Source organism: Sunxiuqinia dokdonensis (assembly GCF_001270965.1).
Classification (GTDB): Bacteria; Bacteroidota; Bacteroidia; order Bacteroidales; family Prolixibacteraceae; genus Sunxiuqinia; species Sunxiuqinia dokdonensis.
Map to the genome: position 1 here is coordinate 1 of NZ_LGIA01000022.1, position 57,671 is coordinate 57,671.

Here is a 57,671-nt window from a genome sequence, read left to right on the forward strand (position 1 = left end):
GGCAAATGTAGCATTTCCACTGTCTGCCAAAAATTTCATCACACATTACCTTGCAGTAATGTGCTTCATTGTCATCTAATGTTATCCATATACTTCCATCTGAACTTAATAGATTCCTTAATATTTTCAAACGATGACTTAATAAATTCAACCAAATGGAGTGCTCTAAACCATCATCATAGTGATCAAATGCATTTCCTGTATTATACGGAGGATCAATAAAAACACATTTTATTTTCCCGGCAAAGTCCTGTTCCAGGGCTCTCAACGCCAAAAGGTTGTCCCCGTGAATGAGCATATTTTCTGAATTTGGATCACCGTAGCTGTATTCCGGGTTTTCAATTAAAATCCGTGGTTCCAGCTTGGGTTCTTCGCCTTTGCCAATCCAGGTTAGTTCCAGTTTCTGGTTGTTATTGTTTTTTGCCATACGTTATAGTTGTTTCCTAAATTCATTTCCTGGCTTTCCTAAATTTTCATCCATTTAGAAAATCTAAATACCTGATTGTCAAATACTAAATAAAATTCATTCCCTAAATTCATTCCCTAATTCTCCTAAATTTTCACCCATTTAGGGAAGCCCCTACTCCCAATATTTTTAATTTTATCCTTTTTCATTTCTTGCAAGATATTTTCAATTTTCTTTTTTCGTTGTTTGTCATCCATATAATCAGGCAGCTTGTCTAATAGCAGGGTATCAATTTCTTCCCGTGTCGCAAAACTATGATTTTCAATGTGCTTTATAATAAAAGACATCAGCACTTCTTTATCTAATCCTTTATTTCTCGTGTATTCAGCCTTTTGGTTGGTTACTTCTGCAATTTGAGCAGAGATAAAGTAGTTGGGTTTTCTGCCTTCAATAAAGCCTTTTTTCTTCAATAATCTGGCTGCATTATCTGTAATGGGTATCGATTTTTGTACCTTATCTAAAAGAATAACTTCGGTAAGGTTCATTTCATCGATATGCTCAATAAGCAGTTTAGAGAAGTTTTCGTCTATGGCATTACCATAAATTTCCAATATAACTTCTTCTCTTTTAGACTTGGTATAATCGGGTAAAGGGAAATAGCGGAGGTACTGGCTTTTGGTCATTTTGTGAATACCATACCCAAGGCTATCAATCATATTGAGATTGAACATAGCCTCTACCAAAAATTTATTGCGGTAATTTTTAGGAGTTTTTTCACCTAACAAATAATCATCTGCTTTACCTTCAAAGAAAGACCCTGCATTTTCAAAAATGAGTTTATTGGCTTTTTCAGTGAGGAGAATACGGGAATTATAGCTGTAGTCTTGATGGGCAATACAGTTGTTGAGTGCTTCTAAAATTACTTCAGTATCATAGTTTAATACTTCGGTGGCAATGAGCTGATTGTTGGGAAAAAACTTATGCCTTACAATGCGTATTTGTTTCAATACTTCATTTATAGACAAGAATAATGGTGTGCCAAAATGCTCATAAGCCTTTTGGTCGGTGTCTAATTTCCATGTAATTTGAGCTACACTTGGGGAAATGAAATGTGAAGATTCTGGTTTTCCTAACAATAAAATAGCGGTATTTGTAATTTTACCATCGACTGTAATTTTAGCTTTATCCAAAAAAGTTTCGTCCGACCAGCCATCAATATCGTTGAAGAAGGGTTTCCCTACCAGTTTTTCTTTATACTTTTCTTTGGCAAGCTTAATTGCCTCGTTATCCAACGCTGTAATCGAGGCATTTTCAATAATCTTTGCCGACCAGTCATCCTGAGAATTGTAGATGATTTTGGCGTAATGCGGATAATCTTTCAAATGTGTGAGTGATGTTCCTATCCGTATCGAGGGTTTTCCCTGAAAATTAGTGGGTTCACCAACAGCGGCGGGGATTCGGAATAGTTCAACTTTGTGTTGAGCATCAAACATAAATTCAAAATAATCGAACCGGATAGAAGGTGTTAAATAACGTCTAATCCAGAATTCCAGATCATCGTTCCCATGTTTTCGTGATTTGAACTTATAATTTGTTCCTTTAACTGTGTGGTCATTATTGTCGATTCCCAATACTAACCAGGCGAAAGATTGATTATTTACACATGCGGCATTTGAAAGACCAGATATATAGTCACCTAATTTTTCGTCAGGTTTTATCGTACTTGACTTGAATTCTACCCATTCTGTTTCGCGGGGCAAAGCACGAAGTTCGTTCAATAAATTTTTTAATTCTGTATCGGTCATCTTAAATCAATTTCCATTTTAAGGTAAAAAGAATTTCTTCTGTAATTTTTTGTTTCAATCGTTCTTCAATGTTACCTAATAAATCGTCTTTTTTCAACTCAATTTGATCCTGGGCTTCAAAAAGATGTTTCCGTTTTTCATTTCGTTTTTTTTCCAGGTCTTTAATTGATCTTTGTTCGGCAACTTTTTTCTGCAAGTCTAATAATTTCCTTGCTTCTGCTTTGCGTAATTTTATTTCAGCATCAATATCCTTTATCTCCTTTTCAAGGCTAAGCTTCATATCGTCAGCCCAGTTATCCAGTTTGCTGTATTCTTCGTCAAAAAACTTGGCGTTTCGCTGTATGTTTTCATCCAGAATTTCCTGTTTCTGGGCGTGGCACAATTCATCAAACCGGCTTTGCATTTCTGTTGAAACTGAAACGGTTTTGCCTTCTTCTGCCCAAACCGAAAACAGCTTCCTGCAAATTTCAGCGTCCAGTTTCTCTCCATCATCGGTAACACCAGCCAGCATTAAGTATTCCTCGTTTTCAAATGAAGCAATGGTAAGCAGGTTCACCTGTAACCATCCGGTTTTCCCGGAAAGTTCCTCCAATAAAGTGATTTTGGTTGGGGTGTTTGTGTAATCGAACGTTATTTCCCGTGCCGGGAGCTTTTTGTTTTTACAAGCTTCAACAATCCGCTGGGCTAGAGGATGCCCAATACGGTAAACATTTGTGTCTTCTGCAATCTCAATCTCTGTTTTCCGTTTATCGTCCTTTGTTCGGAGAATCAAATAAGGTCCCGGATGAATGTTCTCGCTGGGAAATGGATTTTTCCTTAATCGGAAAGAATCTTCAGTATGGTTAAATTCGGCATAATCCTGCAAATAAAACCGGGTAATGTTCCAAAGCCACTGTTCATACTGGTTCAGGTACTCTTTTCCCTTCTCCATGTTGAATTTCAGCTTTTGGTGGACTTCTTCATCAAAGTTTTCCAGCAATTGCTTTTTGGTAACATCCATTTTCAGTTCGATGTCCGGTTCCAGTTCTTTTTGAAGCTTGTCGAATGCTTCCTTAATTTCTTCGGGACTGCGGTACTCTTGATAAATTTTGGCAATCCGTTTTTCAAAATCCACGCCGCTTTCAATGCTTCCCAACACTTCGTCGCTGGCACCAAACACCCCGTTAAACAGTTGGAATTTCTGGTCGAGCAACTGGTACACCCGCTGGTCGGCAGCGTTTGCCTTGTTCAGGAAATTAATAACCACGACATCGAATTTTTGCCCGTACCGGTGGCAGCGTCCAATTCGCTGCTCAATCCGTTGTGGATTCCAAGGCAGATCGTAATTGACTACCAGGGAACAGAATTGGAGGTTAATTCCCTCGGCTGCGGCTTCGGTCGCAATCATGATGGTGGCTTCGTTGCGGAAGTAGTCCACCAACGCCTGGCGCATATCAGCCGAGCGGGAACCGGTCGCCCGGTCGGTATCTTTGTGTTTTTCGAACCATTCCTGATAAATCTGTCTGGATTTAGAGTCGTTGTTCGAACCGTTAAAAAGAACAACCTCGCCGTTGTATCCATTCCCTTCCAGGATATTTCTCAAGTATTCCTGTGTCCGGGTCGATTCGGTAAAAATTATCGCTTTCTGTGCCGCCCCGAGTTCTTCCAGCTTTTCAAATCCTTTCTCCAATGCTTTTTGGAGCTTATCTCCTTTTGAGTTTGCCTTGATGGTTTTTGCCAGTGCTGCAAACTGCTTCAGTTCCTCCTTTTCTTCTTGAATGGATTCAATTTCTTCATCCGACAGAAGCTCAATATCATCGGGCAAATCGTTTTCTTCTTCCCATTCGTCCTGTACTTCTTCAAACAATTCGTAGTTGCCTGAAATTTCCTGTTCCAGGGCCGCTTCCTGTTTGTTGAGAATAGCTTCTAGCCGGTTTGCCAATCCTTCCAGTGTTCCCTGGATAGCGAAGGTTGAAGATGCCAGAAGTTTCCGCAGGATCAAGGTCATCAACTGCCGTTGGCTGTTTGGCAGGGCATACAAATTATCCCTTTGCAAATAATCTGAAACCAGGTCGTATAGTTCGGTTTCTTCTGTGTAAGGGTAAAATTCTTCCACCAGCGCAATCCGGTTGGTGTAGTTAATATATTCTAGAACCTGCTTTCGCAAAGTGCGCTGGCAAAGTGGTTTAAGCCGGGCTTTTAAGTCTTCAAAACTGTCGATTTCTGCCAGCCTTGAATACTGGCTTTTATAGCTTTTTAAGTCGCCAAAAGCGTAATCGTCGATAATGCTTACCAGTCCGTACAATTCGAGCAACGAATTTTGAAGCGGGGTTGCCGTTAGCAAAACTTTCTTACTGTTGCTGAGGGATTCTTTTATTGAGTTCCCGATTTTATTGGTAGGCTTGTACACATTTCTCAGCCGATGTGCCTCATCAATGATTACCAGATCCCAAAGTACATTTCTAACCTCCAATTCTTTTGACCGGGCAAACTGGTAAGAGCAAATCACGATTTCATTTTGCTCGAAGGGATTCCATTTCCCATCCTTAATCTCTCTGTTGAATGATTTTGCTTCCAGAATTACCGATGGGAGATAAAACTTGTCCACAAGCTCCTGGTTCCATTGTTTTCGAAGGTTTGCCGGAGCAATAATCAGCAACTTCCTTTTTCGTTCTGCCCACTTTTGCGAAAGAATGATTCCGGCTTCGATGGTTTTTCCCAAGCCAACTTCGTCTGCCAGCAATGCCCCTTTCGAAAGAGGAGATTTAAACGCAAAAAGAGCAGCCTCCACCTGATGTGGGTTGAGATCGACTTTCGCATCCTGAAGAGAAGCAGTGAGTTTTCCAAGGTCATCAGCTGATATTTTTCTGGTCAGCTCATGGGCAAAGTATTTGGCGTGGTAAGAAGTTAAATTCATTAGAAAAAGACCTTCAATTTTTTAAAAGCTAAATTTAACAACAAAGCCCTGATATCCTATCTCTTTTCGAGTGATTGTTTAAAAAATTGAAAAAGGCTAAAATATTATGATTGATTACTTTTATGGGGTGTTATGAAAGCGGTCATAAATGAATTTATACAGAGATTACTCCTTTCACTCAAATTTCCGACAAATTTATTGATCGCTTCCCTGAACGGTAAAGGGGAACTCGCTTTTCGTGGCTCGTTTCCTTCGGATGCGTTCAGCTTTTCCCTTTCCAAATCACACATGCTATCCACACGGAAAACCTGACATGCACCCCGTTGACCTCATCCGGGATAGCTCAATTGTGGTATGCCAAAAATTTAAGTTTAACGGCGTGCCAGACCCGTCCGGAAACTGACGGATGCCATTATAAGTCCGCAGGGCTAGCGGCGATCTATTATGAATGATTTCAAAAGTTTAAAACCAATTTCAGTCTATTCCACGAAACAAGCCGTTGATGATGGTTTTCTGATTCTAGTTGATCAAAAGGTTTCCCAGGAGGCTGGGATCCGTCATCCGGTTTACCTGACCCGGGCAGTTTGGGACAAATATGTTGAAGTTCCCAAAGGGATGGAAGGCCATCAGGACCAAGACGGCCGGTTATGGGATGCACTGTTCATGTTTGCCTTTTTCGCCCGGAGGGAGTCTTCTTCCCAGTTGCTTTTTAAGCTATTGGTTCAACTGCCGGATGCTGGCGATTGGGAGCAGAACGAAAAAGTAGCAGAAAGATCGAATCGGCTGTTGCGGGAAGTTATACTCAAAGCCGTGGTTACAGCCCGGGATTTTGATGATCCGTCGCCTGCGATTTTCATTATGAAACCGTTTGAAGATTAACCAATCCTGATGTTTGTTGTCAGAATTAAATGATCGGAGGTATTGATGATGAGATACAAAGATGATCCAAGACAAATTGCGGTACGTTATCCAAGTTATTGCGAAAAGTACCAGATGAGTTTGCCTCGTGGTACTGTAGCGTATTACTGGCCACGAAGCCGCACGCTGCTATGCTCTGATAGCGGAGAACCGGAATTCCGAAGTTTTCTTTCGGCTGCGGCCGATGAAGGTGTTTATTCCGGAAAAGGGAATCCTTTTTAGGTTAAACTACAGGGGCCGAGTGCCCATAGCCGTCAACCTAAATCCATAACTATCAGATTATGAGTATGTAGCTGTTTTTACCCCCGCTCCTTTTGAGAGCAGGGTTAATTTTAGTTATTTCATTCATATCAAGGAACTTTCTAAAGTTATTAAACGGGATTGAGTTATGCTGATTCACCCCGTTCTTTTTATTAAAAATAGTAATAATGTTCTATATGTCAATACATTGAGTGCATTATTTCTTCTGAGCTAAGCTTATTTTTTTTCTTCTCCAGCCAATGATTCCTGTATAATAGTTGATCAATCCACCCCCAAAAATGTGATAGCTCCTGTAAACCGTGTCTTAAGACATTTCTTAAACGGTAGGTGTTATCAAACAAGGTTTTAAAACATTTAAAGAGACTAAGCAACTTGCCTGTTTTCTCGTACATCAGGGGGCGTTTGCTCATGATGATATTCCAGTTGACAATCATCAGGAGTAGTTTAAAATATAGATGACACAACCACCTTGTGTATTTCATATTCCGGATATGATGCACCCCTAGTACTGATTTCCATATTTTGAAGACCAATTCAATTTGCCAGCGTATTTTATAAATCAGGGGAATAGCCGAAATAGGCAAGATATCTTCAGGAACATTAGTGATAATCAGGTTAAAACGGGACATCAATTTAAATTTTTCACTACTGGTATATCCTTTTCGTTTATGTGTTTTGTTTGATTTTAAGATACGCTGTTGGTATACCTCGTCGGGTAGGAGATCAATAATCAAGCGAACCGGTATCTTCGGTTCATTTCCGATACACACGTCTTTTTCAATTCTGGTCAGACCATACTTTTTCATGCGCCGGTAGAGGGCACCAAAATCCATCTGTCGAAGTTCCCCTGCCTTCAACTCATAGACGATTGTTTTTGGGCGAAGTCTGGAAATGAAGAATGCTTTCTTTTTCTCAATATTTAGAAAGGATTTGAATGCAAAGTAACCAAGATCCCGGATGATCAGGTCATTGCTCTGAACCATCTCCAGGGCTTCAAGTGAATCTCTGACATCAGGTCTGTTTGCGGCTGTCAGGCTCAGGTCAATGATTTGCCCACTTTTTAAATCAAACTCAAACTGAACACAGGCGCCAGCTTTGGAGGCTGCACCTCCCGAACCTGGGAGATGTTCGCTGTATTGTTCTGGAAGTTCAAACCGGGTCGAATCTTTTATGACAACCCGATTGAAAAAGTTTAGCCATCCGCTATCAAGCTGGCTAGTTAACTGGCCGCTAAGTTGCTTTTCTATAAGCAACTTCAGAAAATTTACTGCCTGGTTATTGAATCGTTTATCAATACCTTGTTTACTTATCCCAATATCGTGTGAAGACTGGGCTTCAACTGCAAGTTGATTGAGACTTTTTAACTTGGAAAAACTGGATTCATACATCATTAAATCAAAAAACACAAACGGGTTTAACTTGGATTTACGTTTCTTAAACCCCGCTTTAATAGCCGTATCCATCAATTCTTCTGAACTGAACAGCTTCTTTAAAGAACTTGCTATTTCTTGGGAGTTGTCTTTGAACTCCCCCCTTTATATTTAGTAAAAAAACTAAAAACCAGATCTACCAAATTGAAAATCGACAAATCCGGTTTTCTTAGGTTGACGGCTATGGGCCGAGTGCCCCTTTTTTGTTCGTTCTCTTTTTCAGGAAGATATGTTGCAATAGTTAAGGAGCATCACCTTTAAATGTTCGACAATGCCAATCTTGATATCATCCCAGTTTTCACAAAACACGGCATAAGCATCACCTGAACAGATGATCTGCGGTCGCTCGTCCATATCCCGCATGGTTTTTAGATGATGTCGATTTCATTGAGGGTGAATTTTGTGTCTGTCATTACTCATTTGTCCTTTCATGGCTGTGATGAAAGGACAATGGCAGGGTTTACCGGGCAGCGGTACGCACAAAGGATATTGAAACTATTTTGTATTTACATTTGAATAAACATCAACTAAAAATTGTAGAATAGCGGTTCCTTTTTTCCAGTTTTGAAATTTAACCTATTAGAATTTTCATTACATTTATGCTTCTATAAAAGAAACAACTAACTTACTTAAACTGGGCTTCTAGATGTGGACAGATAATGAAACCGACAAAGACTTTCTAAATTTTGCTTGCACGGCAGATACGGTTGCTAAGCTTATTATTGAAGCAAAAAACGAACCTGTTTCAATAGGTGTTTCCGGTCAATGGGGTGTTGGTAAATCGTCTATGATTAAGCTCATAAGAAAATCTTTGAATCCCGAAAAAAATAAGCAGTTTGTATTTGTTGAATTTAACGCATGGCTATATCAGGGATATGACGATGCAAGAGCGGCTTTAATGGAAGTTATTGCCAATAAATTAACAGATGAGGCTGAAAAAAGGAATCAAGGCATAGAAAAGGCCAAGGATTTTCTCAAAAGGGTTAATTGGTTAAGAGTTTTAAAAGCAGGTGTAGGGATTGCCACACCTCTAGCGTTTGGGTTACCACCACTAGGAATTATCAGCGAAATTTTAAGTATATCTAAAAAAATTCAGAGTGGCGAACTTTCACAAAATACACTCGAAGCGTCAGAAAAAACGGCTCAGGAAACATTTGAGAAATTTTCTGGATTTTTAAAACCCAAAGAAGAAAAAACACCTCCAAAAGAAATTCAAGCAATACGTAATAGTTTTGAAGAAACGTTGAATGAGATCGGTATCACACTTGTAGTTCTTATTGATGACCTTGATAGATGCTTACCGGAAACGACAGTTTCAACGTTAGAAGCAATAAGACTTTTCTTGTTTTTAAAGAACACTGCTTTTGTTATTGCCGCAGATGATGAGATGATAAAACACGCCGTCAAAAAACATTTTGAGTTAGATGATAAAAAAGACCTTGTTATTAATTATTTTGACAAGCTAATTCAAATTCCATTAAGAGTTCCTGCGTTGGGAACACAGGAAGTCAGGGCTTATCTAATATTATTATTTGTAGAAGCAAGTGGATTAGAGGACGCCCAAAGAGAAGAAATTCGGGGTCAAATAATTAAGCAATTATCATTAAGTTGGCAGGGTAAACGGGTTGATAGAGCATTTATAAATGGTCTTGGTATTACTTTACCCCGCTCCCTTTTGCAAAAGGTTGAAACGGCAGAACTGCTTGCTAATATAATGACAACATCTACAAAGATTAAAGGGAATCCTCGACTTATAAAACGTTTCTTAAACACCTTGTATATCAGAATGGCTATTTCAGAATCATTAGGGGTCAATGTAGATGAGTCAGTGCTTGTAAAACTATTACTCTTTGAGCGTTGTGGGAATCCCAGTGCTTATTCTGAATTGCTGTCAAAAGTAAATGAAAATGTAGAAGGTAAACCTAGCTTTCTGAAACAGTGGGAAGAAGACATTTCAAAAGGGAAAAAAATTGAATTAACCGAAAATTGGAAAGACGATGAGCATTTTGTCAAAGAATGGTTGGAGCTTTCCCCAACATTATCCGATAGAGACTTAAGAGGCGCTCTTTATGTCAGTCGGGAACATACTCCTTTGATAACACCGGAAGACAGATTGTCTTCTTCTGCAATCGAATTATTGGAAGTATTTATTAATACCCCAGACGTTGCTTCAAGTTTTGCCGATAAATTGAAAGCAATTCCTAAATCAGAGCTCAGTATCATTATGGATAGGGTACTAGATAAAGCCAAACAGGAAAAGGAATGGGGTACTCCTAAGATTCTTGGTTCTTTGATAACAATTTCAAAGATAGATTCAATGCAAGCGCAACGGTTGACGACATTCCTTTCAAATCTAACCCCCTCCCAAATAAGACCTGCTATAATCCCTAGAATATCCAATGAAATTTGGGCTAAACCAGTTATGGAACATTGGTTAGAAGTAGATACCTCACAACAAGTAAAGAAAGCTATTAACATCAAAACAAGGAAAAAGTAATGGGAACATCTCAATCAAGCAAGGGGCCCAAAGGAAAAGTGCCTTTAGTACCACCTTGGGCGGAAGATAGTAACATTAAGACGCCGACACAGTCAGATGGCAGGGATTCTGGAGACAATGGTGATGGACCATCCAGTCCCAAAGATATCCCTCTTGCCCCAGCAGGTAGATTCAGAGCTGCGCGGACAAATATTAATAATTTTGCTAAGCACGGTGACAAAGAAAAACTAAGGAAAGGAATTGGCCATTACATTAGAACAGGATATGGTGGCTCAAAAACAGCAACAAAAAGACTGAGTAGAACGGTAGATACTGCCGGTGTCCTTTTTGATTTTCTTTCCTCGATTTCAACAGGGCGAACAAGTTCAGGTCAGCCCTTCCAAGAAATAGATATTCAGGCATTTCAAGGGAAAAATGAGAATGAAATCACAGATGCAATTATTAATGCCGTTCGTCCTATTGACGGAGACCTCGACTCCGAAGTAAGCCAAAATTCTATAAAAAATGCTTTCGCTGAACTTTTAGAAAGAGAAGAAGATACTGACTTATTAAATTTAACGGACGACCAACGATTATTTGTTGTCGAGAAATTCGTAAGCAACGATGTATTTGCCCGATTTGAATTAGACTTAGGCAGAAATATTCTTGATAATGCTCCGACCAGTGTTGCAGCAACACGCCTTCAAGAAGCCAAAGACTATATCCGTGAGGCAGTTTCTGCAAAATACCAGAAAAAGATAACTAAAGATACTATAACACCTTCTTCCATTAGGAAACTCATACAGGATGTATTATTAGAAGCATTTGAAATTTTTGAAAGCGATGCACTATGAAAATATATTGTACTCCACAAAAAGGTAGTGAAAATAACTACAACCAAGATTTAAAAGTAGTCTTATTTGGGAAAGCAGATAATCGTGCTGAAGGTTACATTGGGGAACAAATTTGGCAAAAGGTCATAGCCGAAAAAATTAATCCGTCCTCAAAGGCGTGGGATTTATTGTCAATAGCCTTGTCTGTTATTTCGGCTGATTATGCCGGTCATAGAAAAAAGAGTCATGACGGTTGGACTAGAGAATTTGAAATGGTCGTAGCTGTAATCGATAAGGACTTTTGGAATGGTCAGGCTTTCTTACTGTCAAAGCTTTTAGGCTTTCTTACCTCTGACAGGTGGCATTTTACTTTCGTGGATGGTGGATTTCAACCGAAAGCTCCTAAGTCAAGTGAATTTAAAGTCATTGAGAATGATTGTGTAGTATTATTATCCGGCGGATTAGATAGCCTTATTGGAATAATTGATTTGGTTGCCCAGGAGCATAATCCTGTTGCCGTTAGTCAATTAGTACCCGGAGATGCTGAAAAGCAAAGAGACTTTGCAAAAATATTCAATCCAAACGTTCCACACATTCAATTTAATCATAACAAAAAGTTTCCAGACAGCGAGACGCCTTCATCACAAAGGGCTAGGTCAATTATCTTCTTAGCCTATGGCATTTTGATTGCGACTTGTCTGAAAAATTACAAAGAAAGAAAAACCGTAACACTCTATATGTGCGAGAATGGATACATATCTCTTAACCCGCCACTGACAGGTATGCGTATTGGCAGTTTAAGTACTAGAACAACGCACCCGATTTATTTATTAATGTTTCAAGAACTGATAAGCAATGCCGGATTGAATGTTACCATTGAGAATCCTTATAAGGATAAAACCAAAGGACAGATGCTTATAAATTGTAAAAACCAAGCATTAATAAAACAATATGCACATAAGTCTACGAGTTGCGGGCGTTTCAAAAGACATGGGCATAAGCATTGTGGGCGTTGTGTCCCCTGTCTTGTAAGACGTGCTGCATTTAAAGCTTGGAGAGAAATTGACCAAACAAATTATATCTATGATGATTTGTCTATTGACACCCCAAACTATGCTCAATACGACGATGTTAAATCAATTGCAATCGCGATAAAAGAGGTTGAGAATAATGGGCTTGATAAATGGCTCGGAGCGCAATTAAATTCAGCTATACTGGGTGACACTTCAACTTATAAAAAGACTATTCAGATTGGGGTGGCTGAACTTAAAAAGTTTCTTCAAGGTTATAACATTGTATGATAGATTTTCATTGTCACCTTGACCTTTTCCCTGACCCCAAAAGTATAGCAGAAGAATGCGGGGCACGAGATCTGTATGTATTGGCTGTTACAACAACGCCAAGTGCATGGGTTAAATCAAACCAATTAAGCACAAATAATAAACGTATAAAAACAGCACTCGGCTTGCATCCCCAATTAGCGTTTGAAAGAGAGGAAGAACTTTCTCTTTTTGATAACCTTCTTCCAAAGGTTAGATATGTTGGCGAGATTGGTCTGGATGGTTCTCGCGACTTTATAAAAACATGGGATGCCCAAATTCGTGTTTTTTATCACATTCTCAATTCCTGTCAAAATAGTGGTGGAAAAATATTGTCAATACATAGCCGCAAGGCTGAAAAAAAAGTGATTGACTTGTTATACAATTTTCCTAAAGCAGGTATTCCTATTTTGCATTGGTATTCTGGCAGTCTTGCTGAATTAAAACGCGCTATTGATATAGGATGCTGGTTTAGTATTAATCCAGCAATGGTTAAAAGTAAATCTGGGACTCGAATTATTCAGGAAATTCCCAAAAGCAAAATTGTTTCTGAAACCGATTCTCCATTTACCGGGGAATACGATAATCCATACAAACCATGGGATGTAGAATTGGTATATATTGGATTGTCAAAAATTTGGGGTATGCCTTTAAATGATACAAAGAAATTAATTTGGAATAATTGCAAGAACTTGCTTAATCCCAAGTAATCAATTTATAAAAAGCCCACTAATAAAAAGTACTTGCTATAAACTATCTCTTTTCTCAACCAGTCCCCCCAGAAACCTTGCAAAGTCACAAATATCGCCGTCAACGCTGGCGCGTTCCAGTGCGGCCATGTAGGCATCCCTTTGCCCGACCGGAATAACCGTCCATGAATACCCGCCCGAAGCCAACATGGTATTAAACAGAAAACGCCCGATGCGTCCGTTACCATCCATATAGGGGTGGATATAGACAAAGATAAAATGCCCCAGCACTGCCCGGACACCTGCATTGTCTTCATTGCGTAATAATTCAAACAGTGTGGGAATGGCCTCGCGCACCGCTTCGGCACTAAGCGGCGTATGCATTGACCCTTTGATATATACCTGACTGTTCCGGTATCCGGCAAGGTCGGATGGTTTTAATATTCCGGAAACAACACTGGGGGCGAATAATTCCCGGTACCAGTCTGAATGATCGGTATCGGTCACCTCTCCTTCATTTTTCCCGGCCAGGATTTTCTTTATACTTTCCTTTACCGCCTGGAACGCCTGATAATATCCCCGTGCGGCCATGGCATTACGCGCCTCTCTGTCTGCCTCGTTCCCATCAGGGTTCCAGTTGCCATCTCTTACCCGTTCAATCAGTTCGGCCGTTACGCGATACCCCTCAATGGACAAGGAATGATAGGCATCTTCGGCGTAATGTTCTTCGACCGCTTTCATATAAGCTTTAATATCTGTGGGGATTGCACTGGCTTTGGGGAAATTTTCAATCACAACACCGCGCATCTGGTGCCACATCAGCTTTATGCGGCTGACATACGGCGAATTCTCCCGAACTGTGAGAATATGTTCCGGCAGTTTTTCCGAAAAAGGGTCTTCCTCCCGAACATCATATCCGGCGGATTTCATGGTTTTAAGGATATTGTCAGCGATCCTGGCATTTCCAATATTACGGAAAGCTCCGGCCAACCTTCCGGCAATGACACTATGCCCACCATCCAACAGCTTTGCCAACAATACCGAAGCATCCTTGACCATCGCAAGACACGCTCTTGCATCAATGGTATAACGGGTAAAGAAATCTGCGTTAACAGCAATCAATCCGGCTTCAAGAGAATAAACCTGGAGCCCATTTAAATTAACTTTGGAATCATTAGCTGGAATATTAAGTTTGTAGTCAAAAATAGAAGTTCCATGCAATAGCTGTACGATATTGTTATTTGCTTTTGGTGAACGAACAAGAAGCTGTTTCGGGATAATTCTGTTTCCACTATGAAGTAATAACGACTGATCGGGAGAAAGACACCAGACCTCTCCAAAACGCTCATTAAGGTACATAGAGGCAAAATCCCAGAATGACATATACCAGGACGTAGTATCGCCATCACGTTCTTCAGGACGGGTTGAAATGTACCATCCCTTGATAACGTCTTTTATGAAGCCGTTACGTTTTAAAAGTTGCTTATGCGACGTTTTAAGATCAGATGCCTTGATAACAGCAATGTCTCTATCTTTCTGTAGTTTCTGAAGTTCAGAAAGAGCTTGCGCCAATTTTTCAGATGGTGTTGCCATGATAATGTTTCGTTATTTTTGCAGGATAATCACAAGTACTATCCGGATTATATTTGGTATATTTACTTGCATCATTTTTAGTATATGCAAATGTAGCATTTTTAGTTTATGTTCTCGTGTTATTTTTAGTGTATTCTGCGTGATTATCCCTGATATCTTTTTCCAACGATATCCTCTCCGTTTCAATAACACTTCATTGAAAGCGTAAGTTCCCTTTTAAAAATTAAGCTTCAATAATAGTTCAAATTGGATTATTTTGTATATTTGTACGTAACCAACTCATCTCAAATTGATTGAAAACGGATTAAATTTCAGGTGAGTTAAACGGTGAGTTCTTTCTGGAAGCATTCGGATATCTTTCTGATAATAAAATATTTACAGGATGCAAGACAAATCCTGGTATCCCGACAGATTAAAAATCAAGGAGTTAGATCAGAATCTAGCTCCTTCTTTTTTTAGCTCGCGTACAACAAGATGAGAGTCCTCCAGAAGGATGACGTTTAATGTCGTGGGTATGGTATTGACTCCAAGTGCTACTTTGATTTCCAAAAAAGGAAATAGCTTTCAGTCTGATACCACAAGGATATTGGAGCCGTCGGATTTGAAAATAAAAAAGGGATGTCGTCAACTTACTGTGACAACATCCCTTTTCTATTGATTCCGAAGGAATAGCTCTTCGGACATGTGATAGAGCCAGGAAAGTCTGGTTTATAGAACAACGCCAATTTCGGCGATGGAACTGTAAAAGCTGTTGCTGACCTCTCTCAAAGTGGTTAATCTGAAATAGCGCATTTTGCGAGCTTGGTCAAACATTTTTTGTTGGCGTTGACTGCTGTTCCGAAACCGGCCTTTTTCGATCACAGTTTCCCAGGTTTTTCCATCGGTGCTCACCTCCAATTTGTATTCGGCAATGCGCCCGTTGCTTTGTTCCTGGCGTGGCAGATAGTCGAGCCCTTTCACCGTAAGTGCTTCTTTCATATCCACTTCAATAAAGTGAGGTTGCTGAAACTGTTGATCTGACCAGTCGGAGTGCCAGATGGTTTCCATGTTGTTATCAATGGCCCGTTCGGCTGTTTGATGCTGGTAGCTACAGTCTGCTTTTGCCGTCCAGTTGGCTTTGTTGATATCAAAATAGACGGTTGCCGGTGTGCTTTTCATTTTTCCATCGGCCTCGGCCCAGGCGGTTACTTTTCCACCTTTCGACAGGTCAAAGGGCTTTTTGTATTTTTTGAATTTGTCGTCGCCAATGGCGTAGAAAATAGTGGCTTCGCGTGTCCCTTCCATGCTAACCGTTCCTTCGTCCGAGCGGCTGATTACAGGAGCTTGAGCCACCAACAGTTCGCTGGTCTGATAGCTTTCAGCCACATATTCGAAAATTGATTGCTGCTGAAACTGTACCGGACGGTAAGTGATTTCGAACCGGTAAATTCCGTTGTTGGCCACGTACTGAGGCAAGATGCCGGGGCCGCAAGTGGCTGTTCCCAACCCGGTGACGACCGCATCGTAATTGACCGTTACAAAATCCGCTTCGTCCAGCTCGTTCATATGCCGGGCTTTCGTGATGTCAGCATCAGCATACGGGTAGGCGCTGAAATTCATCGGCTCGCCACCGCGAATCAGAAAGCCCACGCCCTCCATATTGGATACCGCAGCCCAATGCACGTCCGACTGGTTGCAATTATCCTGCGGAATGGCCAGGTTGTGGTCATATAAGTTTTCAGCAGTAGACGTGTAGTGGTCGAATTTTCCGCCGCTTTTTCGGTCGGGATAGGTGGAGACCCCGCCCAAACCATACCAGTTTAGCTCATTAAACGCTCGCGGCATATGCATTTGTAAGCCCACTTTCGCCACAGCATCAACCGATTTGGGAAGATTAACCTCGGACGAAATGGTGAAAGTTCCATCGGCGAACACCTGGTATTGAACGGTGGCGCCAAATTCCACAGAACGAGTTTTCAAACTGATCGGGTAAATCAGTAATAATGATCCGTCATGCTGGGTTTTTACATCCGGTGTGCCAGCTATTTGTTCTACTTCATCCAGTCCGGCTGCATTCCATGCGCGAAGTCCGTTGCGGTCGCGAATGTCGTTTTCTGTTGGCGGACGGAAGAAATTTAGCTTTGGACCTTGCTTCATCAGTTGCTTGCCATGGAGCAGGTAGGATGAAATGATACCGGTTTGCGAATCGATGGTTAGTTTGAAATCTTTGCCCGAGATCAGTTGCACACCGTTTTGGCTTTGTGTTGCCACTTCGCCTGAGTTGACAAGCTCACGGGCCGGTGCTGACTCGATCGGCAGCACAAACTCTTCCCAGGCTTGTTCGTGTCCGGCTTTCACCAATCCTTTGTGTTCTTTTGTGGTGGCCGAAAAGCGAATCACATAAGTCTGTCCGGCTTTGGCTTGCGCCAACTCAGGAAGCTGAATTGAAATGACTTTTTCCTGAAGCGGCTCAACGTTCAATTCGTTGATTGAGCCGTGTGCAACCACACCTTCAGCATCTTTAATAGTCCACGTCCAGTCGAATTCATTCAGATTGGTAAAGAAGTATTTGTTTCGAACCGTAAATTTTCCGGCCAGCAGATCGTTGGCTTCAATGCTGACATTCTGATAGACTTTCTTGGTTTCCCACAGTTGCGGATTGGGAATACGATCGGGATTGACCAAACCGTTTAAGCAGAAACTGTTGTCGCTGGGCATGTTGGTGCCATAGTCGCCTCCGTAGGTGTAATACATGCGGCCATTTTCATCCACCTCGCGCAGTCCCTGGTCAACCCAGTCCCAGATACAACCGCCTTGCAAAGCCGGATAGGCTTCAATGGCATCCCAGTAGTCTTGCAAGCCACCACAGCTGTTTCCCATGGCATGGGCGTATTCGCACAAAATCAGGGGACGATCGGGATTTCCCTGGGCATACTGAACAATGCCGTCAACACCCATGTACATGGGGCAAAAAATATCGGTGTGTGGTGCCAATCCGGCGCGTTCATACTGTACCGGGCGCGACTGGTCACGCTCTTTTATCCATTGAGCATTGGCGATGAAATTAACACCATCGCCTGCTTCGTTGCCCAATGACCAGGTGACGATGCAAGGGTGGTTCTTGTCGCGTTCAACCATGCGGCGGGTACGATCCAGGTGCATCGGGCCCCATTCTTCGTGCTTGGCCAAACTTTCCGGCCCGTAACCCATGCCATGCGATTCAATGTTGGCTTCATCAATCACATACAATCCGTACAAATCGCACAGGGCGTAAAACTCAGGATCGGTGGGATAATGGCTGGTGCGGACGGTGTTGATATTGAACTCCTTCATGAGCTGAATATCCTTCAGCATGGATTGGCGGCTGACCACGTGACCGTTGTCGGGGTCGTGCTCATGGCGATTGACTCCTTTGATGTAGACCGCCTGCCCGTTCACCAGGAACTGGCCGTTTTTGATTTCGGCTGTCCGAAAGCCAATGTTTTGTGTCAGGGCTTCAATGACTTCGCCCTTGCTGTTTTTTAGCACCAATTGTAGTTTGTAAAGGTTAGGCTGTTCGGCCGACCACTTCAGTGGATTTTCAACTTGGGCCTCAAAGGCAAAGGTCTTTGAAGTTTCGCCGATGGCAGCCTTCTGCGACACGTCGATCAGCTTTTCGCTTCGATCCATGCTGAAAACCGCGGCTTCCACCTGGTATTCTCCCGACGCTGCCTGATCGAGCTTTTCGACCTCCACATTCAGCGAGAATTCGCCATCGGTATAAGTTTCGTCCAGGCCGGCAAGCACAAAGTAGTCGCGAATATGCACCTTGGGCTTGGCCAGTAAAAACACATCGCGTTCAATTCCGCTGATACGCCAAAAATCCTGTGCTTCCAGGTAGCTCCCGGTACTCCAGCGATACACTTCCAATGCCAGGCTGTTTTCGCCCACCTGCACATAGGGGCTTAAATCGAACTCGGCCGGTGTCTTCGAGCCTTCGCTGTAGCCTACTTTTTCGCCATTCACCCAAATGAAAAAAGCCGACTTGACGGCACCCAGATGAATGATGATTTGCCGTCCTTCCCAGCTTTCAGGAATGGTGAAGCTCCGTTTGTAACTTCCCACCGGATTGTAGGCATGCGGAATATGTGGCGGATTGGGACGCTTGCGTTCAATGCCCCAAAACGGGTAGCTGGTGTTGACATAGATGGCGGTGTCAAATCCTTCGCGTTCCCAGTTGGCCGGCACTTTGATGTCGGCCCAGTCGCTGACATCGAAGTCATTTTTGTAAAAATCAGCGGGGCGCGAAGCCGGATTAGAGGCGATGTTGAACTTCCAGACCCCGTTTAAGGATTGATGAAACGCCGATTGACTGGCGTTGTTGTCCCAAGCCAAATCCGTGTTTTCAAAGGGAATGAACCAGGCATGAGGCGCCATGCGATTGATATTAAAAACAGCGGGATCTTCCCACGCTTCTTTGGGTTGGCTATAAGCAGCAACGATTCCCAATAAAAAGAGGACGAAAGTCCCCAATGTTTTTTTCATAATCGTAAGTTTTATTGATCAATTTTTTTCATTCACCAAAAATAGGAAAAACAAGGTTGAAAGCAAGTTGTAAACCAAGTCTATCCTCATGAAAAGGATTTGACCAATTGGCCGGAAGATTCCGGGGCCAGTTTCGAAAGTTAACCCTCCCTGCTGCGACTTGGTCGCGTTTTTTCCTCCCTGAGACTCAACTATCCTTTATACACATAATATGATAGGTCATAACAACTACTAAATTTATAGACTTCCCCGAGAAAAAAGGGGTTACCCTGAAAGGGTTAAATATCAATAGCCCCGGGTGGAGTGAAACGGAACCCAGGGTTAAAATGCGCGACATCAAACAAGGCGCAATCACTCGGTATTTGAATGCTCCCAGCCGGCATGCGCCGCATCACAAAGCGTTTGTTTTATTGCCAATACTTCCTTGTCCTTATGCCAGACGGGCACATCCTTTTCCAGTCGATGAAAAGGATGCAAAAATCTAGTCAAAGTGACCCTTCTCCCCGCCTCAGGATTTTTGCTTTCCGGCGCACAACCCTGAATACCCACCAAAAATCCTTCCCGCCTACGCCGGCCCGGGCGACTTTGACGGCCCGCGCTGCATTCGCCTGATGGCGAAGTGGGGGACTTAAGGATCGAAACTTCTTCCTTGGGCCCTGTCGTCTGGTTCTTTCATAAAAGTCCAGATCAAGTGAGGATTAATACGCATAGAGTTGTGAATAAAGGGTAGGAGACTCAGGGAGGGCCTGGGTGGGTCAACGCATAAACGGGATTGTCGCGTAGTTCAAAGTGAATCCCCGACTGCAGAAAGCGACATGGCGCAACCGGTCCGGAGATTCCGAAGCCAGTTTGGAATGACGCTTCATCTGCTGGGGCCGGTCAAACCGACAGACAGTTTCGGGCAAAGTGAAATCCGCTCCAAAGTCCACCTGCTCCTATTTGGATTCAATATAAATTACAGGAAGAACACAGCCGGAATTGCCCAATTTGTTTGCAATCGCGGATAATATGCTCACCAACATATTTTTAGTAAACATTAGTTTGCTTTATTTTATTCTTCGTGAGTTGATAGGAAAAGTGAACGTTCAGTATTTATCATTAAAAAAAGTAACCGAAATGAATCAAAAACAGAACAAGCACATGCGTATGTACATGGCTACGCAGACGGTGTTGGACAACCACACCATGCGCTGGAACACCATTCCAATTATGGTGACCGTAAAAAACCAGTTGGATGAACTCATTCAGCGTATTGAAGAAAAGAATGAAGAAACCGATGCGGCCAGCAAGGGCACCACAGCTCAAAAAGAGACTGTTCGTCGGGGTTTGGCCGAAAAGGCAGCGAGTATTTCCGGCATTTTGCAGGCTTACGCTGCTTTTAACGACGATCAGGTGCTGGCTGGTAAGGCAAAGCTCATTAAATCGGACTTGATGACCTGCCGCGAAACCGATGTGGAAGCTGCGGTTCGTCCGGTTTTAAGCCTGGCCCGCAATCTACTTCCCGAGCTGGCCGATTTTATGCTTACCGAAGCCATGGTGGTGGAAACCGAGACCAGTCTCGACAGTTTTAAAACCTTGATCGGGCAACCGCGAACCATCCGCAACGAGGCCTTTTCGGCCATGAGCATGCTCGAGGAAATGTTGGATCAGGTGGACCAGTTGCTCAAACAAAAGATGGATAAGCTGATGATCCGCTTCGAATTTACCGATCAACCGTTTTTTGAAGAATATACCCGTGCCCGGGTGATTGTTGATTGAAACCGGTAAATGACGTTTACTTTCCGCAATGTTGAACCGGCGACTGGGGAAACCTGGTTGCCGGTTGTTTTTAACAAGCCACAAAAAAGCCAGACGATGTCGCCGAACAGCCAGACGATGAAGCCAAGTGGCCAGACGAACCCAGCCACCCGCCAGACGATGTCGCCGGGTAGCCAGAACCACTCGGCGAGGAGCCAGACGATGTCGCCAACTGACAAGAAGGCAGTCGCGAGGCGCCAGGCGAACTCACCGTCTGACACGGAGTCAGTCCGGAAGAGCCAGACGAACTCGCCGACCCTCCAGACGAACTCAGCGAGGTGCCAGACGATGTCGGCGGGGCGCCAGAACATGGACAGGACGCGGGAAATCGGAAAAAAGACACGAATTGGAAAATCGGGCAGGTGTTCAAAAGGAAAAAGGAGTATCTTGGGGAGGGAAAAAGGGGCTTGGGAGGCTAAGAATTAATAAATATTCGAGCTGTTGAATAAAAATGAGTTAAAAACTCAAGACAGCTCACCCCTCGTTACCGCTTCGCTCAAACGAGGGGTAGGTCGGGTTGTTGATTATTATTGATCCAACTGCCCAAATACCGTTTTTTCCATCGTTTTCGTACAACCGCAAATCAATGGACATGCAGTGGGAATTTGACTTTATAATGCCACAGCGATTGCTTTTGAAGCGCATTTTGTCGCAAAAATCAAGGGTATCAATCGGCAGCGAATTTGGCGGAAATGGTTTTTATGTGAACGTAGACCAACCAAACTACCCCAAAGTTTTCGAATACAGCCAGTTGGCCATTAACAGCGGTTTAACCTACGAGCGGAAAATAACAAAAATGGTTTATGCTACAATAAAAGGTGGCGTCACCAATTTTGTTTCCAACCGCCTTACCGAAAAAGGGAAAGACACCCAGGATTACATCTACAAGAACAGCCAAAAAATGACCGGATATTTCATGGTCGGCTTTTCGTTTAACCCGTTTGTAAATTAATACCGAAAACTTTACAACGTAGTTCCACCGGGTTTCGCGAACGTATTTGCTTAGCATTAATTTTTTATCAGGAATAAGATAAATCTTGATTTAAATTTTGAATTTCTAAAAACGAAGGTTATTTTTGACCAACCGTTTAATCAAAAACTGATAAAAATGCCGAGAAGTGCGGAACAATTTAACGAGATCAGGACACAGAAAAAGGAATTGATCATCGACGCGTCACTGGAACTCTTCGCCGAAAACGGGTTTCACGCCACTTCGATGAGCCAGATCGCAAAAAAAGCAGGTATTTCGAAAGGGCTAGCCTACAACTACTTCGAAAGCAAAAAGGAAATTCTAGATCAAATCATTCAACGTGGTTTAGATGCCATTTATTCAAATCTGGAAACAGATCCGGATGGCACTTTATCCGATGAAGAATTTGTCCATTTCATTCGTGAAAATTTTATGATCCTGCGCAGCAACCATCACTTTTGGCGGCTCTATTATTCGCTGCTTTTACAGCCCCAAATCGCCGACTCGTTAAAATCACTTTATTTAAAAAGCGCGCAGCCCATTTTAAAAATACTCCAAAACTTCATTCTCTCAAAAGGGCACAAGAATCCCGAGTCCACCTTTGTCGCCATCAGTGCAATGCTGGAAGGCGCTTACATGCTGACCGTTACAACGCCCGAGTTATTTGACGATGGTACCATCGAAGAGCAGAGAATTACAGCGTGTTTTAAAATATTAAACAATTAAAATCCATATCCATGAAGACTAAAATACTAACAACCATCCTGCTTTTTGCTGCATTCGCTTTGGGGGCTTATGCCCAGGACGCGAAAGAAATAGTGAGACAGGCCGATGAAAAATTCCGTGGCAAATCGAGTCAGGGCGAAATGACCATGATTATCGAACGGCCCACCTGGAACCGTACAGTTTCGATGAAAAGCTGGAGCCTGGGGAACGAATATTCGCTGATATACATTACCGCCCCGGCCAAAGAAAAAGGCCAGGTTTTTCTGAAACGCGAAGAGGAAATGTGGAACTGGGTGCCCAATATCGAGCGGATGATAAAAATACCGCCCTCGATGATGATGCAAAGCTGGATGGGTTCCGATTTTACCAACGACGACCTGGTACGCGAATCGTCGATTGTAACTGACTATACCCATGAAATTATTGGCGAAGAGACCATAAACGGCTACGAATCATACCAGATTGAACTCACACCGCTGCCCGATGCGCCTGTAGTTTGGGGGAAAGTGTTGATGTGGATTTCGAAGGAGGAAGATTATTGGCTGCGGAGCGAGTTTTACGACGAAGACGGCGTTTTGGTCAATACCGAAATCCTTTCCGATATTAAGAAAATGGACGACCGAATGATGCCAACCCGCATGGAAATGATCCCTGCCGACGAGGAAGGCCACAAAACCATTATGATTTACGATAAAATTGAATTCGACATAAAGATTGATGAATCGTTCTTTTCGCAACAAAACATGAAAAGGTTAAGATAAGAATGAATGCGGTAAGGCAAGAATGAATGAATGAATGAATGAATGAATGAAACAAAGAATCAATACAATAATTCATGTATCTATAGTTCACGCATTAAAGCATTCACGCATTAAAGCATTATCGCATTAAAACATTAACAACATGAGAACAAACATAAAACTTGCCTGGCGGAATTTATGGCGAAACAAACGAAGAACGATTATCACCATTTCGTCCATCGTTTTCAGCGTGCTGCTGGCTTCATTTATGCGCTCGTTGCAGGAAGGCTCGTACGGCAGCATGATCGACAACGTGGTGAAATTTTATTCCGGCTACCTCCAGGTGCAGGACTCCGCTTTTTGGGACGAACGCACACTGGAAAACACGTTTCAACCCTCACCGGAGTTGATATCCAACATCAAAAAAATAGACGACGTGACCCTCGTTTCTCACCGCATCGAATCAGCGGCCTTAACGGCCAATGGGATGAGAAGCAAACCGGCAATGGTCTTGGGAATCGAACCCGAGCTGGAAGATAAAATCACCAATATTTCAAAGAAAATCACAAAAGGCAGTTTTTTAACCCCGCACGACAACGGGGTGGTTATTGGCGAAGGGATGGCGAGCTACCTGGAGCTTGGCGTCGGCGACACCTTGACAATGATAAGCCAGGGATACCACGGGATTAGCGCAAACGGTTTGTTTCGGGTGAAAGGAATTATGAGCCACCCCAACAAAGAATACGACAACCGGCTTATTTACCTCAGTCTGGAGACGGCCCGCAATTTTTATTCGGCACCGGGAATTTCAACATCGCTGGTAATCATGACCGACAATCACTACGGGGTGAACCAGCTAAAAAAGAAAATTGGCAAAATTTTACCCGAGCAAAACACCGTGATGACCTGGGTTGAAATGCAACCCGAATTGGAACAACTCATCCAAAGCGACCGCGGTGGCGGAATTATTATGCTGGGGGTTTTGTACGTGGTTATCGCTTTCGGAATGTTTAGCGTGGTAATGATGATGGTGAAAGAACGTAAACGGGAATTTGGGGTCATCCATGCCGTTGGAATGCGAAAAACAAAAATCTCGACGATGCTGTTTCTCGAAACGCTGATGATCGGAGTAATTGGCAGTATAATCGGGTTGTTTATAAGTGTTCTGATTGCATTCTATTTCTATCACAATCCGATCCCGTTCAGTGGCGAGCAGGTGGTGTCTGCTTCCGAGAAGTTCGGAATGGCGCCTTACCTTTTCTTTTCCATGAAACCTTCGCTGTTCTATAACCAAATGATTTTGGTTTTCAGCATCAGCCTCATTATTTCGTTGTTCCCCATTTACAACATCCACCGGCTGAAGATTACCAAGGCCATGCGAAATTGACGGAGGAGGAAAAAATGCGTGAATGCAGGAAGGCTTCAATGTAATAATGAAAGGATGATTGATTGGAAAAAAGTGAACGGTGAACAGTAAGTAAACAGTAAACGGTAAAAGGTGAACGGTGAACGGTGAAAAGTAGGATGATAGAAAGTAACTGGTGAACAGTGAAAGGTAAAAGGTAAACGGAGAACGGTGAACGCTAAAACTAAACTCGAAACTCAAAACCCGTAACCCGTAACTCGAAACCCGAAACTCAAAACTCAAAACTCGTAACTCTAAATAAAAAATTATGATTTGGTCAATAGCATGGCGTAACGTATGGCGAAGCAAATCGCGCAGTCTGATTATGATTGCAGCAATTGCCATCGGCTTGATTGCCGGGGTTTTTATCATGGCATTTATGCAAGGCCTGGTAGACGCCCGCGTTCAATCGGCAACAAAATCGGAACTGGCACACCTGCAAATTCATGCCCCCCGTTTTGCAGAAAACAACGACATTAAATTTTATATCCCCGACTCGCAGGAACTAATGGATAAAATTGCCGGCAAAGATTCGGTGGTGGCCGTAAGCCGACGCCTGCTTGCCGAGCCGTTTGTTACTGCGGCACACGGCACTGCCGGTGGTACTTTGCTGGGCGTCGAGCCCGGGCTAGAAAAGAAAGTGACCGATATTTCAAATCAGCTGATTGATGGTACTTATTTGGAAAAAACAAGCCGCATGGCACCTGTTTTAGTTGGCGCTAAACTGGCGGAAAAATTAAAACTAAAAACCGGTTCCAAACTCAATGTCCAACTGGTTAACCGCAGTGGCGACCTATCATTAAAAGGATACCGTGTTTCCGGAATTTATAAAACGGCGAGCACCGGTTACGACGAATCCCACCTGTTTGTGCGGTACCAGGATTTAAAAGCACAACTGGGAATGGAAGAAAACGCAGCCCATGAAATTGCCATTCTGCTCCAAAAAGGCGACCAAGCTGATTTGGTAAAACCTTCCATCCAGAAAATGGCGGGCAACAACATTGTTGAAACCTGGAAAGAAATTAGCCCCGAAATGTTTTTGCTCACCAACATGATGGGCCAGGTGATGTATATTTTTGTGTTCATTATTATCCTGGCACTGGGTTTCGGCATCGTTAATACCATGCTGATGGCCGTCATGGAGCGTACCAAAGAAATCGGGATGCTGATGGCTGTTGGCATGAACCGGCGCAAAATTTTCTTCATGATTATTTTTGAAGCCGTGATGCTTACCGTTACCGCAGGTTTGATTGGGGCAGTGATCGGCACGCTGATTACCAAATATTTTGAAACCACCCCCATCAACCTTTCCATCCTGGCAAAAGGGCTCGAAAAATATGGCTTCGCGTCGCAGGTTTACACATCACTGTCAATGGGAACTTTGATCACCATTTTTATACTCGTGGTATTTACCGGAATTGTATCGGCCATTTACCCGGCGCGAAGGGCATTAAAATTGAACCCGGCAGAAGCAACGAGGACGGACTAAAAGCCTCCCCCGACCCCTCCAAGGAGGGGAGAAGGAAAGAAATCAGTGATTAATTAATTGAATTTGTGGCTTCGTGACTTTGTGTTAAATAAATCATTATAAAATGAAAATCATAGAAATAAAAAATCTGCGTAAAGTGTACAACAGCGATTCGGTTGCAGTAAATGCAGTCAACGGCGTTGACCTTTCTTTTGAAGAAGGCGAATTCTCAGCTATTGTGGGACCTTCGGGTTCGGGGAAAACAACCTTGCTGAACATTGTTGGTGGTCTCGACGACGCCACTGAAGGTTCGGTAAGCATCGACGGGGTAAAAATAAACGACCTGTCGGCACGGAAACTAACCGATTTCAGGATGGAAAAAATAGGCTTTGTTTTTCAAGCCTACAACCTGATTCCCGTGTTAACGGCAAAAGAAAACGTGGAGTTTATTATGCACTTGCAGGGCGCTGGTAAAAAAGCCCGCGACAAGCGCACATCGGAATTGCTAAAAGCCGTTGGCCTGGAGGGAATGGAAAACCGCCGCCCATCGAAACTTTCGGGCGGGCAGCAACAGCGGGTGGCGGTTGCACGGGCACTGGCATCGAAACCAAAATTTGTATTGGCCGACGAGCCAACGGCAAACCTCGATTCCAAATCCACAGAAAAATTGCTCGACATTATGGAACAGTTGAACAAAGAAGAGAAAATAACATTCATAGTTTCAACACACGACCAGCGGGTGGTGAAAAAAGCGCGGCGCGTCATCACCATCGAAGACGGCAAAGTAGTGAGCGACGAAAGAAAGTAAAAAATTGAATTTTGAATAGTATCGTTTAGTTAGTGAATTTTACTATTTCTTTTGGTTTGACATGGTCAGGTGCTTGGCATGCTGACAAGTCTATACAGCAAACAACCTGTCAACGTCTTTTAGACTTGACAGCGTTTACAAACGACATTGAATTTGAATGGTTATTTTCTTGAAAAAAATAGATCTGTTTTGTTTTAACAAGGGGCTGCAACCCCTTGTTAATCTCCAAATTACCTGAATTCGCTTTTATTGCTTAAGTGCTTAATTCAATAAATTTAATCTACATAAAAGCACAATTACAATGCGATGAAACAAGTTAAGTTACTGATAATATTCTTTTTTATTTGTTTGAGTGCAGGCGCTCAATCCAGCTTTACAATGAACGGCTACGTGAAAGAACTTTCGATGTACTTTAAACCAGTGGCTCCAACACCCGTAAGCGAAACCGATACGGTGGATTATTTTTTTCTGAACCAAATTCACAACCGCTTGAATTTTAGGTGGTATGCCAGCAACAAGCTGACTTTTGCCCTGGAAGCCCGTAATCGTTTGTTTTTTGGACAGATGATCCGCGAATATCCTGATTATGAAAATTCGGTGGATACCGATGACGGGTATTTCAACCTTGGAACAGTTTTGGCATCGGGCGACAGCTGGTTTTTACATTCAGCAATCGACCGCGCCTATGCCGACTATGTTGTGGACAAGTGGCAGGTTACCGTTGGCCGGCAACGCGTAAATTGGGGCGTGGGTTTGGTCTGGAATCCCAACGATATTTTCAATTCGTTTTCGTATTTCGAGTTTGACTACGAAGAGCGACCCGGCACCGATGCTGTGAAAATTCAATATTATACTTCGGTAACCTCGTCGGCACAACTGGTGTATAAAGTTGGCCGGAATGCCGATGAAACAGCCGTTGCAGGGATGTACAGTTTTTTGCAAGGAAGTACCGATTATCAGTTGCTGGGCGGCTGGGCAGGCAAGGACTATGTACTGGGCGGAGGCTGGGCAGGTGATATTAAAGGCGGCGGTTTTCGTGGCGAACTCACCTGGTTTAAACCGCGGGACAAAGATAACGGCAGCGAGGAAGCATTTGTTGCTTCTGTGTCGGGCGACTACACCCTGAAAAACAGTTTGTACCTGCACTCCGCCATGCTATTTCGCAGCAACGGGGCAACCGGCGATGCGGGTGGCAACCGCAACCTGTTTGACCAAAACCTTTCGGCAAAAATGCTGGCGCTCGGAATGGTCAACCTTTATGGCCAGGTTACTTATCCTTTTACGCCGCTACTTTCAGGAGACTTTTCCGCCATGATAAACCCGCTTGACGGCTCTTTGTTTGTAGGCCCGGTAGCAACTTATTCATTGGGCAACAATTTGGAAATCATGCTAAACGGACAGCTATTTTTTGGCCGCAAAGGAACAGAGTACGGCGATTATGGAAAAGCAGTTTACGGTCGTATAAAGTGGTCATTCTAAGATTTTTGAAATTACTTTATCGGTATGCAAAGATTTCAGAACGACAAATTACAAACGTGAATAGGTACAACATGCAAATTAAAAAAGTTGTAATTGAACAGATGCCTGGAGATGATCATCAGTCAGCTTCGGTGTTTGAATTTAGTGGCCAAACCAGTAATTTAGCATGAATAACCGACGACTATTAAAAAACCAAAAACGGAAAGTTTAAATATAACGGGAACAGTTTAAACGAATTAAAATGAAAGCAATTGGATTTAAAAAATCATTGGCGATTACAGAAAAGGAAAGTTTTATTGAATTTGAAACCGCAAAACCAACTCCCGAAGGATACGATTTGTTGGTAAAAATAGCGGCTATTTCGGTAAACCCGGTTGATTTTAAAGTCCGCCAAGCTGCTGCAAAAGATCAGGTTTTGGACAGCCCGAAAATAATTGGGTGGGACGCAGTGGGAACTGTTGAAGCGGTGGGCGGCCTTACTTCAAAGTTCAGAGTGGGCGACCAGGTGTATTACGCCGGAGACCTCACCTGCTCTTCGGAATATGCACCAACGTTAGCAAATGCAGGCTGGATCGGATTTGAAATCCTGCTCTTCGGAATATGTCAAAAGCTTGTAGTGGGCTGGATCGGATTTGGAATCCGATCCGTGTTGACCATGGATTTGCAATCCATAAAAGTTAAATAATTCATATTTTCACACGGCATGGGGACACACAATAAAATATCACGGGGATATACTTACTACCTAACATTGACGGTTGTGGAGTGGATCGATCTCTTCACCAGACCGGTTTACAAACACCTAATTGTTGATTCCTTGAACTATTGTATTGCCAACAAAGGTTTAAAGGTTTATTGCTGGTGCCTGATGTCAAATCATCTACATATGATTGCCGGGGCTGCAGATGAAGATGTTCTGTCAGATATCCTTCGCGATTTTAAGAAGTTTACAAGCAAGGCGCTTGTCGGCGCCATAAAAACAGAGCCTGAAAGCAGGCGTGACTGGTTGCTGAACTTATTTTGGTATGCCGGAAAGAACAATAAGAAGATAAAACATTACAAGGTATGGCAGGATGGGAATGATGCAAAGGAAATCCATATGACGGCGTTTCTGGAAGAAAAGATGGAGTATATCCACAACAACCCGGTCAAGGCCGAAATTGTCGCAAACACAGAAGAGTTTTTGTACAGTTCGGCCAGGGATTATGCGGGAGAAAAGGGCTTGGTCAATATTGAATTCGTATGACTGCGACTTGTTGGTTTAATAGGATTACAAATCCCAAGCTACAAGGTCAGGATTGCAAATCCTGACCAGCCGCTTTGAGCAATATTAGTGCAAATCCGGAGGAGCCAGGAAGGCTGGGGTGGTGATGCAGCTTGCCAGTGAGGGCTTCACTCCAAGTGAAACCCTCACTAATCAGCGAGAGATCAGCATAAAATGAGAAAAAATTAACTTTTAGGACTACTTTGAATAATATTGAAACATAAATAAAGAATAAACCATGAGACCAGTAGCACACCTTATTTTCTTTTTCCTGATTACAGCCGGATTATGCTTTACGGGTTGTAAGCCACAAACAAACAACAAGCAGGAGCCTGTTGTAAAAACCACCTATGGCGATATATCGGGCAGTATGAACGATAGTGTTTACGCCTTTAAGGGCATTCCCTATGCCAAGGCCGAACGGTTTATGCCTCCTCAGGAACCGGATGCCTGGGACGGAGTTCGCGAATGTACCGAGTTTGGCCCGGTAGCCCGACAAGTGGTACCCTGGTATCCCGATTCTGTTCAAAACGAAAACGAACTGTTTAGTGCCAATGTGTGGACACAGGGAATCGGGGATGGCAAAAAGCGCCCGGTCATGCTCTGGTTACATGGTGGTGGATTTCGTGTTGGCGCCAGCAACGATCCGATGACCTATGGCCAAGCATTGGCGAAAAAAGGCGATGTGGTGTTTGTATCCATCAATCACCGTTTGAACATTCTTGGTTTTCTCGACCTGTCGGCATGTGGCGATAAGTATGCAAAATCGGCCAACGTGGGTGTGCTCGACATTGTAAAAGCCCTGGAGTGGATTCAGAAAAATATTGAGCAGTTTGGTGGCAATCCGGCTGATGTAACCATTGTAGGCGAATCGGGAGGCGGTGGAAAAGTGGGTACCATCATGTGTATGCCGGCGGCAAAAGGTTTGTTTCACAAGGCCATTATTCAGAGCGGAACCTTGATCAATACCATGACGAAAGAGAAATCGCAAGCCCTGGGGTTAGCCGTGCTTGAAAATTTGGGACTTACACCCAACGAGGTTGAAAAACTGGATACGATCGCTTATAAAGACCTGGTTAAAGCCGGAAATGATGCCATTGCCAAAATATCGGGCCCGAGAAAACCGGGATCGCCAACCATGTTTGGCTTTGCCCCTTCGGCCGATGGCGATGTTTTACTTCAGCAACCTTTCAGCCCCGGATTTGCAGACATTTCAAAGGATATTCCGTTAATGATTGGCTCTACTCTGAACGAGCTGATGCCAACCGCTTATGGCGAAAAGGACCTGACTTTGGAAGCAGCAAAAGAACGTCTGGCAAAGGAATATGGCGACAAAACCGACGAATACATTTCGCTGTTCGCAGAGGCTTATCCCGATTATACACCTCAGGATTTGCTTTCTGTTGACAAGACTTTCAGGCCATTTACCATTCGAACTGCCGATGCACGGGCACAGGAAACTGATGCACCGCTGTATGTTTACTTTTTAGCCTGGAAAAGTGGTGTTGACAATGCTTCGAAAGGTTCGTTTCACGGACTGGACATTCCGCTGGCATTTAACACCGTTGACCTGAGGGCAGACTGGACTGGCAATACGGAAGAAGCCTGGAAGCTTGCCGACAAAATGAGCTCCGCATGGATAAACTTTGTAAAAACGGGCAATCCTAATGTTGAAGGTGTGCTGCCAACCTGGGAGGAATACACCCCGGAAAACGGTGCGACCATGTATTTCGATAACGAATGCAGCATTGTAAATAACCACGACCGAGAATTGATGAATTTCATTAAACCCATGGATTAGTCGGTCTGACAGGATGCCCACCTTTCGCCTTCAGCTAAACCGTCAGCGCAAAGGCTGCCTGACTTTTACCTGTCCGTGCGGTTTTTTTTGCTAGCCTCTACCCAGCGGGTGACTCCAGTCACCCGCTGAGTAATACCCGCTCTTGCCGAATTGGCGAAGGCGGTGCCTGGTACCCCGGAGCAGTCACTTGGATTGCAGCTTGCCGGTAAGAGCTTCCTACCCCGCCTTCACTCTTCTTGGCTGAACGACAATCATAGCAGATTCCAACTTCATTATTCAAAATGAATCTAAATTACCTGAATTTCAAATTATCAGAAACTTGGTCAGAAATTTTACAAATGCTTGTTTTTCGGCTTGTTTGCTTGATGGATCGTAATTTAATCGACTTGTTTTAAATGAATTGCCTTTTGTGTTTCGTTGATCGGACTGTGTTTTCTCTTATTTTTGATTCCCAATCAACCAAAATGACGCTGACGAACTTTCAGGATACCTTCCGTTACGGACTGTTTTTCGATCTGATAGCAAGCAGTTTGCCGAATTTTGTCGATTAAAAAATCAAAAACAAAGCCTTTAAATTGATGAGAAGATTTTTTGGAATGTTCTGCTTTGTTGGTCTCGCTCTTTCTGCAGCGGGGCAGCAAAATGATGATGGTAAATTAAGCGTTGACCTGTATGGATTTATCCGCAACGAAATTTTTATTGATTCCTACAAGGGATTGGATGCCGCCAATGAGTTGTTTTACGTGGTTCCGCTATATGTCGGGCAGGACGACAACGGAGCGGACATTAACGAGCAATACAGCTCCAACCTGTCGGCCATTGCTTCGCGGTTGGGGGTGAAGGTGGCGGGGCCGGAGATTTTTGGGGCTAAAACCAGTGGAACCATTGAGTTTGATTTTGGTGGAATTGTGAAAACCGAACCCACGCTTTTCCGAATCCGGCATGCCAACATGGTGTTTAATTGGGAGAAAAGCCGCTTGGTGGTGGGGCAAACCTGGCACCCGTTTTGGGGCGGCGGCGCTTTCCCGTCGGTGGCGGGCTTAAACACGGGTGCACCGTTTCAGGCTTTTAACCGTTCGCCTCAAATTCGTTACGATTTGTTGGCCGGCGATTGGACGGTTTCCGGGGCGGCCGTTTACGAAAATCAATACACTTCCAAATGTTTTGACGCCGGCAACTACAGCTCGCCAACACAGGCGCAGCGCAATGGGGTGATGCCCGAACTGGTGTGGTCGGCCGAATACAAAAAGGCGGGTTTCACCGTGGGTGCAGGTGCACAAATCAAACGGCTTAAACCCCGAATGACGGTTACCGGTTCAGCCGGGAAATTTAAGGCCGAAGAGTTTTTGGCCAGCACCGGTTTTATGGGCTACCTGAAACATGCCAGCGATCGGTTCACCATAACAGCTAAAGGTTACTACGGGCAGAATATGACGCACCTGACGCTTTTGGGAGGTTATGGCGTAGCGACCCGCAACGAAGCCACCGGCGAAGAAACCTACACCAATTATAATAACTACACCACCTTGCTGAACCTGGTTTATGGTCGCAAATGGCAAGCAGGCCTGATGCTGGGTTACGGCGAAAACCTGGGAACGGATGCTGCGCTGTATGATGATGGCAGCGGCACGGGTATCGTTACCGGACTGTTGCCTAATGTTCAGGACATGGCACGTGTAGCGCCAAATGTGGCACTAAACGTATCGAAGTTTCGGCTGGTTGTCGAGTATGAAATGACGACCGCCAATTACGGAACAGGCACCTTCGATTTTTCGGATGGCTTGTATGCCGATAAACACCGGGCAACAAATCACCGGTTTATTGCCATGATGATGTATTTCTTTTAATCGCTGAAAACCGAGACCGATGTATTGGGAAAGAGAATTTGAAACTTTAGAACGAAATAAGCTGAGAAGCTTGCAGCTCGAACGTTTAAAAAGAACGGTCAAGCAAGCGATTCAATCACCTTTCTACAAGGAATTATATCAGCGTAAGGGAATTTCGGCTGATCGCCTGAGACATGTTGAAGCCATTCGCGAGCTGCCTTTTACCACCAAGCAAGATTTGCGGGAGCATTTCCCCTATGGTTTTTTGAGTTTGCCGAAAAGAGATATTATCCGCCTGCACAGTTCAAGTGGAACAACCGGCAATCCCACCGTGATCTTCCACAACCGGCACGACATCAGCAGCTGGGCCAACCTCATGGCCCGTTCGCTTTATTGCGCCGGAGTTCGCGATACCGATGTGTTTCAGAATATTTGTGGCTATGGTTTGTTTACCGGAGGCCTGGGCTTTCAATATGGCATTGAGCGGCTGGGCTGTCTGAGTATTCCGGCCGGGGCGGGCAACAGCCTGCGGCAGATTAAGTTGATGCAAGACTATGGAACCACGGCCATTCATGCCATTCCCAGTTACCTGGGACGTTTATACGAAGTGTTTCAGGCTGAAGGACTGGATCCGCGAAAGGATACCGACCTGCGTTTGTTCGTCATTGGTGCCGAGCCGCACACCGAAGAACAGCGGCAGCGGATTGAAGACATGTTTGGCGTAAAAGCCTACAACTCCTTTGGCTTGTCGGAGATGAACGGGCCGGGCGTGGCTTTTGAGTGCACCGAACAGGCGGGTCTGCATATTTGGGAAGATGCCTTCTTGATCGAAATTATCGATCCGGAAACCCTGGAGCCGGTTCCCGATGGCGAATTTGGCGAACTGGTCATGACTACACTCGACCGCGAAGCCATGCCGCTGATTCGATACCGCACCCGCGATATCACCCGAATTATTCCCGGGGTATGCGCTTGCGGACGTACCCATGCCCGACTGGATCGGATTACTGGCCGCAGCGACGACATGTTTATTGTGAAAGGCTGCAATGTCTTTCCCATGCAAATCGAGGGGGTGCTGCTGAAGGTTCCGGAAGTGGGATCTGACTACCTCATCACCCTGGAACGAATCAATGGCGTGGACGAAATGATTGTTGAGGTGGAAGTGAAAAAAGACTGGTTCAATGGCGATATTGCCCGTTTGGATCGGCTGAGTAAGTTTATCACCCATCAAATCAGGGATGAAGTGCTGACCAAACCGATTGTCAGGCTGGTAGAGCCCGGCTCCATTCCCAAGTCGGCAGGTAAAGCCGTTCGCGTGTTGGATAAACGGGTTTTTGATTCAGTAAAACTTTAAACAGTTCAACCATGGCTTATCAGGTTTCTATTTTTCTTGAAAACAAAACCGGGCACTTTGAGCGGGTGACCCGGGTATTGAAAGACAATGGCATCAACATCCGCTCGATGACTTTGACACACACGGTGAGTGGTTGGGGTATTTTAAACCTGCTGGTCGATCAACCCGAGAAAGCCAACCAGGCTTTGCAGGAAAGCGGACTTTCGTCGGCTTTGCGCCGGATTTTGGCTTTTGGCATGGAAGATCATCCGGGTGGGCTGGACGATATTTTGCTGCAGTTGGCCCAGGCCGGTGTTAATTTCCTGAATGCTTACGGGCGGGTGCTCGAAAATGGCAAGCAAGCCTTGCTGATTGTGGATGTAGATGATTATGATTTGGCGCTGGAACAGGTTTCAAAAATCGATCTCTATCCGCTAAACGACGAAATGGTGTACGGAAACTAATCAATAAACAAAATACTTATGCTTGGAATTCATGATCCTTCAATTTACCTGGGCTATTTACTGGCCGTTTTAAGTTTGGTAGCTTGTGTTTGGTATGGTGCGAAAAACTGGAACAACGGGCAGGAACCCGATGAGGCTGAGCTTAAGGAAGACCTCGACTGGGAAGTTAAAGACGAACAATTGAAGGAACAACTTTAAAACGAAACTTATGAACACTTTTTCGCTGGGAGTGGTCGTCATTACTTATTTATTGGTGATTGCCTATCTGGGGTACGTCGGGTTTAAGAAGACCAAAACCGCCAAAGATTATCTGTTGGGAGGCCGCGAAATCCATCCGTTTGTCATGGCGGTTTCGTATGGCGCCACCTTCATTTCCACCTCGGCCATTATTGGTTTTGGAGGAATCGCGGGCGTGTATGGCATGGGACTGATCTGGCTAACCGTGCTGAATATTTTCATCGGAGTATTGATTGCTTTTGTTTTCTTCGGAAGACGAACCCGAAAAATGGGGCACAACCTGGATGCCCATACGTTTCCTGAGTTCCTGGGAAACCGCTTTCAGTCCAAAACCATTCAGATGATGAGTGGAGGAATTATTTTCGTAGCCATGCCCTTGTATGCCGCCGTGGTGCTGATCGGGGGCGCCCGCTTTATTGAGAGTATTTTTGAAATAGACTTTGGAATCGCGCTGACCTTCTTCTCGCTTATCATTGCGGCATATGTTATTGCCGGCGGGTTGAAGGGGGTGATGTACACTGATGCGCTTCAGGGAGGCATCATGTTTTTCAGTTTATTCTTCCTGCTTTTTATGACCTACATTAAATTGGGTGGCGTTTCGGGAGCCCACGAAGCTTTGGGGAACATGGCCAAGCTGGTTCCGGAAAGTCTGCAAGCCAAAGGACATCATGGCTGGACTGCCTTTCCCACGATGGGCTCATCCTGGTGGTGGATTCTGACCACCAATATCATTTTGGGCGTGGGGATTGGCGTACTGGCTCAACCCCAGTTGGTGGTTCGCTTTATGACCGTAAAAAGTAACCGCGAACTGAACCGCGCGGTGTTGATTGGCGGCGTGTTCATCTTTGTCGTTACCGGTTTTATTTATACTGTCGGCGCCTTATCCAATCTTTATTTTTACCGCGAAACCGGCAAGTTGGCCATCGAAATTGCTCAGGGGAATGTGGATCTGATCATTCCTGAATTTTTGAATGCTGCGATGCCCGAATGGTTTGTGTACCTGTTTATGCTGGCCCTCCTTTCAGCCGGAATGTCCACCTTAAGTTCGCAGTTTCATACCATGGGCACATCGATTGGACGCGATTTGTTCGAAAACCTTTTTCCACGTAAAGAGATGAACAGCATGTTGATTACCCGCGTGGGCATTGTGGTGGCCATTCTGATCAGCATTATTATTGGGTATCATTTGCCGATTGGTATTGTAGCTCGAGGTACCGCGATCTTCTTTGGCATTTGTGCCGCCGCCTTTTTACCCGCGTATTTTGCGGGCTTGTACTGGAAAGGGGCTACCCGCGCTGGCGCGATGTGGAGCATGGGTGCCGGCTTGTTGTCCAGCGCTTTCATGCTGGCGTTTATGCACCAGGCCGAGTCGGCACCACTGGGTATCAGCCAGGCTATTTTTGGAAAGGATTTTTTAGTCGGCCAATTCCCCTGGATGATTATTGACCCGATTATGATTGCCTTGCCATTTTCCATTCTGGTGTTGGTGGTGGTGAGTTCAATGACGCAAAAAGTTGAAGCAAAACATTTGGATGTCTGCATGAAAGGTGTCCGGCAAATAAGAACAGGATTATGATTTGGAATGAAAAAATAGAATGTGCCAGTCGCGACGAAATGAAAGCGCTGCAATCGGAGCGCCTGATCGACACGGTGCAGCGGATTTATCACAGCATCCCCAGCTACCGCAAAAAAATGCAGGAGGTGGGATTGGTGCCCGGCGATATCAAATCAATTGATGATTTGTCAAAATTACCGTTTACCACCAAACAGGACTTGCGGGATAATTACCCTTTTGGGATGTTTACCGTTCCCATGAGCGAGATTGTGCGTGTACATGCTTCATCGGGAACCACCGGAAAACCGACCGTTGTGGGCTACACCCGGAAGGATTTGAATACTTGGGCCGAAGTGGTCACCCGCACCTTGTGCATGGCCGGAGTTCACCGAAACGACATGGTGCAGATTGCTTATGGCTACGGCTTGTTTACCGGTGGTTTGGGCATGCACTACGGCTGCGAAAACCTGGGTGCCTCGGTCATTCCGATTTCAGGAGGAAATACCCAGAAGCAGTTGCAGCTGATGCAGGATTTTGGCACCAGCGTGATTGCCTGTACGCCTTCCTATTCGCTGTTTCTGGCGGAAGCGATGGAAGAAGCCGGCATTAAAAAAGAAGATCTGAACTTGCGGGTGGGTATTTTTGGAGCCGAACCGTGGACTGAAGAAATGCGCCGCGAAATTGAGTCGAAGCTGGGTCTGAAAGCCATCGATATTTATGGCTTAAGCGAAGTGATTGGGCCGGGCGTTTCGTGCGAGTGCGAGCACCAATGTGGCATGCACATCAACGAAGATCACTTTGTCCCTGAAATTATTCATCCCGAAACATTGGAGCCGATGCCCGCAGGAGAAGTTGGCGAGCTGGTTTTTACAACGGTGACGAAAGAAGGAATTCCAATTATTCGCTACCGCACGCGCGATTTAACCCGCCTGATTTACGACCAGTGTGCTTGTGGCAGAACCCTGGTGCGCATGGAAAAATGCAAAGGACGGAGCGATGATATGCTCATCATTCGCGGGGTCAATGTGTTTCCATCGCAAATTGAAAGTGTGCTGCTCGACATGAGCGAAACCGAGCCACATTATTTGCTAATTGTGGAGCGCGAAGGTAACTTAGACAGCTTGAAACTGATGGTGGAAGTGCAGGAGCAGTTTTTCTCCGACGAGGTGAAAAAACTGGAGGTGCTGCGGAAGAAAATTACGCACAACATTCAAAGCACGCTGGGCATTTCAGTACAGGTAAAGCTGGTGGAGCCGAAAACCATTGAACGCACAGCTGGTAAAGCCAAGCGGGTAATTGATAACCGAAAAATGTAGGAGGTTGATATGATTATAAAACAATTGTCTGTTTTTTTGGAAAACAAAAGCGGACGCTTAAATGAAGTTTCTCAATTGCTTGGTGATGCCGGAATCAACTTGTCGGCTTTAAGTGTGGCCGACACCTCAGAGTTTGGCATTCTTCGCCTCATTGCATCCGACCCCGATAAAGCTTACCAAGTGCTGAAAGCAGCTGACTTTTCAGTCAAACTAACCGATGTGGTTTGTCTCAACAGTCCGAATGTGCCCGGTGCCTTGGCAAAAGCCTTGAACATTTTGTCATCCGAAGAGGTCTTTATTGAGTATCTTTACGCGTTTTCGATGGATAAGCGGTCGGCCAACATTGTTTTGAAGCCGGATGATATCGAAAAATGTATCCAGGTTTTACAAAAACATCAGCTCGAACTGGTGAAAGCCAGCGATCTGTATAAAATTTAAGAGCATTTGATTATGCGAAAATTGAACACCAATGAAAAATTCATGATCGGTTTTATTCTGGTGTTGCTGTTGGCCATTGCCTTTACCTGGGAGGATTTTTTAAAACGTATAAAAGATGCCCTGGATCAGACAGCCACGGAGCAAGTTGAGGAGTAAGGACTTCATTCGTCAGATGGAAAAGCCTGGGAGGCTTTGAACGCGGAGATCTTCTTTTTTCGTTAATTCTTTTTTTGCTTTCGGCTGCCAGGAAAGGATATCAACGTGTTTTTACGTAAATTGTCCCGGCTTAAATCCTCCGGGATTTTTTAATCTTATAATGAAGCTATGAAGAAAATTGCTATTCAGGGAATCGCCGGTTCTTTTCACGAAGATGCTGCACGGAATTATTTTGGCGACGAGGAAATCGAAATTGTGGAGTGCCGGTCATTTCAGAGTGTCTGTGAATTGATTGATACCGATCAGGTTGACATTGCCGTCATGGCCATTGAAAATTCCATTGCCGGAAGTATCATTCAGAATTATTCGCTCATTCGCGATTATCACCTGCGGATTATCGGTGAAATTTATATCCATATTCAAATGAACTTGATGATGCTTCCGGGTGCCAAGCCTGAAGACATCAAAACCATTTACTCGCATCCCATTGCCATTCGCCAATGTGCCGAATACATTGAGAAGTACTTTCCCGAAGCGAAGATCAGGGAGAACCAGGACACCGCCGCTTCAGGAAAATTGCTGGTAGAGGAGAAACTGACGGATGCCGCGGCAATCGGGAACTTGCGTACCGCTGAAATTTACGGACTGAATGTGATCGACAAAGGCATCGAATCGAATAAAAAGAATTACACGCGTTTTTGGATCCTGTCCAAACATGCCAATCATGCCGAGGAGAATAACAAAGCATCGATTTGTTTTGAAGTGGGACACTACTATGGCGCATTGGCCAAAGTGCTGAATATCTTTGCAGAAAATAAAATCAACCTGAACAGAATTTTGTCGGTTCCCATTCTTGGCAAACCCAACGAATACACCATTCATGTTGATGTGGAGTGGGATACCACGGCAAATTACGAGCATGCCATTCATTTAATTTTGAAAAATGTCTCCAGTTTGTCTATTTTAGGCGAATATGTCCGGGGCGAACTCGAGATCCAGAATCAATAAAACCCCGATTCATTGGTGTTCCTGCCAGTGAGTGCCGGATAGAAAATAAAAAAAGAAACTGTTTCGTGACCTTTTAAAAAACCTTGAGATATGAGTAAAATAGGACTGTTTTTTGGACCCGAAAAAGGTTCCGTTCATCGTGCCGCAGAGAAAGTGGCTGCTGCTATTGGCGAAGATCAAGTTGATATGATTTCGGTAAATAACGCCACTGCCTCCGATCTGGAGAAATACGATAAAATCATTTTTGGAATTTCGACCGTTGGCAAAGAAACCTGGGATTCGGAATACTCCAATACCGATTGGGCCAAATTTTTTCCTGAAGTGAGCAAGGCCGCCTACAAAGGACAGGTCGTTGCCATTTTCGGGCTGGGTGACCACATTACTTATCCCGAGCATTTTGTGAATGCCATTGGTCGTTTGGCCAAAGAGCTGATGAAACAAAATGTCAAGCTGGTGGGGTCGGTTAGTCCCGAAGGTTACGAGTTTGACGATTCGGAAGCCCTGATTGACGGGCAGTTTGCCGGCTTGCCACTTGACGAGGATTTTGAGCCGGAACTGACCGACGAGCGGATTGCTGCCTGGCTCCAGTCGATTCAGCCCGATTTCGGATTCTAAGGCAAAAACATGATAAAATTCAGGTCGTCCAAAAGGCCTGAATTTCTTTTAATCTCGAAAGATTTATTTCAAAACGATATCAATTTTGTTCTTTCAATCAGTAAGTTATTTCGAATTGTAAAACCTGTTCTGTAATAGTTTTCAGATGCTTGGTAATTCGCGAATACTTTACTTTTTTTAATCAGAATTTCTGCCTGTTACAGCAAATTACTGAAGTGATTTTTGATTGGAGTTTGACCTTTTTTCAGCCAAAGCACCTTCGGTTGTGTCCCGTACAGCAGAATTCGGTCAACACAAAAAAACGATGAAAAAAACACCAATCAATCAACAACTTGTTGATCAGAATATCGCCAAACTCCGGATCGATCATATTGGGCAAGCTTCCATTCGCGAAATAGTCGCCTTGGTTAATTTAGTAGAAGAGGCGGGTAGTGAGAAATTTATCCGTATGGAAATGGGCGTTCCTGGCCTGCCGCCCGCCCAGGTGGGCACCGAAGCCGAAATTGAAGCCCTTCGGTCCGGTGTCGCTTCCAAATATCCGATGATGGATGGCATCAAGCCGCTGAAGCAGGAAGCATCGCGTTTCATCAAACTTTTTATGGATGTGGATGTCAGTCCTGCTGGCTGTATTCCAACCGTAGGCTCCATGCAGGGAACCTATGCCGCCTTATTGGTGGCATCGAATGTTGATGCGAAAAAGGACACCGCCCTGTTTATCGATCCGGGCTTTCCGGTTCAAAAACAGCAAATGCTGGTCATGGGCCATCAATACGAAACATTTGACGTATTCAACCACCGGGGTGCCAAGTTGCGCGAAAAACTGGAGGGCTTTCTTGCCAAAGGGAATATCAACTCCATTATTTATTCGAACCCCAATAACCCCAGCTGGATTTGTTTCACCGAGGAAGAGTTGCAGATTATTGGCGAACTGGCCAACAAGTATGATGTGATTGTGATGGAAGATCTGGCTTATTTTGGCATGGATTTCCGCAAGGATTTGTACACGCCGGGCAAGCCACCTTACCAGCCAACCGTGGCCCGTTACACCAACAACTATGTGCTGTTTGTATCGAGCTCGAAAATATTTTCATACGCCGGACAGCGTTGCGGCATGATGATCATTTCAGATAGCCTGTTTAATCGTGATTACGACAATCTGAAAATCCGTTTCAAAAGCAACACCTTTGGAAACGCCATTGTGTTGCGGGCTTTGTACACGTTGTCATCCGGAACCAGCCATTCGGCCCAGTATGCCCTGGCGGCCATGTTTAAAGCCGCCAGCGATGGCCAGTTCAACTTCATCAACGATGTGAAAGAATACAGCGAGAAGGCCAAAATCATGAAATCGATTTTTCTGAAGCATGGCTTCTACATTGTATATGAAAAAGATGGCGACGAATTGGTGGGCGATGGCTTTTATTTCACCATTGCTTACCCGAACATGACCGGCGAAGAGTTACTGGCCAATTTGCTGTACTACGGCGTGAGTGCCATTACGCTGAAAAACACGGGAAGTGAAAAAGAAGGATTGCGGGCCTGTGTGTCGCATGTGCAACGCAGCCAATTTGATGATTTGGATAAACGACTGGAGCAGTTTGCAACTGATTTTCCGGTGAACTAATTGATAAGAAATGAGTGGCTATTCAAGCAAAATATTTGATCATTCGACTTTGAACCAGTTGAAGAAATATTTTGCGAAGCAAGCGCCCATTTCAGTAAAAAAAGGGGAAACCTTCCTGGCTTATGGCGAGCCCAATCAAAAATTGGGAATTTTGCTGGACGGCTTGATGTATGCTACTTATGTGTCCGAAAACGGGCAGGAGTGGATCTCCCGGTTCTTCTACACACCCGACAATGCCATTGTCAGTAGTCATGATTCGTTTTTGTCGGGTGACAACTCGGTTGAAGCCATTCGGGCATACGAAGATTCCCTACTCATTTTTATTACAAAAACGGAATTTGACCAGATGCTGGCGTCCAGCAGTGAGCTACAGGCGCTGGTGAGACGTATGGCCGAAGAAAGCTATGTGAATGCCATGAAGCGGGTGCATATGCTGCAATCACTCACCGCATCGCAGCGAGTCAAGCGGTTTGTCAAAGAACATGGCGATTTGGTTTCCAGGGTGCAGCGGCAACACATTGCTTCGTACCTGGGCATTCATCGGAATATATTCACGCGAATATTGAACAAAATATAGAGGATTAAATATGCAACTTTTGTTGCAGGCAGAGAAGCGTTGATACTATAGATTTGTATGGCCAGATGGAGTTTGATGCAAGAGGTCAGAATCCGGGGCTTTGAAGACTTAAGAAATTTATAAAAAACAAAACCATGGCAAAAGTAGTAGGAGCAGTTGTTGTTGACACCGAGGAATGTAAAGGTTGTGGCCTTTGCGTTGTCGCTTGTCCGCAGCAGGTTTTAGGACAAAACAAACAGGTCAATAGCCGGGGATATCATTATTCATTTATGGAAAATCCCGAAGCATGTATTGGCTGTTCAAACTGCGCAGTCGTTTGTCCGGATACCTGTATTACAGTTTACCGCGTAAAGATCTAATTGCTGTTAACATTAAAAGATTCAATAGATGGGAGATTTAAGATTAATGAAAGGGAACGAAGTCATTGCTGAAGCAGCTATTCGCTGTGGTTGCGATGGTTACTTCGGATACCCGATCACCCCACAGTCAGAGGTGATGGAAACGCTCATGGCCCGTGAACCCTGGGACGAAACCGGCATGGTGGTATTACAGGCCGAAAGCGAAGTGGCTTCGATTAATATGGTTTACGGAGCAGCCGGCTCGGGAAAGAAAGTCATGACCTCGTCGTCAAGCCCCGGAATTAGCTTAATGGCTGAAGGAATTTCCTACATTGCCGGAGCTGAGTTGCCCTGTTTAATTGTGAATGTGCAGCGTGGCGGCCCGGGATTGGGAACCATTCAGCCCTCGCAAGCTGATTATTTCCAGTCAACTAAAGGAGGCGGACATGGCGACTACCGGCTGATTGTGCTGGCTCCTTCTTCGGTGCAGGAAATGAATGATTTTGTTGACCTTGGCTTTGAACTGGCCTACAAATATCGTAATCCGGCCATGATTTTGACCGATGGCGCCATCGGGCAGATGATGGAAAAAGTGGTGCTGAGCGAGTACAAACCGCGAATGACTTCCGAAGAAATTAATGACAAATATGGAAGCTGGGCGACCAATGGGAAAAAGCCAAACCGCGACTACAATATCATCACATCGCTGGAAATGGACTCCGCAAAAATGGAAAGCAATAACCTGCGTTTTCAAGAAAAATATAAGCAGATGGAAGAGGAAGAAGTTCGCTACGAAACCTTTCAGTGCGACGATGCCGAGTACATTCTGGTGGCTTTTGGTTCGTCGGCTCGAATCTGCCAAAAGTCGGTTGATCTGGCGCGTGCCAAAGGCTTGAAAGTTGGTTTGCTGCGGCCCATCACCCTGTACCCGTTCCCCAAAAAGCCCATTGCCGAACTGGCAAAAAAAGTAAAAGGCTTTTTGACTGTTGAAATGAATGCCGGACAAATGGTGGAAGACGTTCAGTTGGCTGCCGGATGTGGAAATAGTTCGGTACCTGTAAAATACTTTGGCCGGATGGGGGGAATTATCCCAACGCCGGGCGAGGTAGTAGAAGCATTGGAACAAAAACTTATTGAAGCTTGAAAAGATGGACGTAAAAGATATTATCAAACCCGAAAACCTGGTTTATCAAAAACCAAAACTACTGACCGACAAAACCATGCATTACTGCCCCGGCTGTACGCATGGTGTGGTGCATCGTTTGGTGGCCGAAGTAATTGAGGATTTGGACATTCAGGAGAAAACGATTGGCGTTTCGCCGGTTGGTTGTTCTGTATTTGCCTACAATTACATTGACATTGACTGGCAGGAAGCTGCCCATGGACGTGCTCCGGCAGTGGCTACCGGCATTGCGCGGGTGAACGAGGACAAGGTGGTGTTTACCTACCAGGGCGATGGCGATTTGGCATCGATTGGAACAGCCGAAATTTTGCATGCATGCAATCGTGGCGAAAATATCGTCGTTATTTTCATCAACAATGCCATCTATGGAATGACGGGTGGACAAATGGCACCAACCACCTTGCTCGGGCAAGTGACGGCTACCACACCCTGCGGACGCGATTTAGAGCGCAATGGTTATCCGCTGAAGATTACCGAACTGATTGCCCAGCTGCCGGGAACTTCGTACGTGACACGGCAGTCGGCACATACACCGGCAACAGCACGTAAATGTCGCAAAGCCATCAAAAAAGCCTTTCAGAATGCCATCGACAAAAAAGGAACTTCCTTTGTCGAAGTGGTGTCGACCTGTAACTCAGGCTGGCGTTTGAGCCCGGTGGATGCCAATATTTGGATGGAAGAGAACATGTTCCCCTTCTTTCCGATGGGAGATATGAAAGATGGCGAGCGCGATGCGCCTGATGCCTATTTAAAAAAGAACTAAAAAACTGAAATCATGACTGAAGAAATCATTATCGCCGGATTTGGTGGGCAGGGAGTGCTTTCCATGGGTAAAATATTGGCCTATTCGGGTGTGATGCAAGATCAGGAAGTGACCTGGTTTCCATCGTACGGCCCCGAGATGCGAGGCGGAACAGCCAATGTTTCGGTGATCATTAGCGATACGCGAATCAGCTCGCCCATTCTACACGAATTTGATACGGCCATCATCCTGAACCAGCAATCGATGGATAAATTTGAGAAGACGGTAAAACCCGGTGGCGTCCTGCTGTACGATCCCAATGGTATTGTGAATCCGCCTACCCGGACCGATATTAACATCTACAAGATTGAAGGAACCAAGATTGCCGCTGACCTGGGCAATGTAAAAACCTTTAACATGGTGGTGTTGGGCGCCTATTTGAAAGCCAAACCCATTGTTAAGATGGAAAGCATCCGCAAGGGACTGGAGAAATCGCTTCCCGAGCGCCATCACAAGCTCATTCCACTAAACCTCGAAGCTATTGAAGCCGGACAAGAAAAGCTGGAAGCAGTAAATGAAGTTTCCGTATAGCAGGGAGCGTTCACTTCGAATAGTCATCCGATGAATATGTCTGCAAGTTGCGGTGATGTTTCCCCCCGTTTAAATCAGTTAATGATGGATTCATCGGATGACTAAAATCAGCAGAAATTGACTGGTAAAAAATAAAGAGGCTGTCCCCATTGAAAAGGACAGCCTCTTTGCTATTCTGGTACTTCCGTATTTAATACTCCATTTCCAGATTTGTGTCGTGAATTTCGTGCCAAGGCAGGCCATGTTCGTTCAACGCTTCCATAAATGGATCCGGATCGAATTCTTCTACGTTGAATACACCTTCTTTTTTCCACAAGCCTTTCAGGTACATCATGGCACCAATCATGGCCGGAACACCGGTGGTGTAGCTCACCGCCTGCGTGCCGGTTTCGGCATAAGCCACTTCGTGGTCGCAGTTGTTGTACACGTAGTAAGTTTTTTCCTTGCCATCCTTCAGCCCTTTAATGCGGCAACCGATGGAAGTTTGTCCCTTGTAGTTTTCGCCCAGGTCGCCGGGGTTGGGTAGTACAGCCTTCAAAAACTGGATTGGAACAATTTCACGTCCTTCATACATCACCGGTTCAATGCCGGCCATGCCAATATTTTGAATTACCCGCAAGTGAGTCAGGTATTCCTGTCCAAAGGTCATCCAAAAACGGGCTTGCTTAATGGTTGGGAAATTTTTTACCAACGATTCCAGTTCTTCGTGATAAATCAGGTACGATTCCTTCGGCCCGATATGGGGGTAGTTCAATGGTTTGTGAATTTCGTGTGGCTCGGTTTCCACCCACTGGCCATCTTTCCAGAATTTGCCTCGCTGCGTCACCTCGCGGATATTAATCTCCGGGTTGAAGTTCGTCGCAAAGGCTTTTCCGTGGTCGCCGGCGTTGCAGTCAACAATGTCGAGATACTGAATTTCATCGAAATGATGCTTGGCTGCATAAGCCGTGAAAATGCTGGTGACGCCAGGGTCAAAGCCACAGCCCAGGATGGCGGTGATTCCCGCTTCCTTGAAGCGGTTTTGATAGGCCCACTGCCATTTGTATTCGAATTTTGCTTCTTCCTTGGGTTCGTAGTTGGCCGTGTCCAGGTAGCTCACTTCCGTTTCCAGGCAGGCATCCATAATGGGCAGATCCTGGTAGGGAAGGGCCACATTGACCACCAGGTCAGGTTTAAAACTCCGGATCAATTCAACCAGCTGGGGCACGTTTTCCGCGTCCACCTGCGCTGTTTTGATGCGGTTACCACCAATTTTATCTGCTATTTCATCACACTTGGCCTTGGTTCTGCTGGCCAGCATGATTTCAGTAAAAACTTCAGGAAGCGCAGCCATTTTATGAGCTACAACGGTTCCTACGCCACCTGCGCCAATGATCAATACTTTTCCCATGAATGTTATCTTTTTTGCATGAATTTATTTGTTCCAAAGGAACTAAATTTTTTATTATCAGTAAAACACTTTCTTTGCTTGTTCATCGTGTCTGAGTCTTTTTATTGAATCAACACAAGTTTGATCATCTTGTTTGAAAATGATTATTTTTGTGACTTATTATTGAAAATAAACGAAAGGGAAATCAAATGGTTACTATAGAAACAGCAGCGCAGCTTAATGCCGAATTTAAGGAAAATGAAATTGTGAATGTCTTAAAAAACCTGGCCGATAGGTTCGAAGGGAAAGTGGTGTTTACCACCAGTTTTGGGATTGAAGACCAGGTGATCACCGACTACATTTTCAAAAACGACATCCCGATCAAGGTCGTGACCTTAGATACAGGGCGCTTGTTCGAAGAAACCTACAAAGTATATAACCGCACGCTTGAAAAATACCAAAAGCCCATTCAGCCCATGTATCCCAATCAGGAGGAGCTGGAAAAGTTTGTTGGCGAGAAGGGTCCCAACAGCTTTTATCTCTCGGTCGAAAACCGGAAAGCCTGCTGCCACATCCGCAAGGTTGAGCCTTTGGGCCGTGCTTTGAAAGGCATGGAATGTTGGATTACCGGTATCCGGGCATCTCAGTCGAATAATCGCGAAGATATGCAGTTGTTTGAGTGGGATGGCGGACACGAAATTGTGAAATACAACCCCTTGCGCGACTGGAGCCTGGAAGATTGCCGTGAGTATGTCAAGGACAACCAGGTGCCCTACAATGTGCTACACGATCGTGGCTTTGTTAGCATTGGCTGTGCGCCCTGTACACGAGCTATTCAGCCGGGCGAGGATTTCCGCGCCGGACGTTGGTGGTGGGAGAGCAACTCGAAAAAAGAGTGCGGATTACATACACACGAAAAATAAAAAAAGAGGATCCGTGCTTGATTGCGAGCCAGCGGTCATTCATGGTCATTGGTTGTTTTTAGGTTGTATTGAAACAATTAATGACAATAAAATGACGATCAATGACAATAATTGGCGACTGCGACAGAACAAACAGAGATGTAATCGGGCAGTTTTAATATTCTTCAGCTGAGCCGAACGCCGGTTAGCAGTCAACAATCCGTCGGCCAAAAGGTGTCAGGGCCAGGCTCACCAGTTTGAAATGCTGTTTGGCAAACGGAATCCCAATGATGGTAATGGCAAACAGGAGGCCAAAAGCAAGGTGGCTCAGCGCAATTAAAATACCACCAAACACCAGCCAAAGCAGGTTCATAATGGTCGAGAGGCATCCGGGTGCGTAGTTCATGTATTCAATGCGCTTGCCAAAAGGCCATAAGGCCATCTGCGCCATTTTAATACTTTGCAGTCCGAATGGAATTCCAACAATGGTCAGGCAAAGCAAGATGCCGCCGATCAGGTATTCCAAAAAAATAAAGAAGCCGCCAAATAGGACCCAAATCACGTTTCCCAATGTGTTCATCTGTTCAGTTTGAATGAGTGAATTTTAACCAAAACGAAAGTAGGATTTTTTGTTTGCATTGGTTCCCAATTTTCGGTGAACTATTAAATTTTCGGGGTGAATACTGCCATGCAAGCCTTTCGCATAGTTTTTTTGGACAGTTAATTTGTAAGTCAGTTGAGTTTCATATCCAGAAGCCAATTTCCTGATGAACCTCAAACCCTTTTTGCTGTTCCTTAGAGATGAAAAGCTAAAAACATGAGAAAACTACTGATACTATCGGCCTTTTTCGCCATCGTTTCCTGTCACTTAAAGACTGCGGAGGATCCGGTAAATACAGCCGAAGGCATTCCCGCCGAACAAATTTCCATTGGAGGAGTTCTGGCCGAATCAGTGCCAGATGGTGCTGCGCACAAAACGACTGCGAGTGATCAACCATCAATGTACATCGACGACATTGGGCGGTTGGGCAAGCAGCTGGAGCAACTGAAGGCACAACGAAAGGAATTGGAAACGGATTCAGACCTGTCCAAGGCGTGGGAATTTCTGAATGAGCAAGTATTGAAACACTTGGAAGCTTTGTCTACAGCCGATTTTAATGCATGGGTAGCCCTAAACGACAGCCTGTTGAAATATACCGAAGAGGTTCGTTTTGCCGATGCGTTGGAGCGGATGGCCTATAATCCGGTTGGGGAAAACCAGCTTCAGGAAGATCAAATTAAATCGGTATTTTACACCCGTTTGTACGATCGTATTTATTTCAATTTATACGGAAGTTCAAGTTTGCAATACGAGCATACTACGGGTGGTGTGGTCCGCTTGGTGCAGGAAACAAATTATCCGTTTGACGGAGTAATTACCTTAAAGGTAGAGCTGCAGGATACCCGCTACCTGGATTTTTATTTTCGGATTCCGGAATGGGCTAACCGGGCAAGCGTGACCTGCAAAGGGGTGAAATATCCGGTTGAGCCTGGAGAGTTTACCGAAATTGCGAAGAAATGGAAAAATGGAGAAGAGGTTGAAATCATCCTTGGGATGCGCCCCACGGTTTTGGAGCGAGAAGAAGCCGGTCCTGCTTTCGCGCTCACTTATGGCTCCTTGTTTTTGAGCTATCCCAGCCCTGAAGATGAATCTTTGGCCTTCGCCGGAAGTGATCCCATTCAGTACCTCAATTTTGTATCTCCGGCCGGGAAAATGCCAACTTTCACCTTTTCGGGAATTCAGGATACAAGCTTGGTGTTGCAGCCGTATTTTGCTGAAGACACAGATACGCTGAAACGTACGGCGTGGATTCGAACGGCAAATTGAGCGGTCAGGCCAGGGCAAGGAACCAATTGTATGCCTGCGCCGGCTATGAATTGGCTTCAAAAAATAGCAGTCATGAAGAGGTCATTTGTAGTCATTGAATGGGGAGAAAAAAACAAAAAATGGCTACGAATGACAAAAAATGACCATCAATAACTTGAATTTGCTGTCCGGTAAAAATAAGTTTCAACATTAATGGGACACTTAAATTCTTCTATCTTTGCCTGAAACCAACTAAATTGTTTTTGCGTGAGAATCTCCCCTGAGATACAAGATCAAGAACTGATACCCTTGTTGCGGGAAGGATCGAAAGATGCTTTTCGGATTTTGTATGATCGCTATGGAATGAAGATTCATCGCTTTGCCTTGAGCTACTTGAAGTCAGATTACGATGCGGAAGAACTGGTGCAAGACGTCTTTTTGAAGTTGTGGATCAAGCGGGATTTTCTGAATGTTTCCGGAAACATCCGGGCTTACCTCTATAAAGTGGCCGTCAACAGTATTTACGATTTTATCCGAAAGAAAAATCTAGAACTGGCTTTCCAGGAATTTGCCAACGGCCAACCCGATGATAACGATAGCACTTGGGACGAAGTGGTGTACAACGATTTGGCAGCGCAACTCAACCAGCTGATGGCTGAAATGCCCGAGCAGCGCCGGAAAATATTTAAATTGAGCAAAGAAAAAGGGCTGAGCAATGACGAAATTGCGGAAAGCCTTGGTTTATCCAAACGCACGGTTGAGAATCAAATCTATCGGGCCACTGCTTTTTTGAAAGATAAGCTGAAACGAAATTCAGTTTTATCCCTGCTTTTCTTTTACCTTTTCTGTTAAACGTATTTTTTTTAGATTTTTTTTTCGTGTTCGTGAGTATTCGAAGCTGTTCGTTCGTACTACATGAAAATAGAACAGGAAGAATGGGCGATTCGTTGAATAGAAAATTGGGGCAGTTAAGAACTGAAACGGCATCTGAAAAAGAGCGCAGGGAATTGTTGGCGCTGTTTCATCGGGAAGAGTTGGAGTACGATGTCAAAATGGAGTTGTATCGGCAACTCGATAAAATGCCGAACGGAAGTTGGGAGAATGAAAAAGGCAAACAAGGATTTGAGCGCTTCTGGAAGAAGATCGAAACGCCGGGCACCTCCGGCAAAAACAGCAAAATTATTCCTTTAAGACATTGGTTTGCGGCGGCTGCAATTTTGCTTGTTGGCTTGCTCATTGGAAACCTGATTCAACGGAGTGATTTTGAATCGATTTCTGAACCCGTTTACTACACCTCTAAAGCTCCTAAAGGATCAATCTCCGAAATGATTCTGCCCGACGGCACCATCATCTTTTTAAACTCCGGTTCTGAGATCAAATACAAATCGGATATGAACGACAAAACCCGTGAGGTTTACCTGACGGGTGAAGCTTGGTTTGACGTTCAAAAATCACAGGATATTCCTTTCTTGGTTCACACGGCCCAATATGCTGTTCGGGTGTTGGGAACCGAGTTCAATGTAAAAGCTTATGCCGATGATCAGGAAGTGGTGACGACCCTCGAAAAGGGAAGTATTCAAATCCAGTCGACCAAAAATTTCATGCTGAAACAAGACTTGCAGCTTGTTCCAGGAGAACAGTTGGTGTACCATAAAACCAATAAAACCCTTCAGATTAAACAGGTTAAGCCCGGCCTTTTTTCTTCGTGGAAAGACAATAAACTCATCTTCATCAATATGAATTTGGGTGAGTTAATCACATTGCTCGAACGTAAATACGGCGTTGAGATCACGGTTCAGGATACAAGATTGTTGAATCATCATTATGACGGAACAATTAAAAATGAGACCATTATTGAGGTGTTGGACATTTTGCAAGCCACACTTCCAATTAATTATAGCATCAAAGATCAGGAAGTCATTATCACAAAAAAATAAAATAGGAGGATGCCTATGTGAACACAAATGAACCTAAACTAAAAGCCGGCAGATGCTGTCACATCCAACCGGCCTGTAAGTTAATAACCAGGTGCTGTCACACCTATTAATTATTAATCAACAACATTCAAATTTATGAAAAAAATTGAACTTACATTCCCTGATGTACGAAGGGGAAAACAAAATCTGTTTTTAAAGATGAAGCTGACCCTACTCACACTATTGGTTTGCATCATGCAGGTTTCGGCCTCCGTGTATTCGCAAACAACGAAACTGACCCTGAACCTTCAGGATAAGAAGATTTCAGATGTGCTGATGGAGATTGAAGAAACAAGCGATTTTCGTTTCTTTTATCAACGTGAACAGGTTGACGTTGATCGCAAAGTAAACCTGAAGGCGAACAACAAAAGTGTTGATGAAATTTTAAAAACACTGTTCGCCGATCAAGGTATTTCGTTCCGGGTAATGGACGATAACCTGATTCTGCTCACAGCGAGTGATTTCCAATCTCAGCAGGAACAAACGGTTCGCGGAAAAATCTCCAATTCCCGAGGAGAATCCATTCCTGGGGCCACGGTAATTATTAAAGGAACATCGAAAGGTGGAATTACCGATAGCAATGGCGAATATATCCTGGCCAATGTTCCGGGCGATGGCGTGTTGGTATTCTCTTTTGTGGGTATGAAAACCCAGGAAGTTGAGGTGAATGGCCGCAGCTCAATCGACGTCACTTTAAGCGAAGATGTGATTGGCCTGGAAGAAGTGGTAGCCGTGGGATACGGTACGCAGCGCAAGTCGGATGTAACCGGTTCGGTAGGTGTGGTCGATGCTTCTGATATTTTGGAGCGCCCTGCATTTAACGCGCTTCAGGGCATGAAAGGAAAAGTGGCCGGGGTGAATATCTTTTCGAACTCAGGCTCTCCAACCGGAAGTACCCGCGTGATTATTCGTGGTGTGAACTCCATTACAACCAGTACCAACCCGCTTTATGTGGTGGATGGTGTGGTGATGGAAGATTTTCACCTGGTGAACCCCAACGATATTGAGCGTATCGAAGTATTAAAAGATGCTTCGTCAGCTGCTATTTATGGTGCCCGGGGTGCCAACGGTGTTATTCTGGTTACCACCAAGCGTGGAGCCAAAACCGGCGAAGTGGTTGTTGGGTACGACGGCTATGTGAGCGTTGGGAAAATCCGCAAGAAAATGGATGTGATGAACTCCGAAGAATGGCTCGAAGTAATCAAGAGAGGCTATGAAAACGCACCAAAATACCGCGATTACGATCCGGGTGAAGAACCTACCATTGATTTCACGGATCCCCGCCTGTTCGATTCAAACGGCAATCCGCTATATGATACCGATTGGCAGGAAGAAGCAACCCGGACTGCCGTTTCGCACAACCACCAGTTGAGCATCCAGCAGGGAAATGAAAAATCATCGGTTGGTGCTTTCTTAAACTACACCGAAACCGAAGGTGTCATGCTGAACTCGTGGATGAAGCGGGTGAATGCGAAAATCGCTTATGATGCTAAACCAACCGAGTGGATGGATTTTGGAATCAATATGCTGATTAATAAAACCTGGGAAAATGAAGTTGAAGAAGGTGGTGGCCACCAAATGCCTCGCCGGTCAATGATTGAAATGGTACCAATTATGCCTGTGAAATTTCCTGACGGAAGTTGGAGTAGCAGTTCGAGCACGACCAATTTCGGATTGGAAGGAATGGCCAACCCGGTTCACGTACTGACCACTCAGGAGCGTCTCAGAAATCGCACCCAGTTTTTCGGAAATGCCTTTTTGAATTTCCACATTCTGCCAGGCTTGGATTTGAAAACCCAAATTGGTTTGGACAATCACTTCCGCCAAAATAAAGAATACAGTCCGAAGGATCTGCTGAATATTTCTTATCCAAATGCATGGGCTAATGTAAACGACTACGAGACCCTTTACTGGCAGGAAGAAACTTATCTGTCATACAACAAATCCATTAATGATCATCGCATCAACTCGGTATTGGGTATGAGCTGGCAGGAACGTGTGTACCGCCAAAATACGATCAACGTTTCTGGATTTTCTGACGATTTTTTCAAATACAACAATGTAGGTGCTGCCAGCAATCCGTCAGCGCCGGGTTCCTATTACGAAAGATGGGCGATGAACTCGTACTTCTTCCGTTTTGGATACTCATACAAAGACAAGTATCTGGCAACAATTACAGCCCGTGCCGACGGTTCTTCGCGATTTGGAGAGAATAACAAATACGGTTATTTCCCATCCGGAGGTTTGGGCTGGGTGGTTTCAAACGAAGATTTCATGAGTAACTCCTCGCTGATTGACTACCTGAAGTTACGTGCCAGTTATGGGATTACCGGTAACACGGAGCTGTCAACTTATCGCTCGTTGGCCACTATTTCCGGCGGAACAGTTTTGTTGAATGGTGCCCGCGAAAACTACAGTGTGGTTACCCGCCTGCCGAACCCCGACTTGGAATGGGAGAAAACATCGCAGTTTGATATTGGTTTTAACCTAACCATGTTAGATCAACGGGTCAGCCTTGAAATGGACTATTATTACAAGCTGACTACCGACTTGTTACTTGGACGTCCGGTGCCACACTCCACTGGCTTTACCTCGGTTACTGACAATATTGGTTCAGTTTCCAACCAGGGTATTGACTTCCTGTTGACGACTCAAAATGTTACCACCAGCGATTTCAATTGGGAATCAACCCTGAACCTGAATTACAACAAAAACCAGATTGAAGAACTGGGTGAAAATGATGAAGATATTTTCCCCGGACCATGGTGGGTTTCAGGTAGCCAAACAATCCTTCGTGTGGGTGAGTCATTGAGCTCTTTCTACGGATACCGTCGGTTAGGAACCTGGGGTACAGATGAAGCGGCCGAAGCTGCTGCTGTTGGTGCTGTCCCTGGTGTTGCAAAACGTACCGCCGAAAGAGAAATTATAGGTAAAGGTTTGCCTGATTTGACAGGTAGCTTTATTAACCGTTTCAACTACAAAAACTTCGACTTGATGGTGGATCTGCAATTTACACTTGGAATTGAAATTATGCAGCAGTTCTTCCACTCAACCGAAGACCGTACCGGTTATGCCAATGGATTGTCCACAATTCTTTATGATGGATGGACCGAATCGAATCAAAATACCATGGTGCAGCAAATCCGCAATGCGCCGTTAAATGGACAAAACTCTGAAGTAGATGACCACTGGGTGGTTGATGGTTCATACCTGAGAGGAAACCTGATTTCGCTTGGATACACTTTCGATCCTGGTTTCGTGAGCCGCGTAGGCCTGAAATCATGCCGCGTTTTCACCAGTGTTGACAACTTATTTGTACTTCATTCCGACGACTTCAAAGGATATGATCCGGAAGCGACGTCGTGGGGTGGCGATCAGTGGGGACAGAACATTTTCTTCTTCCAGTATCCAAAACCAACAACGGTTACATTTGGTGTCAATGTTAAATTTTAATCAGAGAATTTAAACAGCAATACATTATGAAAAAAATACTATTCATTATAATGGCCCTCGCGGCTTTTACCTCATGCGATGAATTTCTTGCAGAGGAACCACGAAGCGAAATGAGTGTGGACCAGTTTTTTAGTTATCCCTCTCATGCCTACAACGCGGTGAATATTTTGTACCGAAGCGGTGCGCCAACATTCTATAGCGCCGGAGTTTATGGAGGTAGTCGTGCTATGTTGGGTGGATACATGTCTGGCTTGTTCGACAACGACTATAAAGGACAGGAAGTTCACGTTCAGCACAGTCAAAACCTGACATTGAATGGCAGCAACCTGGCTGGTTATTTCGATGGAGCATGGGATGCTTGCTATTTAGCGATTTCAAGAGCAAACCTGGCTATTTCCAAAATTCCGGAAACGCCGGATCTGACCTCTGCTGAGGTCAACCAACTGTTGGCTGAAGCACGTTTTTTCCGTGCTTTCAACTATTACTATTTGGTGAAAACGTTTGGTGACGTTCCCCTGATTCTTGACGCGTACTCTTCTTTGGAGAACCTCTATGTTGAGCGGACTCCGGTAGCGCAGGTTTATGGACAGATTATCGAAGATCTGGAGTTTGCAGTGAATCAGGGTGGGCTGGACAATATCCCCATGACTGATAATGGCTTCCGGATTTCGAAAGCAACGGCAGCGGCCGTATTGGCTGATGTTTACCTGAACGTGAGTGGATATCCGGTGCAGGATGATAGCTATGCCGCAGCGGCAACGGCTGCAAAGTCGATCATCAACAGTGGCAATTTTTCTCTCATCGAGCATGGTGCTACCGAAGAGCTAAGCGCCTACAATGTGATTCGCACGTCAGATGTTCAGGATGAGTACATCTATTCTATTGAGTACGATGCCAGTATTTCAGAAAATTATTGGCAGCCTGCTCTTTCTTACCCTAACAGTGCTACAGCCTGGGGTATTTTCCAATATTCGATTACCAACAATGCCTATAAACCAATGCCAGAGTTTCTATGGATTTACGACGAAACGAATGATTTACGCATTCAGGAAAAGCAGTATTTCCATTCAAGTCTGACTTACATGAGCGAGGGCGAAGAAATCACTCAGACCTTTGAGACTTCGCCCTATCTCTGGCACAACGACGAAGCACTTTTCGAAACTGGCCAAAACAACAAGGACATGGTGGTTTATCGCTATGCCGAAGTGCTGCTGATTGCTGCCGAAGCAATTGCCCAGTCGGAGGGCGTAACCACCGAAGCCATTGGCTATTTGGCTGATGTTCGTGCCCGCGCTTACTGGCAAACTGATCGCAGCACAATTGTCGCAGAATTAACCGGTTTATCAGTCGATGAATTTGTTGAGGAAGTATGGAAAGAACGCCTGCGTGAGTTGGCACTCGAATTCAGAATCTGGTCTGATGTGCAGCGCACACGCATGTTCCCGGTAACTTCGGAAGCGAACAAAGGTGAAGTGAGTTTTGAGAACGCGGTGGGACACACCACAGTGTGGAACAAAACTTTCCAGGAATCGCACCTGCTGTTCCCTATATCAGAAAATGAAAGACAGCGAAACCCAAATTTAACTCAAAACACAGGATATTAATCTTTTGTGTAATTAGACAGCTAGCACCGCCAACACTCTTGGCGGTGCTTATTTTTAAAGCTAATTTTAGACCCGAAAAAAATAACCCTGAATAACATGAAAACCTTAAAACACAGCGCCGGATTCTTACTCTTGTTTGTGGCAGTAGCCGGCTGGATGGGTTGCTCACAGCAGCAATCAACTGCGGAGAAAGAAACAATTGATTATGTTGATCCTTACATCGGGTCGGGCGGCCACGGACATGTTTTTGTTGGCGCCAACGTGCCGTTTGGTGCCGTGCAGTTGGGCCCAAACAACGAAACCCAGGGCTGGGACTGGTGCTCGGGATACCACTATTCCGATTCCATCTTGATTGGATTTGCACATACGCACCTCAGCGGAACCGGTATTGGCGATTTGGGCGATGTGTTGTTCATGCCTGTTGCCGGCAGTTACACGCATGCGGCTGATCCCGAAAATCCTTACGACTGGAAATCAGCATACACCCACGCCAAAGAGGTGGTGGAGCCGGGCTACTATAGCATTTATATCGATCGTCACCAGGTTGATGTCGAGCTGACCACCTCGGAGCGGGTGGGCTTTCATAAATACAACTTCGAGGAGGGAGACAACTCCAAAGTCATTATTGACCTGCGCTACGGAACCGGATGGGATCAGCTGACCAGCGGCTTAATTGAGCAGGTAGATGAAACCCGAATTCGGGGATTCCGCTTTTCGCGAGGCTGGGCCAACGACCAGCGGGTATTTTTTTGTACCGAATTTTCAAAAGAAATCAAAAGTTTCGAAATCCTTCATTCTTCGGATGAACGCGGCGTAGCCACCGCCATTATCGAGTTTGAAGGTGCAGGCGAATTGCTGGCGAAAACAGCCATTTCGCCGGTCAGCATGGATGGTGCGGCCAACAACCTGACCAGCGAAATCAACCATTGGGATT

49 protein-coding genes (1 of these 49 running past the window's edge) are annotated in these 57,671 nt (G+C 44.6%); 40 read left to right on the forward strand and 9 right to left on the reverse strand.

Going from position 1 to position 57,671, the window contains the following annotated elements; genetic code table 11:
• The 3 genes from NC99_RS01930 to NC99_RS01940 all read right to left on the reverse strand — a co-directional run.
• Positions 1–427: DNA methyltransferase (locus NC99_RS01930; RefSeq protein ID WP_162231121.1), on the reverse strand; the 427-nt coding region annotated here is incomplete at its 3' end.
• 125 nt (positions 428–552) lie between these two features.
• Entirely contained in the window at positions 553–2,211 is a 1,659-nt protein-coding gene (locus NC99_RS01935) for an RNA-binding domain-containing protein (protein ID WP_053179295.1), read from the reverse strand.
• A 1-nt stretch (position 2,212) separates the two neighbouring features.
• Entirely contained in the window at positions 2,213–5,107 is a 2,895-nt protein-coding gene (locus NC99_RS01940; protein WP_053179297.1) for an SNF2-related protein, read from the reverse strand.
• Positions 5,108–5,551: 444 nt separating this feature from the next.
• Here NC99_RS01940 and NC99_RS01945 point away from each other — a divergent pair, with 444 nt between their 5' ends.
• Both NC99_RS01945 and NC99_RS21785 read left to right on the forward strand, forming a co-directional pair.
• Entirely contained in the window at positions 5,552–5,986 is a 435-nt protein-coding gene (locus NC99_RS01945) for a DUF6573 family protein (protein WP_053179299.1), read from the forward strand.
• A 45-nt stretch (positions 5,987–6,031) separates the two neighbouring features.
• The gene (locus NC99_RS21785) at positions 6,032–6,247 is read left to right on the forward strand and encodes a hypothetical protein (protein ID WP_157624358.1); all 216 of its coding nucleotides are present in this window, start codon (positions 6,032–6,034) and stop codon (positions 6,245–6,247) included.
• Between the two features lie 218 nt (positions 6,248–6,465).
• Here the strand turns inward: NC99_RS21785 and NC99_RS01950 are convergent, their stop codons facing one another.
• Positions 6,466–7,791, reverse strand: a complete 1,326-nt coding sequence (locus tag NC99_RS01950) for an IS4 family transposase (protein ID WP_316930776.1) — start codon at positions 7,789–7,791, stop codon at positions 6,466–6,468.
• Between the two features lie 571 nt (positions 7,792–8,362).
• Between NC99_RS01950 and NC99_RS01955 the strand changes: the two genes are divergently transcribed.
• The 4 genes from NC99_RS01955 to qatD are packed head-to-tail and all read left to right on the forward strand — an operon-like array spanning position 8,363 to position 13,054.
• Positions 8,363–10,213: a KAP family P-loop NTPase fold protein gene (locus tag NC99_RS01955; protein ID WP_053179303.1), complete on the forward strand. Its 1,851-nt coding sequence runs from the start codon at positions 8,363–8,365 to the stop codon at positions 10,211–10,213.
• A complete protein-coding gene (gene qatB / locus NC99_RS01960; protein ID WP_053179305.1) occupies positions 10,213–11,046 on the forward strand; it encodes a Qat anti-phage system associated protein QatB in 834 nt (277 codons plus the stop codon). The genes NC99_RS01955 and qatB overlap by 1 nt, the downstream gene beginning before the upstream one ends.
• Entirely contained in the window at positions 11,043–12,326 is a 1,284-nt protein-coding gene (gene qatC, locus NC99_RS01965; RefSeq protein ID WP_053179307.1) for a Qat anti-phage system QueC-like protein QatC, read from the forward strand. The genes qatB and qatC overlap by 4 nt, the downstream gene beginning before the upstream one ends.
• Positions 12,323–13,054, forward strand: a complete 732-nt coding sequence (qatD, locus tag NC99_RS01970; RefSeq protein ID WP_053179309.1) for a Qat anti-phage system TatD family nuclease QatD — start codon at positions 12,323–12,325, stop codon at positions 13,052–13,054. The genes qatC and qatD overlap by 4 nt, the downstream gene beginning before the upstream one ends.
• Positions 13,055–13,090: 36 nt before the next feature.
• On the opposite strand, the gene NC99_RS01975 is transcribed toward qatD, so the two are convergent.
• Both NC99_RS01975 and NC99_RS01980 read right to left on the reverse strand, forming a co-directional pair.
• Positions 13,091–14,626: a Fic family protein gene (locus tag NC99_RS01975; RefSeq protein WP_053179311.1), complete on the reverse strand. Its 1,536-nt coding sequence runs from the start codon at positions 14,624–14,626 to the stop codon at positions 13,091–13,093.
• A 708-nt stretch (positions 14,627–15,334) separates the two neighbouring features.
• A complete protein-coding gene (locus NC99_RS01980) occupies positions 15,335–19,129 on the reverse strand; it encodes a glycoside hydrolase family 2 TIM barrel-domain containing protein (protein WP_053179313.1) in 3,795 nt (1,264 codons plus the stop codon).
• Between the two features lie 1,116 nt (positions 19,130–20,245).
• Here NC99_RS01980 and NC99_RS01990 point away from each other — a divergent pair.
• On the forward strand, positions 20,246–20,887 hold the full coding sequence (locus NC99_RS01990; protein WP_157624360.1) for a hypothetical protein: 642 nt from the start codon (positions 20,246–20,248) through the stop codon (positions 20,885–20,887).
• Here NC99_RS01990 and NC99_RS21790 read toward each other — a convergent pair.
• Positions 20,839–21,237: a hypothetical protein gene (locus tag NC99_RS21790; protein ID WP_157624362.1), complete on the reverse strand. Its 399-nt coding sequence runs from the start codon at positions 21,235–21,237 to the stop codon at positions 20,839–20,841. The two genes, NC99_RS01990 and NC99_RS21790, sit on opposite strands and share 49 nt — an antisense overlap.
• A gap of 281 nt (positions 21,238–21,518) precedes the next feature.
• On the opposite strand from NC99_RS21790, the gene NC99_RS02000 reads away from it, so the two are divergent.
• The 26 genes from NC99_RS02000 (at position 21,519) to NC99_RS02115 (ending at position 45,587) form a co-directional block, all read left to right on the forward strand.
• Entirely contained in the window at positions 21,519–21,878 is a 360-nt protein-coding gene (locus NC99_RS02000; RefSeq protein WP_053179321.1) for a hypothetical protein, read from the forward strand.
• Between the two features lie 156 nt (positions 21,879–22,034).
• Complete coding sequence (locus tag NC99_RS02005) at positions 22,035–22,622, forward strand: TetR/AcrR family transcriptional regulator (RefSeq protein ID WP_053179323.1); 588 nt, start codon at positions 22,035–22,037, stop codon at positions 22,620–22,622.
• A gap of 11 nt (positions 22,623–22,633) precedes the next feature.
• Positions 22,634–23,383 carry an outer membrane lipoprotein-sorting protein gene (locus NC99_RS02010; protein ID WP_053179325.1) on the forward strand — a complete coding sequence of 250 codons (750 nt, stop codon included), beginning with the start codon at positions 22,634–22,636 and terminating at the stop codon, positions 23,381–23,383.
• Positions 23,384–23,525: 142 nt separating this feature from the next.
• Complete coding sequence (locus tag NC99_RS02015) at positions 23,526–24,749, forward strand: ABC transporter permease (protein WP_053179327.1); 1,224 nt, start codon at positions 23,526–23,528, stop codon at positions 24,747–24,749.
• A 286-nt stretch (positions 24,750–25,035) separates the two neighbouring features.
• Positions 25,036–26,256, forward strand: a complete 1,221-nt coding sequence (locus NC99_RS02020; protein ID WP_082326260.1) for an ABC transporter permease — start codon at positions 25,036–25,038, stop codon at positions 26,254–26,256.
• A gap of 103 nt (positions 26,257–26,359) precedes the next feature.
• Positions 26,360–27,043 (forward strand): ABC transporter ATP-binding protein, encoded by a 684-nt coding sequence (locus NC99_RS02025; RefSeq protein WP_053179330.1) that lies wholly within the window; start codon positions 26,360–26,362, stop codon positions 27,041–27,043.
• A 306-nt stretch (positions 27,044–27,349) separates the two neighbouring features.
• Positions 27,350–28,522 (forward strand): hypothetical protein, encoded by a 1,173-nt coding sequence (locus NC99_RS02030; protein WP_157624364.1) that lies wholly within the window; start codon positions 27,350–27,352, stop codon positions 28,520–28,522.
• Positions 28,523–28,763: 241 nt separating this feature from the next.
• A complete protein-coding gene (locus tag NC99_RS02035; protein WP_053179334.1) occupies positions 28,764–29,207 on the forward strand; it encodes an alcohol dehydrogenase catalytic domain-containing protein in 444 nt (147 codons plus the stop codon).
• An 18-nt stretch (positions 29,208–29,225) separates the two neighbouring features.
• The gene (locus NC99_RS02040) at positions 29,226–29,768 is read left to right on the forward strand and encodes an REP-associated tyrosine transposase (RefSeq protein WP_053179336.1); all 543 of its coding nucleotides are present in this window, start codon (positions 29,226–29,228) and stop codon (positions 29,766–29,768) included.
• Positions 29,769–30,024: 256 nt separating this feature from the next.
• A complete protein-coding gene (locus NC99_RS02045; protein WP_053179338.1) occupies positions 30,025–31,587 on the forward strand; it encodes a carboxylesterase/lipase family protein in 1,563 nt (520 codons plus the stop codon).
• A 578-nt stretch (positions 31,588–32,165) separates the two neighbouring features.
• A complete protein-coding gene (locus NC99_RS02050) occupies positions 32,166–33,434 on the forward strand; it encodes a hypothetical protein (protein ID WP_157624366.1) in 1,269 nt (422 codons plus the stop codon).
• A 19-nt stretch (positions 33,435–33,453) separates the two neighbouring features.
• A complete protein-coding gene (locus NC99_RS02055) occupies positions 33,454–34,767 on the forward strand; it encodes a phenylacetate--CoA ligase family protein (protein WP_053179342.1) in 1,314 nt (437 codons plus the stop codon).
• A gap of 11 nt (positions 34,768–34,778) precedes the next feature.
• Entirely contained in the window at positions 34,779–35,210 is a 432-nt protein-coding gene (locus NC99_RS02060; RefSeq protein WP_053179344.1) for a hypothetical protein, read from the forward strand.
• Positions 35,211–35,228: 18 nt separating this feature from the next.
• Complete coding sequence (locus tag NC99_RS02065; protein ID WP_053179346.1) at positions 35,229–35,408, forward strand: symporter small accessory protein; 180 nt, start codon at positions 35,229–35,231, stop codon at positions 35,406–35,408.
• Between the two features lie 10 nt (positions 35,409–35,418).
• On the forward strand, positions 35,419–37,023 hold the full coding sequence (locus NC99_RS02070; RefSeq protein WP_053179348.1) for a sodium:solute symporter family protein: 1,605 nt from the start codon (positions 35,419–35,421) through the stop codon (positions 37,021–37,023).
• Entirely contained in the window at positions 37,020–38,318 is a 1,299-nt protein-coding gene (locus NC99_RS02075) for a phenylacetate--CoA ligase family protein (protein WP_053179350.1), read from the forward strand. Before NC99_RS02070 ends, NC99_RS02075 begins: the two co-directional genes overlap by 4 nt.
• 9 nt (positions 38,319–38,327) lie before the next feature.
• Positions 38,328–38,756 carry an ACT domain-containing protein gene (locus NC99_RS02080; RefSeq protein WP_053179352.1) on the forward strand — a complete coding sequence of 143 codons (429 nt, stop codon included), beginning with the start codon at positions 38,328–38,330 and terminating at the stop codon, positions 38,754–38,756.
• A 12-nt stretch (positions 38,757–38,768) separates the two neighbouring features.
• Positions 38,769–38,912: a hypothetical protein gene (locus tag NC99_RS21795; protein WP_157624368.1), complete on the forward strand. Its 144-nt coding sequence runs from the start codon at positions 38,769–38,771 to the stop codon at positions 38,910–38,912.
• Positions 38,913–39,080: 168 nt separating this feature from the next.
• Entirely contained in the window at positions 39,081–39,920 is an 840-nt protein-coding gene (locus NC99_RS02085; protein WP_053179354.1) for a prephenate dehydratase, read from the forward strand.
• A 90-nt stretch (positions 39,921–40,010) separates the two neighbouring features.
• Positions 40,011–40,535 (forward strand): flavodoxin, encoded by a 525-nt coding sequence (locus NC99_RS02090; RefSeq protein ID WP_053179355.1) that lies wholly within the window; start codon positions 40,011–40,013, stop codon positions 40,533–40,535.
• A 304-nt stretch (positions 40,536–40,839) separates the two neighbouring features.
• Entirely contained in the window at positions 40,840–42,156 is a 1,317-nt protein-coding gene (locus NC99_RS02095) for an aminotransferase class I/II-fold pyridoxal phosphate-dependent enzyme (protein ID WP_053179383.1), read from the forward strand.
• Between the two features lie 10 nt (positions 42,157–42,166).
• On the forward strand, positions 42,167–42,733 hold the full coding sequence (locus NC99_RS02100) for a Crp/Fnr family transcriptional regulator (RefSeq protein WP_053179357.1): 567 nt from the start codon (positions 42,167–42,169) through the stop codon (positions 42,731–42,733).
• A gap of 134 nt (positions 42,734–42,867) precedes the next feature.
• Positions 42,868–43,092 (forward strand): 4Fe-4S binding protein, encoded by a 225-nt coding sequence (locus NC99_RS21530; protein ID WP_082326261.1) that lies wholly within the window; start codon positions 42,868–42,870, stop codon positions 43,090–43,092.
• A 28-nt stretch (positions 43,093–43,120) separates the two neighbouring features.
• Positions 43,121–44,215, forward strand: coding sequence for a 3-methyl-2-oxobutanoate dehydrogenase subunit VorB (locus NC99_RS02105; RefSeq protein ID WP_053179359.1), 1,095 nt, complete (start codon positions 43,121–43,123; stop codon positions 44,213–44,215).
• A 4-nt stretch (positions 44,216–44,219) separates the two neighbouring features.
• Positions 44,220–45,017, forward strand: a complete 798-nt coding sequence (locus NC99_RS02110; RefSeq protein WP_053179361.1) for a thiamine pyrophosphate-dependent enzyme — start codon at positions 44,220–44,222, stop codon at positions 45,015–45,017.
• Positions 45,018–45,029: 12 nt separating this feature from the next.
• The gene (locus NC99_RS02115; protein WP_053179364.1) at positions 45,030–45,587 is read left to right on the forward strand and encodes a 2-oxoacid:acceptor oxidoreductase family protein; all 558 of its coding nucleotides are present in this window, start codon (positions 45,030–45,032) and stop codon (positions 45,585–45,587) included.
• A gap of 190 nt (positions 45,588–45,777) precedes the next feature.
• Here the strand turns inward: NC99_RS02115 and NC99_RS02120 are convergent, their stop codons facing one another.
• Positions 45,778–46,977 carry a saccharopine dehydrogenase family protein gene (locus tag NC99_RS02120; RefSeq protein ID WP_053179366.1) on the reverse strand — a complete coding sequence of 400 codons (1,200 nt, stop codon included), beginning with the start codon at positions 46,975–46,977 and terminating at the stop codon, positions 45,778–45,780.
• 188 nt (positions 46,978–47,165) lie between these two features.
• Here NC99_RS02120 and NC99_RS02125 point away from each other — a divergent pair, with 188 nt between their 5' ends.
• A complete protein-coding gene (locus NC99_RS02125) occupies positions 47,166–47,879 on the forward strand; it encodes a phosphoadenylyl-sulfate reductase (RefSeq protein ID WP_053179368.1) in 714 nt (237 codons plus the stop codon).
• Between the two features lie 184 nt (positions 47,880–48,063).
• Here NC99_RS02125 and NC99_RS02130 read toward each other — a convergent pair whose 3' ends face one another.
• Positions 48,064–48,438 (reverse strand): YccF domain-containing protein, encoded by a 375-nt coding sequence (locus NC99_RS02130; protein ID WP_053179370.1) that lies wholly within the window; start codon positions 48,436–48,438, stop codon positions 48,064–48,066.
• A gap of 237 nt (positions 48,439–48,675) precedes the next feature.
• On the opposite strand from NC99_RS02130, the gene NC99_RS02135 reads away from it, so the two are divergent.
• The 6 genes from NC99_RS02135 to NC99_RS02160 all read left to right on the forward strand — a co-directional run.
• Positions 48,676–49,725 (forward strand): glycoside hydrolase family protein, encoded by a 1,050-nt coding sequence (locus NC99_RS02135; protein WP_053179373.1) that lies wholly within the window; start codon positions 48,676–48,678, stop codon positions 49,723–49,725.
• Between the two features lie 246 nt (positions 49,726–49,971).
• Positions 49,972–50,556 carry an RNA polymerase sigma-70 factor gene (locus tag NC99_RS02140; protein ID WP_082326262.1) on the forward strand — a complete coding sequence of 195 codons (585 nt, stop codon included), beginning with the start codon at positions 49,972–49,974 and terminating at the stop codon, positions 50,554–50,556.
• A gap of 83 nt (positions 50,557–50,639) precedes the next feature.
• Entirely contained in the window at positions 50,640–51,641 is a 1,002-nt protein-coding gene (locus NC99_RS02145; RefSeq protein WP_053179377.1) for a FecR family protein, read from the forward strand.
• Positions 51,642–51,776: 135 nt separating this feature from the next.
• On the forward strand, positions 51,777–55,133 hold the full coding sequence (locus tag NC99_RS02150; RefSeq protein ID WP_204374871.1) for a TonB-dependent receptor: 3,357 nt from the start codon (positions 51,777–51,779) through the stop codon (positions 55,131–55,133).
• Positions 55,134–55,159: 26 nt separating this feature from the next.
• On the forward strand, positions 55,160–56,737 hold the full coding sequence (locus NC99_RS02155) for a RagB/SusD family nutrient uptake outer membrane protein (protein ID WP_053179379.1): 1,578 nt from the start codon (positions 55,160–55,162) through the stop codon (positions 56,735–56,737).
• 96 nt (positions 56,738–56,833) lie between these two features.
• A protein-coding gene (locus NC99_RS02160) for a GH92 family glycosyl hydrolase (RefSeq protein WP_053179381.1) crosses the window boundary here: on the forward strand, positions 56,834–57,671 show its beginning. The gene runs 1,403 nt beyond the window's last position; only the first 838 of its 2,241 coding nucleotides appear in the window; the start codon lies at positions 56,834–56,836; the stop codon falls past the right edge of the window.

Bases quoted from the DNA above. Each gene is read 5' to 3' on its own strand.
- NC99_RS01935 (WP_053179295.1), bottom strand. From the start codon at position 2,211: ATGACCGATACAGAATTAAAAAATTTATTGAACGAACTTCGTGCTTTG.
- NC99_RS01940 (WP_053179297.1), bottom strand. From the start codon at position 5,107: ATGAATTTAACTTCTTACCACGCCAAATACTTTGCCCATGAGCTGACC.
- NC99_RS01945 (WP_053179299.1), top strand. From the start codon at position 5,552: ATGAATGATTTCAAAAGTTTAAAACCAATTTCAGTCTATTCCACGAAA.
- NC99_RS21785 (WP_157624358.1), top strand. From the start codon at position 6,032: ATGATGAGATACAAAGATGATCCAAGACAAATTGCGGTACGTTATCCA.
- NC99_RS01955 (WP_053179303.1), top strand. From the start codon at position 8,363: ATGTGGACAGATAATGAAACCGACAAAGACTTTCTAAATTTTGCTTGC.
- qatB (WP_053179305.1), top strand. From the start codon at position 10,213: ATGGGAACATCTCAATCAAGCAAGGGGCCCAAAGGAAAAGTGCCTTTA.
- qatC (WP_053179307.1), top strand. From the start codon at position 11,043: ATGAAAATATATTGTACTCCACAAAAAGGTAGTGAAAATAACTACAAC.
- qatD (WP_053179309.1), top strand. From the start codon at position 12,323: ATGATAGATTTTCATTGTCACCTTGACCTTTTCCCTGACCCCAAAAGT.
- NC99_RS01975 (WP_053179311.1), bottom strand. From the start codon at position 14,626: ATGGCAACACCATCTGAAAAATTGGCGCAAGCTCTTTCTGAACTTCAG.
- NC99_RS01980 (WP_053179313.1), bottom strand. From the start codon at position 19,129: ATGAAAAAAACATTGGGGACTTTCGTCCTCTTTTTATTGGGAATCGTT.
- NC99_RS01990 (WP_157624360.1), top strand. From the start codon at position 20,246: ATGAATCAAAAACAGAACAAGCACATGCGTATGTACATGGCTACGCAG.
- NC99_RS21790 (WP_157624362.1), bottom strand. From the start codon at position 21,237: ATGTTCTGGCGCCCCGCCGACATCGTCTGGCACCTCGCTGAGTTCGTC.
- NC99_RS02000 (WP_053179321.1), top strand. From the start codon at position 21,519: ATGCAGTGGGAATTTGACTTTATAATGCCACAGCGATTGCTTTTGAAG.
- NC99_RS02005 (WP_053179323.1), top strand. From the start codon at position 22,035: ATGCCGAGAAGTGCGGAACAATTTAACGAGATCAGGACACAGAAAAAG.
- NC99_RS02010 (WP_053179325.1), top strand. From the start codon at position 22,634: ATGAAGACTAAAATACTAACAACCATCCTGCTTTTTGCTGCATTCGCT.
- NC99_RS02015 (WP_053179327.1), top strand. From the start codon at position 23,526: ATGAGAACAAACATAAAACTTGCCTGGCGGAATTTATGGCGAAACAAA.
- NC99_RS02020 (WP_082326260.1), top strand. From the start codon at position 25,036: ATGATTTGGTCAATAGCATGGCGTAACGTATGGCGAAGCAAATCGCGC.
- NC99_RS02025 (WP_053179330.1), top strand. From the start codon at position 26,360: ATGAAAATCATAGAAATAAAAAATCTGCGTAAAGTGTACAACAGCGAT.
- NC99_RS02030 (WP_157624364.1), top strand. From the start codon at position 27,350: ATGAAACAAGTTAAGTTACTGATAATATTCTTTTTTATTTGTTTGAGT.
- NC99_RS02035 (WP_053179334.1), top strand. From the start codon at position 28,764: ATGAAAGCAATTGGATTTAAAAAATCATTGGCGATTACAGAAAAGGAA.
- NC99_RS02040 (WP_053179336.1), top strand. From the start codon at position 29,226: ATGGGGACACACAATAAAATATCACGGGGATATACTTACTACCTAACA.
- NC99_RS02045 (WP_053179338.1), top strand. From the start codon at position 30,025: ATGAGACCAGTAGCACACCTTATTTTCTTTTTCCTGATTACAGCCGGA.
- NC99_RS02050 (WP_157624366.1), top strand. From the start codon at position 32,166: ATGAGAAGATTTTTTGGAATGTTCTGCTTTGTTGGTCTCGCTCTTTCT.
- NC99_RS02055 (WP_053179342.1), top strand. From the start codon at position 33,454: ATGTATTGGGAAAGAGAATTTGAAACTTTAGAACGAAATAAGCTGAGA.
- NC99_RS02060 (WP_053179344.1), top strand. From the start codon at position 34,779: ATGGCTTATCAGGTTTCTATTTTTCTTGAAAACAAAACCGGGCACTTT.
- NC99_RS02065 (WP_053179346.1), top strand. From the start codon at position 35,229: ATGCTTGGAATTCATGATCCTTCAATTTACCTGGGCTATTTACTGGCC.
- NC99_RS02070 (WP_053179348.1), top strand. From the start codon at position 35,419: ATGAACACTTTTTCGCTGGGAGTGGTCGTCATTACTTATTTATTGGTG.
- NC99_RS02075 (WP_053179350.1), top strand. From the start codon at position 37,020: ATGATTTGGAATGAAAAAATAGAATGTGCCAGTCGCGACGAAATGAAA.
- NC99_RS02080 (WP_053179352.1), top strand. From the start codon at position 38,328: ATGATTATAAAACAATTGTCTGTTTTTTTGGAAAACAAAAGCGGACGC.
- NC99_RS21795 (WP_157624368.1), top strand. From the start codon at position 38,769: ATGCGAAAATTGAACACCAATGAAAAATTCATGATCGGTTTTATTCTG.
- NC99_RS02085 (WP_053179354.1), top strand. From the start codon at position 39,081: ATGAAGAAAATTGCTATTCAGGGAATCGCCGGTTCTTTTCACGAAGAT.
- NC99_RS02090 (WP_053179355.1), top strand. From the start codon at position 40,011: ATGAGTAAAATAGGACTGTTTTTTGGACCCGAAAAAGGTTCCGTTCAT.
- NC99_RS02095 (WP_053179383.1), top strand. From the start codon at position 40,840: ATGAAAAAAACACCAATCAATCAACAACTTGTTGATCAGAATATCGCC.
- NC99_RS02100 (WP_053179357.1), top strand. From the start codon at position 42,167: ATGAGTGGCTATTCAAGCAAAATATTTGATCATTCGACTTTGAACCAG.
- NC99_RS21530 (WP_082326261.1), top strand. From the start codon at position 42,868: ATGGCAAAAGTAGTAGGAGCAGTTGTTGTTGACACCGAGGAATGTAAA.
- NC99_RS02105 (WP_053179359.1), top strand. From the start codon at position 43,121: ATGGGAGATTTAAGATTAATGAAAGGGAACGAAGTCATTGCTGAAGCA.
- NC99_RS02110 (WP_053179361.1), top strand. From the start codon at position 44,220: ATGGACGTAAAAGATATTATCAAACCCGAAAACCTGGTTTATCAAAAA.
- NC99_RS02115 (WP_053179364.1), top strand. From the start codon at position 45,030: ATGACTGAAGAAATCATTATCGCCGGATTTGGTGGGCAGGGAGTGCTT.
- NC99_RS02120 (WP_053179366.1), bottom strand. From the start codon at position 46,977: ATGGGAAAAGTATTGATCATTGGCGCAGGTGGCGTAGGAACCGTTGTA.
- NC99_RS02125 (WP_053179368.1), top strand. From the start codon at position 47,166: ATGGTTACTATAGAAACAGCAGCGCAGCTTAATGCCGAATTTAAGGAA.
- NC99_RS02130 (WP_053179370.1), bottom strand. From the start codon at position 48,438: ATGAACACATTGGGAAACGTGATTTGGGTCCTATTTGGCGGCTTCTTT.
- NC99_RS02135 (WP_053179373.1), top strand. From the start codon at position 48,676: ATGAGAAAACTACTGATACTATCGGCCTTTTTCGCCATCGTTTCCTGT.
- NC99_RS02145 (WP_053179377.1), top strand. From the start codon at position 50,640: ATGGGCGATTCGTTGAATAGAAAATTGGGGCAGTTAAGAACTGAAACG.
- NC99_RS02150 (WP_204374871.1), top strand. From the start codon at position 51,777: ATGAAAAAAATTGAACTTACATTCCCTGATGTACGAAGGGGAAAACAA.
- NC99_RS02155 (WP_053179379.1), top strand. From the start codon at position 55,160: ATGAAAAAAATACTATTCATTATAATGGCCCTCGCGGCTTTTACCTCA.